The organism is Mesorhizobium sp. B3-2-1 (genome assembly GCF_006439515.1).
Lineage (GTDB): Bacteria > Pseudomonadota > Alphaproteobacteria > Rhizobiales > Rhizobiaceae > Mesorhizobium.
This window is the reverse complement of the sequence record NZ_VFTI01000042.1, coordinates 1-53,293: the sequence shown is the minus strand read 5'-3', so window position 1 is coordinate 53,293 and position 53,293 is coordinate 1. Positions and strand designations below refer to the sequence as shown.

Sequence of the window (53,293 nt, the reverse complement as noted above, 5' to 3'; positions counted from 1 at the left end):
GGTCCTCCCGGCGGACAAGAAAACTGTCACCCATGCTATCGGTCCATTCTGTTACCTATCTATCCGGTTCGGACACCGGCATCCTCTCCCCGTATAGTGACGGGGAGAGGAGCGCTCTCATCCACGATTTCGCCAATCAGCGTGCAGGGAGAACGCCGGCGTCACGACCAGGCCCTCTCTCCCCGTTCCACGGGGAGAGATGTCCGGCAGGACAGTGAGGGGCAGCGCCGACGCTCCATGGGAAGGTCACATCGCCGATGGCGCCCGCCATCGCCGAGGCGCCGATCGGTGTCACCAGCGTCACCGTGATGCCTCGGAGTTCAGGGAAACCGGCGGGCTCTTAAAGCGCGATCCAGGCTGTCTTCAGCTCCAGATATTTCTCCAGTGCATGCAGGGACTTGTCGCGGCCGAAGCCTGACTGCTTGACGCCGCCCAGCGGCACGGTGATGTCGGCGCCGCCATAGGTGTTGACGTGGACGACGCCGGCATTGATGGCGCGCACCATGCGGTGCGCGGTGGAGAGATTGGCGCTCCACACCGCCGACGCCAGCCCGTAGACGGTCGCGTTGGCGAGGCGCACCGCCTCTTCCTCGGTCTCGAAGCGCATGACGCCGAGCACAGGCCCGAATATCTCCTCGCGGGCAAGCTGCATCTCCTGGGTCACGTGCTCGAAGATCGTCGGCGCCATGTAGCTGCCGCCGGTCTCGGCCAGGATCCGTTCGCCGCCGGTGACCAGCCTTGCGCCTTCTCCCGTGGCCTTGGCGACGAAACCGAGATTCTTGTCCAGCTGCTCCGCACTCGACACCGCACCGACATCGCTTCCGAGATCGAGCGGGTCGCCGACCTTCAGCCTCGTGGTCGCCGAAAGCAGCTCGTCCATGAAGCGGTCATAGACCGAGGCCTGGACAAGCAGGCGCGAGCCGGCGACGCAGACCTGGCCGGAATTGCGGAAGATGGCGTTGGCCGAGACGACCGCCGCCTGTTTCAGGTCAGGAGCATCGGCAAAGACGATGTTGGGCGACTTGCCGCCAAGTTCGAGGAAGACGCGTTTCAAATTGGAGCGGGCGGAATATTCAAGCAGCCGCCGGCCGACCGGCCCCGAGCCGGTGAAGGCGATCGCGTCGACATCCATGTGCAGGCCAAGCGCCTCTCCAGCGACCGCGCCCCGGCCGGTGACGACATTGAGCACGCCCGCCGGCAGCCCGGCTTCGGCAGCCAGTTCCGCCAGCCGCAGCAACGTCAGCGAGGCGATCTCCGGAGGCTTGACCACCACGCAATTGCCGGCGGCCAGCGCCGGCGCGATCTTCCAGGCGCCGATCATCAGCGGAAAATTCCACGGAACGATGACGCCGACGACGCCGAGCGGCTCCTTGTGGACCAGCCCGAGCACGTTGTCGGCCGTCGGCGCGATCTCGCCATAGACCTTGTCGATCGCTTCGGCATAGTAGCGGATGGTGCCGGCGGCCGACAGCGGTTCGGCCTTGTAGGCCATGCCGATCTCGGTGCCGTTGTCGCGCACGCCGAGCACGGCCAGCTCGTCGACATGCTTTTCGATCAGCTCGGCGAGCCTGGTCAGCACCTTCTTGCGAAAGACAGGAGCGGCGCGCGACCACGAACCCTTCTCGAACGCCTTGCGCGCCGAGCGCACGGCGCGGTCGATGTCGGCTGCATTGCCGTCGGCGATGCTGGCGAAGGCGCGGCCATCGATCGGCGAGATGACAGGCAGTGTCGCGCCGCTTGCCGCCTCCGCTTGGGCTCCATCGATGAACAGGCCGCGCGCGCCGATCTCGGTCCTGCGCAGTGTGTCGATGGCATTTTGACTGATCATGGGGAACCGGCTCCGAAACTGACATGCAATGTGGTTGGCGCCCGGAACTCCCAGCCACGGAACACCGGCTCCTTGCCGGGCACCAGCCTGAGATCGGGGAAACGCTGAAGCAGCAGCCTTACCGCGAGACACATCTGCTCGCGCGCGAAAAACCGGCCGGAACAGAAATGATGGCCGAAGCCGAAGGCAGCGTGATTGCCCTCGTCGCGGTTTATGTCGAAGCGGTCGGGGTCGGCAAAGCGGCTCTCGTCGCGGCTGGCCGAGGAGACAAGTGCGGCGACCGGCGCGCCGGCGGGAATCGTCGCTCCGCCGATCTCGACCGCCCGGGTCGTTTCGCGCGTCTGCGTACCGATCGGCGCCACCCAGCGCAGGCCTTCGTCGACGGCTTTGGGCACGAAAGTTTCGGGATCGTCGAGCACCTGCCGCAACTGATCGGGATTCCGGAGCAGGCCGACAAGGATCGAGCCGGCGCCGTGGCCCGGCTCCTGCATGCCGCCAAGCAGGATCACCTTTATGGTAGGCATCAGGAGGTCGAAGGACCGGGTTTTGCCCTCGGGCATGCCGTCATGCAGCATGTGCGACAGCGCGGAATCGTCGGGCTCGCGGACGAGCCTTTCCAGCGTCGGCATCACGGCATCCCCGACCTCGGCGCCGATCGCGTCGGCGATTTGCTGTCGCTTCGGGTCGTTCTCGAAATTGATGGCGCCCTGGGCGAGCCCATAGAACCAGCGGCGCAGGGTCGGCATGTCGATGTCTGTCAGACCGAGCGAGCGCGCCAGGCTGAGCGTCGACACCGGCTCGAAATAATCGGCCATCAGTTCGGCCGAACCGCGCTCGGCGATCGCGTCGAGATAGGGCTCGACGATCGAGCACACGAGATCGCCGGCATAGGAGGTGACAGTGCGCGGCCGGTATTTCGGATCGACGCCCTGGCGAAGGTCCTTATGCACCGCGCCATCGCTGGTCAGGATGGTCGGCTTGCCGAAGGAGCGCTCGACGGGCGATACGCCATTGGTGATGATTGCCGAGAAGATGTCGGGCGACTTCGCCACCAGCTCGACATCCTTCCAACGGGTGACGAACCAGAGATTGACCGACGGCACGAAGGCGACCGGCGCGCTGCGCCTCATTTCGGCATAGATCGGGTAGGGGTCCGCTTCCAGCGCCTCGACGGTGATGTTTTCGGCAAAGCTCAAACCCGCCACTCCTTGTGAGGTCGGAGGGGCGGCATCTCGCGCCGCCCCCGGATGCTTTGAAACCGGTCGTTCAATCCTTCAGCGGCAAACCGAGGCTTTCGAAGGCGACCGGATCCCGGCTCTTCAACGCACCCGCCAGCAGCAGTCCGATCACCGCCGCGATCAGCACCAGCCCCGGCAGGAACACGCCGAGGAAGCCGCCGGCTCCCGACAGGCTGCCGAAATTGATGACGATCAGGTAGATGATGACGGCGAAGGCGACAAAGGTCAGCCCGGGCAGGAGCGTGGTCTTTACGGCATTCTCCTTGGCCGACGGGTTGGCGCGGAAGTACATCACCACGGCGAGCGAGGCGACCGCCATCATCACGATGACGCCGAGCGTCGCGACATTGGTCAGCCACGAGAAGAGCGCCAGCACGGGATCGAGGCCGAGCACGGCGAACAGCCCGACGACGACAGCGGCGAGCACGCTCTGGATGACCGAAGCGACATGCGGACTCTGGTGTGCCGAATGCGTCACGCCGATCGACTGCGGCAGCAGCTTCTCGCGCCCGGAAACGTAGATGTAGCGGGCAACGGCATTGTGGAATGCCAGCACGCCGGCGAACAGGCTCGACACGAACAGGATGCTCATCGCGTGGGTCAGCAGCGTTCCGGAGTAGCGGTCGGACAGGCCGAACAGGAAAGTCGTCGGATCCTGCAGGCCCTGCAGCGCCGGCAGCAATTTGTCGACGCCGGCACCGACCGCCATCAGCCAGGCCGTGACCATGTAGAAGACGCCGATCAGGACGACCGAGAAATAGGTGGCGCGCGGAATGGTGACCTTGGGGTCGCGGGCTTCCTCGGCGTAGATCGTCGTCGCCTCGAAGCCGATGAAGGCGGCGAAACAGAACAGGATGGCTATGGCCGGCGCGCCTGATGTGATCTGGCTCCAGCTGAACGGAGCCGCCGAAAGGCCGCTGTCGCCGCCGGTCCTGAGGATGGTGAGATCAAGGATCAGCACCACGGCGTATTCGCACAGCACCAGCACCGTCAGGATCTTGGCCGACAGATCGACCTGGCGATAACCGAGCACGGCGACGATGGCGATGGCGATGAAGCTCCACACCCACCAGGGCAGGTTGATGCCCCAGCCGGCGAACAGCCCGGAGGTGGCAGCGCCGAGCAGGCCCATGACGCCGATCTGCATGGCATTGTAGGACAGGATGGCAATCAGCGCCGTGGCGCCGCCGGCAAGACCGCCGAGGCCGCGCGCCGCGTAGGCGTAGAAGGCGCCGGCATTGCCGACATGGCGCGACATGGCGACATAGCCGACCGCGAACAGGAGCAGCAGCACCGTCACGATCAGATAGGTGCCGGCAAAGCCGGCGCCATTGCCCATCAGCATGCCGAGCGGCGTGCCGCCGGCGACCGCGGTGAGCGGCGCCGCCGCCGAGATCACCATGAAGGTGATGGCGCCGACACCCAGACTGTTCTTGCGCAGCCTGTTGGCCGGCGCCGTTTCCGAAATTGCTGACATTGGTCCCTCCTGTTTGCAAGCCGTTTGGCTTGCCGGCCGATCGGCCTGTCCCATACGCTCTGGATGTGGTTCATTATTTGAACCATTATTTTGAATATAGACTTGCAAACAAAGCGGCTTCCTGTCAAGTTAATTCACACGTTAATTGATTGCCCGCTCAGGGAGGATGCATTGAGTACGGTCGGCAAGGCGATTTCGCTTCTGGAGTTGTTCACCGTGGCCGAGCCCGAGCTCGGGCTCTCGGACCTGGCGCGCCGGTCGGGTTTCGACAAGGCGACGACACGGCGCCTGCTGCTGGCGCTGACCGGCCATGGTCTCGTCGAGCAGGATGCGGCCACACGGCACTATCGGCTCGGCGCCGGCCTGTCGCGGCTGGCGCGCATCCGCGAGGCCCGCTTTCCCTTCCTGCGGACCGCGGTGCCGCTGGTGCGGGATCTGGCAAGTGCCACGGCCGAGACCGTGCATCTGTCGGAATTCGGCGTCGACAGGCTGGTCACCGTCCATGTCGAGCATCCGGCACGGGCAAACCGGGTCAATGTCGATATCGGCCAGCTTCTGCCCCTGCATTCGACCGCCTCGGGCATCGTCTATCTGGCCTTCGCCAGGGACGACGCCGTCAAAGGATGCCTGGCTGGCCCCCTGGACGCCTTCACGGCGCACACGCTGACCGAGCCGGCCGCTATCTCCCGCTCCATGGGCGAGGCACGCGAGCGCGGCTATTCGATCTGCGACCAGGGCCTGGAAGAAGGCGTCATCAGCGTCGCGGCGGCAATCCTGGCGGCGGACGGGTTCGCGCTCGGCACGATCGCGGTGGCGGCGCCGAAAGCCAGGACGACAGCGGCTGACATCGTGGAAAGAGGACTTGCGGCCGTGGCCGTGGCGCGGGAGATTTCGATGCGGCTCAACGGCGATAATCTGCAAGCGCTGAGGAGGCAGGCCTGATGTCCGAACAGACGCCCCGCATCCTGGTCATAGGCACCGGCGACACCAAGGCCGACGAATTGCTGTTCATGAAAGCATGCATCGAGGCATCGGGCGGCAGCGCCGTGATGATGGACGTCAGTGTGCTGGGCGACCCGCCCTATAGCCCCGATCATGACAAACACGCGGTCGCCCGCGCCGTGGATGTCACGATCGGCGAGATCGTCGCGAGCGGTGACGAGAACACCGCCATGACGCTAATGGCCGGCGGCGCCGTGCAGCTGGTGCGCAAGCTGCACCAAGCCGGCGAGATCGACGCCTTCATCGCCATCGGCGGCTCGATGGGAACCGATCTGGCGCTGGATGTCGCGCTCAGCCTGCCGCTCGGCGTGCCGAAATTCGTCGTCTCCACCATTGCCTATTCGCACCTCATCCCGCCGGAGCGCGTCGCGCCCGACCTGATGATGATCCTGTGGGCGGGTGGGCTCTATGGCCTCAACTCGATCTGCAAGCTGGTCCTGTCGCAGGCCTGTGGCGCAGTCGTCGGCGCGGCGAAATTGGCACTCGCCTCACGGGCCTCGGCTGCGGCGACCGGCCCGACCATCGGCATGACCTCGCTCGGCAGCTCCTGCCTTCGCTATATGAAGACGCTGAAGCCGGCGCTGGAACAGCGCGGCTATGATGTCGCGGTCTTCCACACCACTGGCATGGGCGGCCGCGCTTTCGAATCGATCGCCGGCCAGGATCATTTCTGCGCCGTCTTCGACTTCAGCCTGCAGGAGATCACCAACCATCTGGCCGGCTCCGTCGTTAGTTCCGGCATCGACCGGCTGGAGAATGCCGGCGCCCGTGGCGTCCCGCAGATCGCGGCGCCAGGCGCGATCGACATGGTTGACCTGCCGACCTGGCAGGCTTTGCCGGCTAAATTTTCCGAACGCCCGTTTCACGCTCACAACAGGCTGATTGCTTCGGTTACCGTCGATGCGGATGACCGCCGCGAGGTCGCCCGGGCCATCGCCGCCAAGCTCGGCATGGCAAAGGGCCGTTCCGCCCTCATCCTGCCTTCCCGTGGCATCCAGGAATGGGACGCCGAGGGCGAGCCACTCCATGAGCCCGAAGCGCATGCCGCCTTCGTCGATGAAATGCGCAAGGCCATTCCCGCGCAAGTGGAGTTCCACGAGATCGACGCCCACATCAACAGCGACGGCTTCGTCGCCAAGGCGCTCGAAATCTTCGACCGCTGGGTCGAGGAAGGCATTGTCCCGCGCGGCACGCCTGCCAAGGAGGTCGCCGCGTGAGTGCCGTTCCCGCCCAGGCGCTGGTCCTCGATTTCGGCGGCGTCGTCACCCGCACGCTGTTCGAGACCCACGCCCTGACCGAACAGGCGCTCGGCCTGGCGTCAGGAACGCTGAATTGGCGCGGGCCGTTCGATCCGGACTCGGATCCGCTGTGGCTGGCCATGCAGGCCGACGAGATCAGCGAACGCGACTATTGGCGAACGCGCACCGGGGAGGTCGGCCGCCTCGTCGGCGAGGACTGGCAGGCGATGGAAACCTTCGTTCGGCGCGCACGAGGCGCCGAGCCCGAAAAAGTGGTGCGACCCGAAGCCGAGCGCGCCATCCGCGCCGTCCATGCCGCGGGCTTTCGCCTGGCGATCCTTTCCAACGAACTCGACCTGTTCTACGGCGCCGGCTTCCGCCAGCGTCTGCCGCTGCTCGGCCTGTTCGACGTTATCGTCGACGCCACCTATACCGGCATCCTCAAACCCGATCCGCGTGCCTACGCCTTCGTCACCGAAGCGCTTGGCCTGCCGGCCGCCGCCTGCGTCTTCGTCGACGACCAGCAGCGCAATGTTGATGGCGGCCGTGCCGCCGGCATGCGCACGGTTCATTTCGACGTTGCCCGGCCGGCCTATTCCTATGCCGAGGCACTCGGCCATTTCGACCTCGTTCCAGTTGCCTGAGACATTTGCGGAGCCTTGCGATGCGCGACATCAATTTCCTCACCGAGAAGAATGCCAAGCCGATCTGGCACCCGATGGCGCATCCGGCCGAGATGCGGGCCAACCCGCCAAAGGTGATCATGAAGGGCGAGGGCGTGATGGTCACCGACATCGCCGGCAACACCGTGCTCGACGCCGTCGGCGGGTTGTGGAACGTCAACCTCGGCTACAGCTGCGATCCGATCAAGAGAGCGATCGCCGACCAGCTCGGCGCGCTGCCTTACTACTCGGGCTTTCGCGGCACCTCGACCGGGCCGTCGATCGAGCTCGCCTATGAGCTCTCCGAGTGGTTCGAGCCGGAGGGCATGGTGCGGACCTTCTTCACCTCCGGCGGCTCCGATTCGGTCGAAACGGCATTGCGGCTGGCCCGGCAATACTGGAAGATCCGCGGCCAGGGCGACCGCACCAAATTCCTCGCCTTGAAGAAGGGCTATCACGGCACGCATTTCGGCGGCGCTTCGGTCAACGGCAACGCCAATTTCCGCCGCAACTACGAACCGCTGCTGCCCGGCGTCTTCCATATTCCCGCCCCATGGACCTTCCGCAACCCGTTCGACGAAACCGATCCGGCGCGGCTGGCGAAACTGTGCGCCAAGGCGCTGGAGGACGAAATCGCCTTCCAGGGCGGCGACACCATCGCCGCTTTCATCATGGAGCCGGTGCTGGGTGCGGGCGGCGTCATCGTTCCGCATGAGAGCTTCATGCCGCTGGTGCGCGAAATCTGCGACCGCCACGAGATCCTGCTGATCGCCGACGAAGTGGTCACCGGCTTCGGCCGCGCCGGCGCCTGGTCGGGCTCGCGGCTGTCCGGTGTAAAACCGGATTTCATGACCATCGCCAAGGCGATCACCTCGGGCTATTTCCCGCTCGGCGCGACCCTGATCGGCGCCAGGGTTGCCGACGCCTTCGAGGCCGACAAGACCAGTTTCGGCGCGATCGGCCATGGTTATACCTATTCCGGCCACCCGGTCGGCTGCGCGGCCGGGCTGGCGGCGCTTGCCGAGACCAAACGGCTGCGCCTGAACGAGAACGCAGCCGCGCGCGGCGTCGAGCTCGCGGCGGTGCTGGAAGGCCTGAAGGCGAAGCACGCGATGGTCGGCGACGTCAGGTACAAGGGCCTCATGGCGGCGGTGGAACTGGTCTCCGATCGCGCGACGAAAAAGGCCGCCGACAAGAAGACCATGGCCGTCGTTTCCGAGGCTGCCTATGAAGCCGGCGTCATGCTGCGCGTCTCCGGCAACACCATCATCCTGTCGCCGCCGCTGATCATCGGCGCCGCGGACGTTACCAGGATCGGCGAGGCGATCGATTCGGGCCTCTCGAAGGTCTGACGGACACAACGGAGTTTTGGTGATGGCTCAGCAAAAAATGGCCGACGAGGCGCTAGTTAGCCGGCGTTCCCGCCTGCTCGGCGCGAAATCGCAACTGTTCTATGACGAGCCCGTGCACCTGGTGCGCGGCGAAGGCGTCTGGCTCCATGATGCCGATGGCCGAAAATATCTCGACGCCTACAACAATGTCGCCCATGTCGGCCATTGCCATCCGCATGTGGTCGAGGCCCTGTGCCGGCAGGCGAGCCTGCTCAACACCCACACGCGCTATCTCCACACCGCCATCCTCGACTATGTCGAGCGGCTGACCGCGACCTTCGATGCCAGCCTGTCGACCGCTATCCTCACCTGCACCGGCAGCGAGGCCAACGACATCGCGCTGCGCATGGCGCAGGCGGTCTCCGGCCAGATGGGCATCATCGCCACCGACGCCACCTATCACGGCAACACCACAGCGGTTTCGCAGCTCTCGACCCGCATGCCGCCGGTCGGTGGCCGCGCCCACCATGTCAGGCTGGTGCCGGCGCCCGACAGTTTTCGCCATCCCGATGCGATGGCAAATGGCAAGGCTTTCGGCGACGCCGTGCGCGAAGCCATCGCCTCGCTGGCCAGGGAAGGCATAGGCCTTTCCGGCATGATCCTGTGCCCGTTGCTCGCCAATGAAGGTTTTCCGTCACTTCTCAGCGGCTTTTTCGACGACGCCGTATCGGCTGTGCGCGAGGCGGGCGGTCTAGTGATCGCAGACGAAGTTCAGCCCGGTTTCGGCCGCACCGGCAGCTATTTCTGGGGCCACCAGCGCGCCGGTTTCGTGCCCGACATCGTCACCATGGGCAAGCCGATGGGCAACGGCCATCCGGTCGCCGCCGTGGTCACCACGAAAGATATCCTGGCTACCTTCCGCAACGCCTTCCGTTACTTCAACACCTTTGGCGGCAATCCGGTCTCCTGCTCGGTGGCCAATGCGGTCCTCGATGTCCTGGAAGACGAAAACCTCGTCGCCAATGCGCGCGATGTCGGCGCCTACGCGCTCGAGCTGCTGCGGCCGCTGGCCGATCGGCATGATTGCATCGGCGAAGTCAGGGGAGCCGGCCTGTTCTTCGGCGCCGAGCTTGTCCACGACCGCCAGACCCGCGAGCCCGCGTCCGATATCGCCAGCCGCGTCATCAACGCCATGCGCGACCGTGGCGTGCTGATGGGCAAGACCGGCATTCATGGCAATGTGCTGAAGATCCGCCCGCCAATGCCCTTCTCCCGCGACAATGCCGATCTGCTGATCGGAACGCTCGACGAGGTGCTCGGCGAAGTCGGCGGAGTGCCGGCGTGAACGCTGTCTCGACGCATGCCGAGCCGGAAACGGCAGCTGACGTGACCGACCTTGCCAGGCGCGGGCTCGAACACTGGGGCGTTCGCGACGGGGAACCGGAGCTCTTGAAATACCGGGAGAATGCGGTCTTCCGGGTTCACCTGCCCGGCGGCCGGCCGGCCGTGATGCGCGTGCACCGGCTTGGCTATCACACGGATGCCGCGCTGCGCGGGGAATTGCAATGGATGAGCTTTCTGCAAGCCGCCGGCGTCGCCACGCCGTCTCCGATCGCAACGCAGGCCGGCGATCCGTTCGTGCTCGTGAGCACCGCCGCCTTGGCGCAACCGCGCCAGGTCGATTGTCTGAGCTGGCTCGAAGGCCGCGCCGTCGGTGCGCGCGGCGTGCCGCTGGGCTATGCGCCGAAACAATTAAAGCAGGTCTTCACAGCGATCGGCCGAACCATCGCCCACATGCATACCGTCACCGCCGCCTGGGTGCCGCCTGCCGGCTTCGCCCGCCATGCCTGGGATTTCGACGGCTTCTTCGGCGCGGCCCCCAATTGGGGACGCTTCGAGACCTCGCCCTTCCTCGACGGCGCGCGCCGCGAGCTGGTTTTCCAGGCCCGGGAAAAGGCCGTGAAGGCGCTGTCCGGGCATGAACGCAGCGCCCGCAATTTCGGCATCATCCATGCCGATCTGGTGCGCGAGAACGTGCTCATCCATGACGATGCGGTGCGCATCATCGACTTCGACGATTGTGGCTTTGGCTGGCACATGTACGACCTTGCCGTCGCGCTCTACCAGAACCGCGACGAGCCGCTCTATCCGCTGATCGAGGCATCGCTGCTGGAAGGCTACCGGCAGCAGCGCGAGTTGACTGCAGGCGACATCGCCGCGCTGCCCCTGTTCGCCGCGCTGCGGGCCTTCGCGTTTCTGGGCTGGGTGCAAAGCCGTGTCGAAGGCGACATTACGAGGGAGGTCGGCCTGCGCATGTCCGATATCGCGGCCGATGTGGTCATTTCCTATCTACGCGGCGAGTAGAGCAATTCCAGGAAAAGTGTGAAGCGGTTTTCCGTCCGGAATTGCGTTGGAGTAAAGAACCGTCAGCCCTTGGCGAAGTGGATGCTGACGGTTCCCGAACCGCCGAAATCGGCGACGACGGTGTCGCCGGGTCGCGCCTCGACGGGCCGCACGAAGGACCCCGACAGCACCACTTCGCCCGCCGCGATCGACATACCGTAGCGGGCGAGCCTGTCCGCCAGCCAGGCGATGCCCATCGCCGGGTGGTTGAGCACGCCGGCGCCAAGCCCGGTCTCCTCGACCTCGGCATTGCGCGAGACGATGGCGCCGATCCAGCGCATGTCGGCTTCATCGGGCCGTTGCGGCCGGCCGCCGATGACGATGCCGGCATTGGCGGCATTGTCTGAAATCGTATCGAAGAAGGTGCGCGCCTTCTTGGTCTCCGCATTGACCCGCTCGATGCGCGTGTCGAGGATTTCAAGCGCCGGCGTGATGTAGTCGGTGGCGTTGAGCACGTCGAAGATGGTCACGCCGGGGCCCTTCAGCGGCGCCTTCATGACGAAGGCGATCTCGGCCTCGACGCGCGGCTGGATGAAACGGCCGGCGGGAATGGTCGCGCCGTCATTGAAGAACATGTCGTCGAAGAGCACGCCCGAATCCGGTGTGTCGATGGCCAGTGCATATTGCATCGCCTTGGACGTCAGGCCGATCTTCCAGCCTCTCGGCTTCAGCCCGGCATCGATCTTGCGCGTCACCAGCGCGGCCTGCACGCGATAGGCATCCTCCATCGTCGCCTCGGGAAAATCGAGGCTGAGCAGCCGGATCTGGCGGCGTGAGCGCTCGGCCTCGAACAGCCGGTCGGCCGCGTCTTCCACTTGGCTCGGGGTCATGCTTCCGCCTCGTCGACGACGCCGTTTCTGAGCACGCCGATGCCGTCGGCCTCCACCTCGATCACATCGCCCGGCTTCAGCCAGACCGGCGGCTCGAAGCGGGCGCCGGCGCCGGTCGGGGTTCCCGTGACGATGATATCGCCGGGCACCAGCGTGGTGAAGGTCGAGATGTAGTTGATGATCTTGCGGAAGGAAAAGATCATCCGGCTGGTGCGGTCCCGCTGGCGCACTTCGCCGTTGACGCGCGTGGTGAGCGCGATGTCGGCGATCTGCGCCTCATCCGTGAACGGCACCAGCCACGGGCCGATCGAACCGGTGCGGTCGAAGTTCTTGCCTTGCGTGACGTTGAATTTTGCATGCCGCACCCAGTCGCGGATGGTGCCTTCGTTACACAGCGACAATGCCGCGATATGGCCGAGCGCGTCTGCCTCGGCGATGCGCCGGCCGGGTTTGCCGATGACGATGACGATCTCGCCCTCATAATCGAGCTGTGACGACTCCGGCGGCCGTACCAGCGGCGCGCCATGACCGACGAAGGAGCTGACGAAGCGGATGAACAGCGAGGGGTTCGAGGGGGCTGCCTGGCCGTCCTTGTACTCCTCGTTGCGGTCGGGAAAATTGACGCCGACGCAGATGATCTTTTCCGGCGAGGGGATGGGGATGTCGTAAGTGATAGCGTCGAGCGGAAAATCGGCGGCGAGGGTGTCTGCCTCTTCAGCCAGCCGCCGCAAGGCGCTGGCCTCGATCACTTCGCGCAATGTCGGCCACTGGCCGTGGCGGGCGGAGAGGTCGACGACGCCTTTCTCGGTGATTGCGCCGTAGCGTGTCTTGCCGTCGATGGTGAAGGTGGCGAGGCGCGCTTGATTCATGCGGCCACTCCGCCTGTGGTGTTGTTGGATGTCGGCCAGGTTAGAGCCCTACGGCGCCCCCCTCTGTCCTGCCGGACATCTCCCCCTCTAGGGGGGAGATTAGATATCGGCACTGCCTTCGCCAACTTCCAACGCTGCAAGAGAAGCGCTGCCCGAGCAGCTAGCCAATCTCCCCCCTTGAGGGGGAGATGTCCGGCAGGACAGAGGGGGGCGACATGGAACGCTGACATCAAATCAAAATCCCTTACGGCGCGATGATCGGCGACGCCGCCAAGCCCGGCTGCCGCACCTCTGCACCCGCGAAAACGCTGCCCTCCTCGAACCAGCTTTTCGGCGCCGGCGCGCCCCACAGCGTCTGGCGCTGCGGGTCCTTCAGATCCCATTTGATCGGCTCGAGGTCGGGATCGACCGTCTGGTAGTCCGAGCAATAGATCTCGATGCGGTGGTTGTCGGGATCGCGCACATAAAGGAAGAACGCGTTGGAAATGCCGTGCCGGCCGGGGCCGCGCTCGATGTTCGGCAGATACCCGGTCGTCGCCATCAGGTCGAGCAGGTCGATGATGTTGAGCGGCGTCGGCACCCAGAAGGCGACATGGTGCAGGCGCGGGCCGACGCCATTGGTGAAGGCGATGTCATGGACGCCGCCCTTGCGGTGCGTCCAGGCCGCCCACAGCTTCCCGCTGCTGGCGTCCTCGGTGTATTCGGTGACGCGAAAACCGAGCTCGTTGTAGAAGCCGACGGACTCGTCGACATCAGGCGAGAAGCAGTTGAAATGGTCGATGCGCAGCGGCTTGACGCCCTTGTAGAGCGCGTATTTCTGGTGGATCGGCGGCAGGCGCTCCATCGTCGCGTAGAATTCGAGCGGAATGCCGTGCGGGTCACGCGTGCGGAAGGTGCGCGACTGGTAGGGACGCTCGACCCATTCGACCGGCAGGCCCTTGCCCCTGAAGAAATGCTCGGCCTTGTCGAGGTCTTCTTCGGAATACACCTTGAAACCGAGATCGCGTGCTTCCGCCGTTGTCGCCGTCTTCAGCACGATGCAGTGGTGGCCACGCTCCTCCATGGCCCTGAGGTAGATGGCGCCTGCTACCTCGTCGGTGACCTGCAGGCCGAGCGTATCGACATAGAAGGCGCGCGATTTGGCGAGGTCGGTCACCGCCAACTCGACATGGCTCAGCCGCACGATGTTGAAGGCGGGATAGAGGTTGGGCTTGGGCAAGGGCATCTGGTTTCCTCCGGTCAGCCGCCGAGTTTCTGGATCGCGTGCGCTGACGTGGCGAAGGCGATGTTCTTCGTCTCCATGTAGAAATCGAAGGAATGGTCGCCGCCGTCGCGGCCGATGCCGGAATTCTTGACGCCGCCGAACGGCGTCGGCAGATGGCGTACATTCTCCGAATTGACCCAGATCATGCCGGCGTCCAGCGCTTCGGTGAAGCGGAAGGCGCGGGTGACGTCGGAGGTCCAGAGATAGCCGGTCAGGCCATATTGCGTGTCGTTGGCCAGCGCCAGCGCCTCCGCCTCGTCCTTGAAGGCGATGGCGGTCAGCACCGGCCCGAAGATTTCTTCCTGGGCGATGCGCATCCTGTTGGTCGCGCCGGTGAATAGCGTCGGGCTGACATAGCAGCCGCCGCCCGGGCCGGCGAACTTGCCGCCGCCGGCGGCGACCACGGCACCTTCCGATTTGCCGATCTCGATATAGGACAGCACCTTTTCCTCGTGCACCGGATGGATCAGCGGCCCGACCACGGTTTTCGGATCGAGCGGATGGCCTATTCTGATGCGCTTTGCCTTCTCCGCTACCAGATCGGTGAACCGGTCATAGACCGGGGCTTCCACCAGCAGCCGCGACGATGAGGTGCAGCGCTCGCCGTTGAGCGAATAGATCATGAACACCGCCGCATCCGCCGCGCGTTCGAGATCGGCGTCGGCGAAGACGATCACCGGGTTTTTGCCGCCGAGCTCGAAATGCACGCGCTTCAGCGTATCGGCGCCTTGGCGCATGATCATCGAGCCGGTGCGGCTTTCGCCGACGAAACCGATCGCCTTGATCTTGGGGTGCTCGGTCAGCGCCTTGCCGGCATGTTCGCCAAGCCCGTTGACCAGATTCCATACACCCTTCGGTAGGCCGGCCTCCTCCGCGATCTCGACCAGCAGCCGCGCGCTGAGCGGCGAGAACTCAGCCGGCTTATGAACGACGGTGCAGCCGGCGGCCAGGGCCGGCGCGATCTTCCAGGTCGACAGCATGAACGGCGTGTTCCACGGCGTGATGATGCCGACCGGCCCGATAGGCACCCGCGTCGTCATGTTGACCTGGCCCGTGGTCCGCAGCGTCTCGCCATCGCGCGCTTCCGGCGCACGGTCGGCAAAGAAGCGGAAGTTTTCGGCGCCCCGCAACGCGGCCTTGGCCATGAACTTCAGCGCCTGGCCGGTGTCCATGCACTCGATGAAGGCGATCTCCTCGGCGCGCGCCTCGATCGCATCGGCGATTCTGTGCAACAGCTTCTTGCGCGTCTCGCCCGGCAAGGCGGCCCAGGCCGGGAATGCCGCCTTCGCCGCTTTGGCCGCACGGTCGATGTCGGCGGCCCCGCCGCGCGCGACCTTGGCCAGTGGCTGCAGATCGACCGGCGACAGCGTCTCGAAGGTCGAGCCGTCGGCGGCCGGCACCGCCTCGCCGCCGATCTGGTTCAGCACGCCATCGGTCTTGAAGCGGGCGAGGTAGGCTTGCGCCTTTTTCAGATTGCCTTCGAGATCGGACATGTCAGTCTTCCGTCACTTGCCGCGCAGCCGCGGGTGGATTGCATTCTTCTTCCAGCTCAGCACGGGGTCGATTTCCCTGATCTCCAGCGACAAGGCGAAATGCGGAGTCTCAAACAAGCTGCCGAGAAATTGACTAATCGCCGCGAACACGGCCTCGCCGGTCCGCTTCTTGTCCTCCGCGCTGCGGCCGGCACCGATGCGAAACGACATATCGAGAAAGGCGTTTTCCGGCAGGTGATCGGCAATGGCGTAGGCGTCAGCGCGAAAGGCCCGCACCCGCACGGCGCCGGTCTCGAACAGACCGGTGTCCAGCACCGTGCGCAACACCAGCGCACACAATTCACTCATGTCGACCTTGGCATCGAGATTGGCCGAATACTCGATGGAGAAGTGCGGCACCGTGTTTCGTCCCTGGTTTATCGCATTGCTATAATTAACGCGTTAATTACATGACGTGCCCCCGAAGTCAAGTCTTGCATCGGGCTGGAGGCGACGATACGGGATGGAAAGGTCGGGTCTTGACGTTGGTCCATGTGGGGTCGAAATCCGCTGACCACCGCATTATTGGGGGCGCTGCTTCTTGCTGCCGGAAAACACTCGTCGCTCCTTGCCGATGGCATTGCTTCACGCCCGCGAAGCAGTGATGGCGCGGTTTCGCCCGATGCTTGCCGCGCATGACGTGACCGAGCAGCAATGGCGCGTGCTGCGCGTGCTGAGCGAGGCCGGGCCGGTCGAAGCGACCGAGCTTGCCGATCGCGCCTCCGTGCTGCCGCCCAGCCTGACCCGCATCATCAAGGCGCTCGAGGGCCGGAAATTCATCAACCGCAACAAGGCGGAAGGCGACGGCCGCCGCGTCGTGCTGACCATCGCGCCGGCCGGCTCCGCGCTGATCGACGCGCTGTCTCCGGAGAGGCGTGTCATCTACGACGACATCGAGCAGCGATTCGGCCACGAGCGGCTCGAGCAGTTGCTCGATCTCCTGGAGAGCCTGATCGACGGCGAGAGCTGACCGCTCCGCGGCCAGGGCCGTTCGCTCCGGCTCACCCCCCGAAACTCCCCAATCGCGTCGGCTGTGTGTAGTTGCGGTCGACATAGAGCAGCGCCGAGCCGCCGCTGCCGTGCCGGACATCGATGACGCGGCCGATCATGACGTTGTGCGTGCCCACGAGGTGCACGGTCTCGATCTCGCAATCGAAGTTGACGATGGCGTCCGACAGTGCCGGCGTGCCCGAGGCCAGTGTCTGCCAGCGCGCGGCCTCGTAACGGGCCGCCATGTCCCTGGTCGCTCCGGCAAACTTTCCGGCCAGGTGCATATGGTCATGCGTCAGCACGTTGACGCAGAAGCGCCGGTTGGCCAGGAACATCGCCGCCTGCGTCGAACGTCCGTTCATGCACACAAGCAGCGTCGGCGGCTCGTCGGAGACGCTGCACATGGCGGTGGCGGTGAAGCCGCCGCGTCCCGCCGGCCCATTGGTGGTGATGATGTTGACCGGCGCGCAGACCCTCGCCATGGCGTCGCGGAAATCGGCCTTCGAAATCTGCGCGGCCATCGGCTTCACCCGGCCGTTGGAGGAAGCGGCGGCAGCCAGGTGTCGCCTGTCCAGCCATGCTCGTCATAGTCGGCCATGCAGGCGTCGACCAACTCTTCCATCGCCTTCAGCCTGCCGCCGCGCTCGGCGCCCTTCAGCACCTGCAGCCGCACCTCTTCCGGCGCGCCGGCATAGTTGAGCTCATAGAGCGCGTGGCGGCCGCCGAACTCGGTGCCGGTCGCGTCCCACAACAGCTTCATGATCTTGATGCGCTCGACATGGCCCATATCGTTGGAGCCGCGCACATATTGCGTCAGATATTTGTCGATCTCGGGATTGTTGAAGTCGCGCACCGAGGACGGCAGGTAGATCAGCCCCGACGCGATCACCCGGCGCACCGTTTCGATGACGCGCGGATAGGCTTCCGACATGAAGGTGCGATAGGCGAGCGCGGCATCGAGATTGGGCAGCACCGCACCATTCGCCCACGGGATCGGGTTATGGGCCATGGCGTTGGAGAAACTCCAGAACATGTGCCTGAGCGCGATCACCTCGCCAAGTGCTGCCTGGTTGCCGCGAAAGGCGTCGCCGCCGGTGGCGCGCAGCGCCTTGGCCAGCAGGCCGGCGAGAAAGTCGAGCTTGACGGCGAAGCGCGTGCAGCCCTGGAAACAATAGCCATGCATGAAGCCCGACGCCGGATGGAAGGACAGGATCTTTTGCGCATCGCGCAGCACCAACACGTCCTCCCAGGGGATGAAGACGTTGTCGAGCACCAGGATGGCGTCGTTCTCGTCGAAGCGCGACGACAAGGGATAGTCGAACGGAGCCGCCACCGTATTGGCCGTCTGCTCATAGGACACGCGGCAGAACATCTTTATCCCCGGCGCGTTCATCGGCACGATGAACATCACCGACAGCGACGGATCCTCGGTGACCGTCGCCGAGCCTTGCGCCAGGAAATTGTAATGCGTCAGCGCCGAGGACGTCGCCACCACCTTGGCGCCGGACACGAAGATGCCGGCATCCGTCTCTTTGGTGATGTGGACGAAGACGTCCTTCACCTGCTCGGCCGGCTTGTGGCGATCGATCGGCGGGTTGACGATGGCGTGGTTCATGAACAGCACGGCTTCCTGGGCACGTTTGTGCCAGGACCGCGCATTCTCCTTGAACGGTCCGTACCAGTCGGCGTTGGCGCCGAGCGTGTTCATCAGCGCCGCCTTGTAGTCGGGCGTGCGCCCCATCCAGCCGTAGGACATGCGCGACCACTCGGCGATCGCCGTCTGCTGGGCCGCGAGTTCGTCGGAGGATTTGGCGACGCGGAAATATTTGTGGGTGTAGCCACCCGAGCCGGTGTCGGTCGGCGAGGTCAGCGTCTCACGACGCTTGCCGTCATGCAGCGCATCATAAAGCCGCGCCAGCGACCGCGCTGAGTTGCGCATGGCGGGGTGCGCGGTGACGTCGGCGATGCGGTCGCCGTTGATATGGACCTCGCGGCCGTCGCGCAGACTCTCCAGATACTCGGCCCCGGTGAACGGGCGCGCCTTGTCCGCGCGAAAATCTTCTGATCGCATCGATGCTCCTCCACTTGGTATCGCAACCCTAGCGCCTCCGCGAGGGATCGGGTATGGACGGAACGGCAAAACCGATTGGACTTTTTCCGGCACCATGAGTCAGAATTCGATTCCCGATTTCTTCGTCTACGGCGAACCGGTGCGGCCGCTCGATGTCGGCTTCCTTCATGTCGAGACAGTGCTTGCACGCAGTAACATTCACCTCGGTCAGGTTGCCGCGCACAAGCACCCGCAAATGGGCCAGATTACCTACTGGACCAGCGGCTCCGGCACCTATCGCATCGAGGACCACTCCTGGGACTTTTCGGCGCCGGCCGTCAGCTTCGTGCCGAGCAATGTCGTGCATGGTTTTTCGATCGGACCCGGCGCCGACGCCATCGTCGTGTCCGTCGCCGACGATGCGTTGGCCACGCTCGCCGGCCATAGCCTGCTGCCGCTGGACCGGCCGGTCTTCGCCGACGCCTTCCCACAGCACGCCGCGTGGAAAGGACTGGCAACGGTGCTGGACATGATCGCCGCCGAGTACGCCGAGGCGCAGGCGGGCAACGACAAGGTGCTGCCGGCGCTGATCGCCGTCGCGCTCTCCCATATTGCGAGGCTCGCTCCTGAGGCGACAGATGCCCCGGGCTCTTCAGACACGTCACTGGCGCGGGGGCTACGGAGACTCGTCGATGCGCATTTCCGCGAGAACTGGCCGGTCGACCGCTACGTCGAGGCCCTCGCCACCACGCCGCATTTGCTCGACAAGGCCGCGCACGCGGTGTTGGGCAGTGGCGTCAAGCGGGTGGTCGGCGATCGCCGACTGCTGGAAGCCAAGCGTCTGCTGCTGTTCACCGTGCGCACGGTCGAGGACATCGCCTACGAGATCGGCTTCGATGACCCGGCCTATTTTTCACGCTTCTTCCGCGAGCGGATCGGCGAGGCCCCAGCCGCCTGGCGGCGGAGGCAGTTGCGGGACCGGTGATCACCGGATGCGGTTGCAGCCCGCATCCGGTCGGGGTTAGCGCCCCTGCTGCTGGCGCGCTTCCCGCTTCTTGCGCCATGGCGCGTTCGCCTCCCAGTCGCCAGCCATGATGCAGCCATAAGGCAGCACTTCGTCAACGATCTCCGCCAGACCGAAATGCTCGATCTGGCGGCGCATCGAGGCCGCGTTCTTGTAGGCGCTCGGCAACTCCGAAATATCCGTCACGCCGGAGAAGAAGCGGGCATCGATGCCCTTCGTCTCCTGCGCGAAGATATCGGCGTCGCTGCGCCCCGCCTGCATGCGCCGGTGCTGGGTGCGCGAGAAATTGCGCCCGGCGCCGTGAGGCGAGAAGCCAAGCCCGTGCACCGCGTTCTTGCCACGTACAATCAGCACCGGTTCCGCCATGTTGAGCGGGATCGGCGTCAGATCGGTGGCGTCGTCGGCCCAGTTGTCGAAGGCCGGTGTGGCGCCCTTGCCGTGGTAGAATAGCCCATCCGAGCGGCGGAAGACGAAGTTGTGCTCGTTCCAGAACCGGTCCGACACCTTCGCCGACAGCTTTTCGGCCGCTAGGTCGTGGATGAGCATATGGTTGCCCTTGGTCCATTCGCGGATCGTTTGCAGGGCCTCCCAATACTCATCGCCTTCCCGCGTGTCGGCCGGGATCCAGGCGTTCTGCGGCAAGGTTTCCGGCGACAGCGTCTTGCGGACGCCCTCGGCGATCCTCATCCCCTTGCTGTAGAGCCGCGCGCCAGGCGAGCGCGAGCCGTGATGGGTGACCAGCGCCGTCTCGCCACTCGACTTCAACGTGCCGACATAAGCGAAATGGTTGCCGTCGCCCTGCGTGCCGAAATGCTCGATTGCGGCACTGGTCAGGTCGCGCAGCAAGGGGTTGGCCTCGAAACGCTCGAAGATCTCCTTGGCCGGCCGGATCTGCTGGCCCCGCGGACGCCCGCCCGGTCCGAAATGGGTGACCCGATGAACGGCATCGAGCAGCGCGGCGGGCGCCACGCCGGGAAATACCGAGATCGCCATCGAGCAGCAGATGTCGGCAGAATGCATGCCGGGGTGGATGCCTTCGGACACAGCGACGCCGCCGACCGGAATCGTGCCCGCCGGACCAGCTGGGCAGGCGTCCGGCATGATGGCGCCGGCGCGGATCACCGGCGTGCGCATCAGCTCGGTCATCGAGCGCATCACCGCTTCGACATTGGCGGCTTCGTCAGGCGTTTCGGCCTCGATGTTGAGGTGCAGCGGCATGGAGGAAGCCGCATGCAGCGGAATGGCGGGCGGCGGCGCGAAAGCGCGCGCGGCCTCCAGCGCATCGCCCTGCGATCCACCCTTCTCCAGCACCGCATTGGCGGCGGCCAGCGCCTTGCCGAACCATTTGCCCTGCGGCATGCCGGCGTCGATCAAATCCTGTCCACTCAAAATCTCGGTCATGTCCTTCACTTTCGATACATCAAGCACTGCGCATTGCGGACGGACGACAAGGGAATGCGAGACATTTTTCCGCCACTTTGCGAAGATGCGAAGGAGGGACACGAACCCTCACGCCTTTCGGCACCCGCTTGCTTGTTTGCTTTGGAGCGGGCCGCGTCTACCTGTAGTCTCGCAGGCATTCGTCCTTATTCGGTCTGGCGACAAGTGTCGGCAAGACAAACTGAGCTACTTTCCGTCCCAGTGGGATGGAAGGGATGGCTTGAACATCCGACCTTCCGCCGCTTTCGCCGCGGATGCTCTATCCTGTAGTCCTGCCTGCATTCGCCATTCATTCTCTTCCCTGCGGCGGGCGACAAATCGAAGCGAGAAACCGATCGATCAACCGATCGACGGGCGGATTCGAACCGCCAGATACCAATGTATTCCCGCAGGCATTCGCCCGTTCAATCGGCTGGCGACAAGGATCGGCAAGACGGTGACTGCGCCACCCCGCTCCAGAGAGCGGGAGAGTGATTTGAACACCCGACCTCCCGTCCTTCGACGGGCGCGCTACCTGTAGTCCTGCCTGCATTCGCCATTTGTTCGGTCGCCGCGGCGACAAGGGATGATGAAACACCGGGAGTCCCGCTCGTGCCAGAGAGCGCCTGCAAGGTGAGGAGTCGAACCTCACGGAGCATCCCGTTCATGTTGCTGTAGTTCCATCCGGCATTCGCCGCGGCTTTGTTCGGGTGTGACGACAAGATTTCTGCGAAAACTGCCTTTCTGCTCTGCCGACTGAGCTACGGAGCCGATTGGCAGCTCCGGCGGGACTCGAACCCGCGACCCGAAAGTTAGGATGTAGTTCCACAGGCATTCGTCACGCCGTTTGTTCAGTTCCTTTCCTATTCAGTTGCGGCCGAAACCGCGTAATGCCGTCGGGCATGACGACAAGGTTTGATGAAACGTCCCGCTCTATCCACTGAGCTACGGGTCCATAGTGGCGGACCCGACGGGATTCGAACCCGCGACCTGGAGGTGAACAGCCTGTAGTTCCATCGGCATTCGTCATGCCCTGTTTTTGTTCCGGTAGTCCCGGCGGGCGCGCCGCCGGGACCGTTTTCAGAGTTCGATCGCCTCGATCGTGCGCACCCAATGGTCCGGGTCGCCGCTCGACGACAACATCGTCCCAACCACGTCGAAGACGCGGTCGGAGAAGCCACCGACATTCAGGATGTCGGCCTGCGACTTGGCCTGCGTCGTCGCATGGGACTGGATGTCGATGCAGACCAGCTTGGCTGCCGGGTTCAACCCCTTCAACTTCTGCCATTCCTGCATCGTCGCCGTCCCCTGATGCGCATGCGCCGAGGCATCCACCCAGGACTGGTTGTCCGACACGAACACCACCAGGTCGACATCGGCCTTCTCGCGCACCAGCCGCGCCAGCGGAGCCGAACAGTTGGTCCCGCCACCACCGACGGTGGCAAGCTTGGCGGCGTTGGTCATCACCGTATCGCGAGCGTTGAGGCTGACATCAACCACATCGTTCTCGAACGGCAACACCCTGGCCGTCGGGTTGCGTCGCAGCAGTGCGGCGGCCACCAGGGCGGCCGCATCGATGCAACGCACGGCCGACGTAGCGCCCTGGCGGTAGCCGGTGACGGGCGAGCTCATTGAGCCCGAAACGTCTGGACACACCACCACGTTGCCCTTGATCCGGGGCACGTTGCCGAGCGCGATTTCCATCGCATCCTGCAGCGCGTCTCGAACCACGCCAGGCACTTTCGCATCGGCCACGGTGAACGCCACCATCAGCTGATACGGGAACACCCGGGCGCGCCGGACCTCCTGGGGATCGCGCAGACGCGCCGCCAGCTTCTCGCCGAACCCTTCCACTTCGAACACGCCATTGCGGGCAAAGGTGTTCAGGTTCTGCCGCAGCATCTGCCATCCGGCCGTTTGCGCGATCTGCACCCAATGTTCACGCGACAGCGGCATCGAGGTCAGCATCTGGAACGGCACCTCAGGCACAGGCAGCGATGGATCGCGCTTGAAGGCTTCGAATGCCTTCACCACGTACGGCAGCACGGCCACGTCGTGCGGCTTGCCCAGGAGATAGCCATAAAGCGCCTCACGCGACGCCGATTTCGGCTTCGGGTGAACCATCTTCACGACATCGGCCAGCGACGGATCGTTGCCGACCGCGGCCCGCATGATCTCGAAGTCGGCCGCCCGCTCGAGCCAGGCCTGGACATGGCGCTTCGGCCGCGTGCCGAGCGACTTGCGGCCGGTGGCGCCCGAACGCATGACCTGCACGAAGTTGCGCAGCATCTTGCCGTTCCGGACGATGCGCCCGAAAGCACGGTCGAACTCGTCGCCCTGCATCGAGGAGAGAACGGCCAGCAGCAGCGCCGGCATGTCCTTCATGTAGCCCTGCTCGAAAGCGTGGACGGCGGTGCGTGCCAGGAACCCCGGCTCGACCTGCCACGCAAGCTTCAGCACCTCGTCCAGCTGCTCACGCGGCTCGGCGTAGAAGGTGGCGTTGAACGTTCCCGTCGCCGCCAGCTGCGCCAGAGACTGCTCGGGCGATAGGCGGTAAGCCCGGGCACCCTCACGGTTTTTGGCGTCAGCCGGCGGGAGCAGCTTTCCTGCAATCGTCGCAAACACGGATTTGTTCGCCATTGTTCTGATCCTTCATTTCACACCAGCAGCATTACAAGCTGCGTGCCAGTTTGAAGAGAGGGGTCTGCTTCAGGTCGCCTCACCGCAAATAATCGATTGATTTTATTGAGAAATAAAAATAACGGACTAAACCTTTTGCATCTGGCGCTTCGCGAGAAGAAGCCTGTAATATAATCCAATTGTATCGACTCTTATATCATGGGATAAAATGCGAAGACGGGTCGCTATAGGTATTCTCGGGACGACGCTCGATGCGGGTCGCACCGACGACCGCTGGAAGAAATGGCGGCCGACGGTTGCGCTGTGCCAGCAGCAGGGATTGTTCATTGACCGCCTGGAACTCATTCACGGGACACAGTCCCGGCAGCTCGCCACGCAGATCATCGCCGACATCGAACAGGTTTCGCCGGCGACAGAGGTCAGGCCGCATATCATCGGCATGAGAGACCCCTGGGATTTCAGCGAGGTCTACACCGGCCTGCGCGATTTTGCCCGGGGTTATGTGTTCGATCCCGAGAAGGAGGATTATCTCGTCAACATCACTACCGGCACGCATGTCGCGCAGATCTGCTGGTTCCTGCTCACCGAGGCCCACTTCATCCCTGCACGCCTGCTACAGCTCTCTCCCCGCAAGGATGGGCGCGACGACGTCTCCGGCAGCCACTCGATCATCGACCTCGACCTGTCGCGTTATGATGCGATCGCTACACGCTTTACCGCGGAGCGCGACGAGGCGACGTCGTTCCTGAAGTCTGGCATCGCCACCCGCAATCCGGCCTTCAACCAGATGATCGACCAGATCGAGAAGGTGACTATCCGCTCGCGCGCGCCCGTCCTGCTCACCGGCCCGACAGGCGCCGGCAAGTCGCAGCTCGCGCGCCGCATTTACGAACTCAAGAAAGCGCAGCGGCAGGTTTCCGGCGCCTTCATCGAGGTCAATTGCGCGACCTTGCGCGGCGACCAGGCGATGTCGACGCTGTTCGGCCACGTCAAGGGCGCTTTCACCGGCGCCCAGAACGAACGCGCCGGGCTGATGAAGTCGGCCAACAAGGGCGTGCTGTTTCTTGACGAGATCGGTGAACTCGGCATCGACGAACAGGCCATGTGCCTGCGCGCCATCGAGGAGAAGCGTTTCCTGCCGGTGGGCGCCGACCAGGACGTAATCTCGGATTTCCAGCTTCTGGCCGGCACCAATCGCGACCTGTCGATCGGCGTGAAAGAGGGCAGGTTCCGCGAGGATTTGTTCGCACGTCTGAATCTCTGGACCTTCCAGCTTCCGGCGCTACGCGACCGCAAGGAAGACATCGAGCCCAACCTCGACTTCGAGCTGCGCCGCTTCGGCGAACGCGAGGGCCAGAACGTGACCTTCAACAGGGAGGCGCGGGATCTCTACCTGAAATTCGCCATCGCGCCGCAGGCGATGTGGCGTGCCAATTTCCGCGATCTGTCGGCATCCATTACCCGCATGGCGACACTGGCGCCGCTCGGCCGCATCAACGAGGAGACCGTGCGCGACGAGATCGAACGACTGACGATGCTGTGGCGTGCCGGGGATGCCGGCGACCGCGAGGCCATCCTGGTGGAGGCTTTGGGTGTCGAGCGGCAAAGCCGGATCGACCTATTCGATCGGCCGCAACTTGCCACCGTGCTCGAGGTCTGCCGCGACAGCAACTCGATCAGCGCCGCCGGCCGAAAACTGTTCGCCGTTTCGCGGCTACAAAAGACCAGCGGCAACGATGCCGACCGGCTACGCAAATATCTCATGCGGTTCGACTTGAGCTTCGAGGACGTCGCCCGGAAATGATGGACGTCCTTCGTCGGCTGCCGGCGGGTTCATCCGCGGCGAGCGCAAGTCAAAAAAGCTCTGCGGCTTGCTCGGCCACCTTTTCGTGAAGGCATGCGGGTTGATCCGGCGGCCTGCTTGCCTAGGTAGAGAGGGCGGCCGGGCGCCACGCGATCTCAATATCGGTATGACATTTTCCTGCATTCGAAAGCTTGCCCTCTCTGGTCTCATCGTCGTCGTCCAGTCTTCCTGCGTCGTTCCCGACGACACGTCGCGCATCGCCAAGGTCGATCCCACGGCGGCAGCGGCCCGCAAGGAGATGGTCGGCCTCAGTGAAGCCGACGTTCGAATGTGCGCGGGGTTTCCGACCGCCACCGCGGATGTCGGTCGGTCCGGGCAGATCTGGACCTACAAGCGCGTCGTCCAGCGCGGCAATCTCAGCGTCGTCGTTCCTGCCTTGGCCGTCGGGGCGATCCCGACGGTCGGCGGTTCCGTCAATGTCGCTCCCGGCGGTTACTGCGACACGCAGGTTCGCATGGTCGGCGGCCGCGTCGCCGAAGTTGCCTATGCCGGCGACAACAATCTGCCGAACAGGCGCGACGCGCTTTGTGTCTCAACCGTGGATGCTTGCGTGACCTATGCCCGCGAACACAGGCCGGCGGCCAAATAGCGGCGGCGGATTTAGGAGATCCCCAGCGCCACCCGCCGGATCGGCGAGGCGCCGCTGAAACTGGCGCTGAGTGATGTCGGCAACGGCCATCTGGTCGCGGCCGGGGGTTGAAGCCGTCCAGGCTCAAACAAGCTCGGTGTGTCGCCGGCCGAGCTTCACATATTCGTGTCACACGCCATGGGGTCGGCCTTGCCGCCATGAAATCCGCGGCCGCCCCTTGCCCTTCCGCCTCATTTTCCTAATGTGCTTGCGGATGACGATCGTTGAGGGCGGCCGGATTCATCCACACTGGGAGGAAATAAACTCATGAAGCTATGCTATGTCGTTTCCGCCGCGCTGCTCGCGGCCACCGCGATTCCCGCCTCGGCCGCCGAGATTTCCGATGGCAAGGTCAAGATCGGCATCCTCAACGACCAATCCGGCGTCTATGCGGATTTCGGCGGCAAATGGTCGGTCGAGGCGGCCAAGATGGCGGTCGAGGATTTCGGCGGCAAGGTGCAGGGAGCACCGGTCGAGATCATCAGCGCCGACCACCAAAACAAGCCCGATATCGCCTCCAACATCGCACGCCAGTGGTACGACACCGAACAGGTCGATGCCATCATGGAGCTGACGACCTCTTCGGTCGCGCTCGCCGTGCAAGGGATCTCCAAGGAAAAGAAGAAGATCGACATCGTCACCGGTGCGGCGACCACGGAACTCACCGGCAAGCAGTGCTCGCCCTACGGCTTCCACTGGGCCTATGACACCCATTCGCAGGCTGTGGGCACCGGCGGCTCGCTGGTGCAGCAGGGCGGCGACAGCTGGTTCTTCGTCACCGTCGACTATGCGTTCGGCTATTCGCTGAAGGAGCAGACCGCCAAGTTCGTCGAGAGCCATGGCGGCAAGGTGCTGGGCGAGGTGCGTTATCCCCTCGGCGCGACCGATTTTTCGTCCTTCCTGCTGCAGGCGCAATCGTCGGGCGCCAAGGTCATCGGGCTCGCCAATGCCGGCCTCGACACCTCCAATTCCATCAAGCAGGCGGCCGAGTTCGGCATCGTGCAGGGCGGCCAGCGCCTGGCCGCACTCCTGTTCACGCTGGCCGAGGTGCATGGGCTCGGCCTGCAGGCGGCGCAAGGCGTCGTGCTGACCGAGGGCTATTACTGGGACCGCGACGACAAGAGCCGCGAATTCGGACAGCGCTTCTTCAAGCGCACCAACCGCATGCCGAACATGATCCAGGCCGCGACCTATTCGGCGGTGACGCAGTATTTGAAGGCGATCGACAAGGCCGGCACCGACGAGACCGAAGCGGTCGCCAAGCAATTGCATTCGCTGCCGGTGAACGACGTCTTTACCGCCAATGGCAAGGTCCAGGCCGACGGCAACATGGTCCACGACATGTATCTCTACCAGGTCAAGGCGCCCAGCGAGAGCACCAAGGATTGGGATTACTACAAATACCTCGCCACCATTCCTGGCAAGGAGGCCTTCCTGAGCGAGAAGGAAAGCGGCTGCCCGACGGCCGCCCAGTGACCGGCGCGGCCATGGTGCCGCCTGATCCGAGCGCGGAAGAGCCGCGGGTGGTGCTTTCCGCCCGCGGCCTGCGGCGTGACTTCGCCGGCTTCGTCGCCGTCAAAAATGTCGACCTCGATGTCCGCCATGGCAACATCCATGCGCTGATCGGACCCAACGGCGCCGGCAAGACCACCGTCTTCAACCTGCTGACAAAATTCCTGGCGCCGACCAGCGGCAGGATCGACCTGCTCGGCCACGACATCACCCGCACGCCGCCGGCCAGGGTGGCGCGGATGGGGCTGGTGCGCTCGTTCCAGATATCGGCGATCTTTCCGCACCTCAGCGTGCTCGACAATGTGCGCGTCGCGCTGCAGCGGCCGGCCGGGCTCGGCGTCCAGTTCTGGCGCTCGCTGGCGGCGCTCGACCGGTTGACGCCACGCGCCATGGAGCTGCTGCGTTCCGTCGGCCTCGACGATGCGACGAACAGGCTGGCCGGCGATCTTTCCTACGGCAGGAAACGCGTGCTCGAGATCGCCACGACACTGGCGCTCGACCCGAAAGTGTTGCTGCTGGACGAGCCGATGGCCGGTATGGGCCATGAGGACGTGGCCACGGTTTCCGCCCTCATCCGCTCGGTGGCGAGCGACCGAGCGGTATTGATGGTCGAGCACAATCTGACCGTGGTCGCCGATCTCTGCGACTGGATAACGGTGATGCAGCGCGGCGAGGTGCTCGCGGCCGGCGACTACGCCACCGTCAGCCGCGACGAGCGCGTCAAGGTCGCCTATATGGGCACCGCCGATGACTAATACCGCGCCCCTGCTCGCGGTCAGCGGTCTCAACGCCTGGTATGGCGAGGGCCATGCGCTGCACGGCGTTGACCTCGAAGTGTTTGCCGGCGAGACGGTGACGTTGCTCGGCCGCAACGGCGTCGGCAAGACGACGACATTGCGTGCCATCATGGGCCTGATCCGCCGGCGAACCGGGAAGGTCGTCTTCGACGGCGCCGACCTGATGCGGCTACCGCTGCACCGCACCGCGCACCAGGGCATCGGCTTCGTGCCGGAAGAGCGCGGCATCTTCTCGACATTGACCGTCGACGAGAACCTGGTGCTGCCGCCCGTCGTCGCCCCGGGCGGCATGAGCGTCGAGGAAATCTTCGATCTCTTCCCCAATCTGAAGGAGCGGCGCAACAGCCCGGGCACGCGGCTGTCGGGCGGCGAACAGCAGATGCTGGCGATCGCGCGCATGCTGCGGACCGGCGTCAAGATGCTGCTCCTGGACGAACCGACCGAGGGCCTCGCCCCTGTCATCGTCCAGCGCATCGGCGAGCTGCTGGCAACGTTGAAAAAGCGCGGCATGACCATCCTGCTGGTCGAGCAGAATTTCCGCTTCGCGAGCCGTGTCGCCGATCGTTTCTACCTGATGGAGCACGGCAAGGTCGTGGCCGGATTCCCGACCGGCGAACTGGCGGACCGCATGACGCTGCTCCACGAAATTCTGGGTGTATGATGACGCCATGACGATGATCTTCGGCATCCCCGTCCAGGCATTGCTCGGCCAGTTGCTGGTCGGCCTGATCAACGGCTCCTTCTACGCCATGCTGAGCCTCGGCCTGGCCGTCATCTTCGGCCTGCTGCGCGTCATCAATTTCGCCCATGGCGCCCAATATATGCTCGGCGCCTTCGTCGGCTATCTCCTGCTCACCCATCTCGGCATCGGCTATTGGCCGGCGCTGGTCCTGGCGCCACTGATCGTCGGCCTGTTCGGCGTCCTGGTCGAGCGCCTGGCGCTGTCGCGGCTCTACGACATCGATCCGCTCTACGGCCTGCTCTTCACCTTCGGCCTCGCGCTCGTGCTCGAAGGCATCTTCCGCTACTATTACGGCGTGTCGGGAAACCCCTACGCCGTGCCGCCGCTGCTGGCGGGCGGCACCAATCTCGGCTTCATGTTCTTGCCCAACTATCGCGGCTGGGTGGTGGTCGCCTCGCTGGTCGTCTGCTTCGGCACCTGGGCGCTGATAGAGAAGACCAGGCTCGGTTCCTACCTGCGCGCCGCAACCGAAAATCCCCGTCTCGTCCAGGCCTTCGGCGTCAACGTGCCGTTGCTTTTGACCCTCACCTACGGCCTTGGCTCCGCGCTCGCCGGGCTCGCCGGTATCCTGGCCGCGCCCGTCTATCAGGTCAGCCCGCTGATGGGATCGGATCTCATCATCGTCGTCTTCGCCGTCGTCGTGGTCGGCGGCATGGGATCGATCCTGGGCGCCATCGTCACCGGCTACATGCTCGGCCTCGCCGAAGGCCTGACCAAGGTTTTTTATCCCGAGGCCTCCAATCTCGTGGTCTTCGTCATCATGGCGATCGTGCTTCTGGTCCGGCCGGCCGGCCTGTTCGGAAGGGACGCCTGACATGGCGGAAGGAACATCCGACATGGCCGAGCTGACACTTCGCGAGGCATCGGCCAAACCCTCCGCAAGGCTTGAATGGGCGCTGGTCGCGCTCGGCATAGCGGCGCTGCTGGCAGCCCCCTTCTTCGTCTACCCGATCTTCCTGATGAAGATGCTGTGCTTCGCGCTGTTTGCCTGCGCCTTCAATCTCCTGCTCGGCTATACCGGCCTGCTGTCGTTCGGCCACGCCACCTTCTTCGGCGGCGCCGCCTATTTCACCGCGCATGCCGTCAAGGTGTGGGGCTGGCCGCCGGAAGCGGGCATCCTGCTCGGCATGACGGGCGCCGCACTCCTCGGCCTCGTCATGGGCTTCTTCGCCATTCGCCGGCAAGGCATCTATTTCGCCATGATCACGCTGGCGCTGTCGCAGATGTTCTTCTTCTTCTGCGTGCAGGCGCCGTTCACGCAAGGCGAGGACGGCATCCAGGGAGTGCCACGCGGCGTCCTGTTCGGCGTCCTCGACCTCAACGCCCCGATGAACATCTATTATTTCGTGCTTGTCGTGGTCCTGCTCGGCGTCTTCGCCATCTGGCGCATCGTCAATTCGCCCTTCGGCATGATCCTGCGCTCGATCCGCGAAAACGAGAACCGCGCCATCTCACTGGGCTATTCCGTAGCCAGCTACAAACTCGGCGCCTTCGTCATGTCGGCGGCGCTGGCCGGGCTCGCGGGCTCGCTGAAGGCGATCGTCTTCCAGTTCGCCACCCTCACCGACGTCACCTGGCAGATGTCGGGCGAGGTGATCCTGATGACGCTTCTCGGCGGCATCGGCACCATGGTCGGCCCGATCATCGGCGCCAGCCTGGTCGTCGGCCTGGAAAACACGCTGGCCACATCCGGTTTTCCGGTGACCATCGCGACGGGGCTGATCTTCATGGTCTGCGTGCTGGTGTTCCGGCGCGGGATTGTCGGGGAGATATATGCGCGGGTGCTGGGGCGGATAGGGAAGGGGTGATGGGGCCGGCCGCTGCGGCGCGGGAAACATCACTGCTTGAAGCAGTGATCGCGGTGCCATTGCAAGAAATGAGGATGAGGACGTTCAAGCTGTCGACGAGGTGTAAGGGCACGGCCTGACTTGTTGACGAACGCCCTTACGCTCTCAGGATCATTGACCTGTCGTGAAATCAGGATTTCCAGATCATCATTTAGGCCGATCAATCCGCGATCGAACATCCAATGCGCTGTGCCGGAGAGTGCAATGCCGTTGCTGACAATATCTGGCCCGCTCGCTTCGACAGGTCGAATATGGGCTGCGGCAACCTCCGCACGGCCACGACCATTTATCAGCTTAAGTCCCGTGATCGCACAGCGTTCGTCATATGCGCGCAAAACGATGCGGCGGAAAATGCGGTCCCGTACAATCCTTGATCCGACATAAGCGACACGGTCGCGGCTCTGCTCGAACTGGAATGGAACCTGCTCCTCTTCAAACTCAAAACCGATCTCATCGACACGCGGCAGGAGCGGCTCGTTCTCGTTCAATCCAAGATCGACAATTCGGTTGAAATCGCTCGGGCTGAGCGGACGAACCGCCGATTGGGCGCGACCAGAAATCTGCCCTTCATCATTGAGCAACCCTCGCTCTACGAGCCCATCCATCCCGCTGAACGGAACCGGATTGACGAAATCGAGGTAACTTCCCGGTTCGATGAGAGCGAGGTACATGCCCTGAATCGCAGAATCAGGGATGACCTGCTGCACCTTGGCCATGGCGAAATAGCCCCGAGTCTCCGCGATCTTCCGAGGCTCGTAGTAGATGATCCAGCCACCGACGCATGCCTCGACGCGACGCAAATACTGGCTTGGGAACTGATATTGCTCCGCCGGGCTGTCGTTGTAGATCGAATCTGAGCGATGAATAAAAACCCCGAATCCCATGGTCGTCTAATACTAAAGTTTTTGAAGGTATGCATTTCTTTGAATCTGCGGATTTACCGTTCGGCGAATGGGCTGTTACCTGTTCAGCCCACCCTTACCCATAACATCCCCGCTCCACCGCCAACCTCCGTACCAGCGCCAGCACCCCATCGATAGCCGGCGTGGGCCTGCCGGTCAGCCGCCCAAGCTCCTGCACGGCGCCCACCAGCGCGTCGATTTCCATCGGGCGGCCGCGTTCCAGGTCTTGCAGCATCGAGGTCTTGTGCTCGCCGACGTCGCCGGCGCCCTTGATGCGGCGGTCGACGTCGATGGGGAAGCGCACGCCGAGGCTTTCGCCGATCGCCTGGGCTTCCAGCATCATCGTGCGGGCGAGGGTTCGGGTGCCCTCGTCGGCGACGATTGCCGCCAGCGTGCTGCCGGTCAGCGCCGAGATCGGGTTGAAGGAGAGGTTGCCCCACAGTTTTATCCAGATCTCTGCGCGTATGTCGTCGCGCACCGGCGCCTGCAGCCCGGCCTTGACCATCTCCCCGGCCAGAAGCGTGGCCCGTTCGCTCTTCTCGCCCGAGGGTTCGCCGAGCGAGAAGCGCCTGCCCTCGACATGGCGGATGAGGCCGGGCGCATCGACCTCGACGGCGGGGTAGACCACCGAGCCGATGACGCGCCGCGGTCCGAGCCGGTCCCAGATCGTGCCGCCGGGGTCGACCTGATGCAGCCTGGTGCCTTCGAGCGCGCCGCCTGCCTTGTAGAAATACCACCAGGGAACGCCGTTCTGCATAGTGACGACCGATGTGTGGTCCCCGAGCAGCGGTGCGATCTGGTCGAGCGCGGGCGCGACGGAATGCGCCTTCAGCGCCAGCACGACATAGTCCTGCGCGCCAAGGTCTTCCGCCTTGGCGGCGGCGCGGACGGGGGCGGTCGTCTCCTGTCCGTCCTCGATCAGGCGCAGGCCGTTTGCCCTGATCGCTTCGAGATGCGCGCCGCGTGCGACGATCGACAGGTCGGTCCGGCCGGCAATGGCCAGCTTGGCCGCGAGATAGCCGCCGATGGCGCCAGCGCCGAAGATGGTGATCTTCATCGTAGTGAGCCTTTGATTCTATGCATGTCGTTATCCCGGAACCGAGGACACTTCCAAGCGACATGCATTAGAGCCCGAGCTTGGCGGCGAGCCCGATGCGCTGCAGCTTGCCGGTCGCGCCCTTGGGGATCTCGTCCAGGATCAGCACCTTGCGCGGCACCTTGAAGTCGGCGAGCCGCATCGCGGCGTGGGCGCGGATATCGCCCTCGGTGGCGCTCATGCCTTCGCGCAGCACCACCGCCGCCGCCACCTCCTCGCCGAGCTTGTCATGCGGCATGGCGAAGGTGACGACCTGCGCCACCGCCGGGTGGTCCATCAGCACGTCGTCGACCTCGAGCGGCGAGATCTTTTCGCCGCCGCGATTGATGATTTCCTTCAGCCGGCCGGTGACGCGGAGATAACCGTCCTCGTCGAGCACGCCCTGGTCGCCGGTGTGGAACCAGCCATGCGCGAAGGCGGTGGCGTTGGCGTCCGGGTTCTTCTCGTAGCCTGACGTGACATTGGGTCCGCGAATGACGATTTCGCCGGTCTCGCCGGCCTGCATCAGCCGGCCATCCAGAGCCATGACCGCCACTTCCGGCCCGCCCGCCGCACCGACGCTGCCCGGCTTGCGCAGGCCCGGCGGCAGACGGTTCGACGCCATCTGGTGCGCGGCCTCGGTCATGCCATAGGACTCGATCACGGGGCAGCCGAAGGTCGCCTCGAGTTCGGCCATCACCTGCGCCGGCAGCGATGCCGAGGACGAGCGGATGAAGCGCAGGCGTGCCTCCGCCAGCGCTTCGGCATTGCGCGCGGCGCGCGCCAGGATCGCCTGGTGCATGGTCGGCACCGCCGTGTACCAACTCGGTTTCGCGTCGCCCAGCCACTGGAAGAAGCGCAGCGCGTTGAAGCCCGGCGTGCAATAGATGCTGCCGCCTGATGCCAGCGACGACAGCACCGCCGCGATCAGCCCATGGATGTGGAAAAGCGGCATGATGTTGAGGCAGCGGTCATCCGCCGTCAGGCCAAGCGTCGCGCCGATATGGCGGGCGGAGGCCGCGACATTGGCATGGCTGAGCGGCACCAGCTTTGGGCGCGACGTGGTGCCCGACGTGTGCAGCAGCAGCGCGATGTCGTCGTCCCCGGCCATGTCGGGCGCCGCTTGCGGTCCGACCGCCGTGCCCTCGATGGCGAAGGTGCCGGCAGGCGCGCCAGCAGGCACGATGAGGCGAAGCACGCCGATGCCGAGGCGCACGGCCACGGTCACCGCCGGGCCGGTCTCGTTCTCCGCGACCAGGATCGCCTTGGCGCCGATGTCGGTCAGGTAGAAATCGAGTTCGTCGGCCCGGTAAGCGGGATTGAGCGGCGCCGTCGAGGCCGTGGCAGCGACCGCGATGAAGGCCGTCGCCATCTCCGGCCCGTTCGGCAGCACGATCGCGACACGGTCGCCCCCGCCGATACCGAGCGCGTGGAGCTGTGTAGCCGTGGCGGCGATCAGCGCGCGCAGGCCGCCATGGGTCAGTGTGGGTCTGTCGGGCGCCAGGATGGCGGGGGCATCGTCGGCGCCGGCGACGAGGCGGCGGGAGAGGTCTGGGTGATTTTGGGTCATGGTCACCGGCTATGTTTCATGTGACTGCTTGTGAAAGTCCAGCGGGCCAATTGTCTATGTTGGCACCGCCCCTCATTGCCCTGCCGGGCATTTCTCCCCGTATAGTGACGGGGAGAAAGGGGCTGTTGTCGATGGCTTCGCCAACTGCCTGCGTGGCCAAGAAAGCGCCGAGGGACCGGCGCGCCCCTCTCCCCGTCACTATACGGGGAGAGGATGCCGGCAGGCAGGTGAGGGGCAGCGTCAGCGCCTGAAAAGGAAGGCCAAACTTGAATTGAGGCCCCGTCAATTTCCGCACTGCCCGCCGCGCCCATCCCTCAATACCCCAGCGCCATCCCATCCTTGCGCGGGTCCGAGGCCCCCGTCAGCGTTCCCTTTTCCCAGTCGATCAGCACCGCCTGGCCGCCGCCGAGCGGGTGGTGCGGCTCGGTGATGGCGTGGCCGCGCCGGCGCAGGCCTTCGACGGCCTCAATGGGCACGTTGCGCTCGGCTTCCACCATGCCATCATTGTAGAACACGCGCGGCGCGTCGAGCGCCTGCTGCGGGTCCATGCCGAAATCGATCATGTTGGTCAAAAGGTGGACATGGCCGAACGGCTGGTAGCCGCCGCCCATGACGCCAAACGGCATCACCACGCGACCGTTCCGCGTCGCCATGCCAGGCATGATCGTATGCATCGGCCGCTTGCCGGGCCCGATCGCGTTGGGGTGTACCGGATCGAGGCGGAAGCTCGAGCCGCGGTTCTGCAGCACCACGCCGGTCTTCGGGCCGACGACGCCGCTGCCGAACGAATAATAGGTCGAGTTGATGAACGAGACCGCGTTGCGGTCTCGGTCGACAACCGAGATGTAGACCGTGTCGCTGCCGGGCAGCTGGACATCCGGAAGATGGGTCATGGCGCGCTCGCGATCGATCTCGGTGCGCAGCCGATCGGCATAGGCGGCCGACAGGAGCTCCCTCACCGGCACCGGGACACGGTCCTGGTCGCCGACGAAACGATCGCGGTCGCGATAGGCCAACCGCCCGGCTTCGATCTCCAGGTGCAGGCGCTCGGCGCCGTTCGGGTCGAGCTCGCCGAGCTTGAAGCCCGACAGCACATTCAGCATCAAGAGCGCCGTCAGCCCCTGGTTGTTCGGCGGCATCTGGTGGATCTCGTGGCCGCCATAGCTGACGCTGACCGGCGCCACGTAGTCGCCCCGGGTCGCGGCGAAATCCTCATGCGAATGCAGTCCGCCCAATTCCTTGAGCCGGCGCACCATGTCGTCGGCGACCGCGCCTTCGTAGAAACCGGCGCGGCCCTGTTTGGCAATGATCCGCAATGTCGCGGCAAGCTCCGGCTGCCGATGCACGTCGCCAGCCTTCGGCACGGTGCCGCCCGGCAGGAAGATGCGCGCGCAATGTTCGTCGGCGGAAAGATCGATTTCCGGGTCGGCCCAGTCGAAGGCGACGCGGTCGTGCACGACATAGCCGTTCTCGGCATAGTGGATCGCTGGCGCCAGCACCTCGGCGATGCCCTTGCGGCCATGGTCCTCCAGCAGCCGGCACCATGCGTCGATGGCGCCTGGCACGGTGACGGCATGCGGGCCCTGCAGCGGGATGCGGTCAAAGCCTTTTTCCAGATACCAGTCGACGGTCGCGGCCGCCGGCGCCCGGCCGGAGCCGTTGAAAGCCAGCACCTCGCTTTGTCCGTTGGGGCAATAGAGGACAAAGCAATCGCCGCCTATCCCGGTCGATTGCGGCTCGACCACGCCCTGCACGGCGGCCGCGCAGATGGCGGCATCCATGGCATTGCCGCCGGCGCGCAGCATCTCGACGGCCGCAAGCGTCGCGAGCGGATGCGATGTCGCGGCAATCGCTTCGGTGGCACGAACCGGCGAGCGGCCGGGAAACTGGAAATCACGCATTTTGGTCTGGATATCCTTGAGGCACTTGAAGCGAATGGGTCCGATGAAATCAATGCCGCCGGCCGAAGATCTGCGCCAGCGACAACAGCAGGACCGACAGCACGATCAGGCAGGTCGAGATGGCGGCGATGGTCGGGTCGATCTGGTCGCGCAGCGCGTTGAACATGCGGCGCGTCAAGGTCGTGGTGTCGCCGCCCGAGATGAACAGCGAGACGACAACTTCGTCGAAGGAGGTGATGAAGGCAAACAGCGCCCCAGAGACGATCGAGAAGCGGATCTGCGGCATCGTCACCTGCCAGAACGCCGCGATGCGCCCCGCGCCCAGGCTGCGCGCCACGCGCTCCTGGTTCATGTCGTAGGAGCGCAGGCCCGACAGCACCGTCAGCACCACCAGCGGCAGCGCCTGCACCGTATGGGCGATGACCAGGCCGGTCAGTGTGTTGTTGAGGCCGATGCGCGCATAGAGGAAGAAGGTGCCGATGCCGACCAGGATCACCGGGATGATCAGCGATGCCGTGAGCAGCGCGTTGATGGCGCCGTTGAAGCGCAGAGTGCCCCGGTTGATCGCATAGGCCGCCGCGGTGCCGAGCGGCGTCGCCACCAGCGCAGTCATGACAGCGACCTTCACCGACACGATGGTGGCGTCACGCCATTCCAGCGACTGGAAATAGCTTTCGTACCAGCGCAGCGACCATTGCTGCGGCGGGAACTGCAGCAGCGTCGAATCCGAAAACGACATGATGACGATGATGACCGATGGCGCGATCAGGAAGGCAAGCACGAGGCCGCCGAGGCCGTAGAGCCACAGGCGTTGCCGGTGTGAGATCGGCAGGCCGACACTGTCACTCATCGCGAACTCCATACGCCCGTGGCGCGCGCGCCGAGCAGCCACTGGAACAGACCGAGAAGCGCCAGCGTGACCACCAGCAGCACCACGCCGAGCGCCGCACCGGCGCCCCAGTTGGAATAGAGGCTGGTGGTCTGTTCCATGCGCATCGCCCACATCACCACCTTGCCGCCACCCATCAGCGCCGGCGTGACGAAGAAACCGAGGCAGAGCACGAAGACGATGACCACGCCGGACGCAAGGCCGGGCAGCGACAGCGGAAAGAAGATCTGGCGGAAGGTGGCGGCCGGGCCGGCGCCGAGATTCATTCCGGCGCGCAGGCAGTCGGTGTCGATGGTCTTCATCGAGGCGTAGAGCGGCAAAACGAGAAACGGCAGCAATATGTGCGCCATGCCGATGACCACCCCGGAAAGATTGTTGGCGAGCGACAGCGGCCGGCTGATCACGCCGAGATCGATCAGCCAGTTGTTGATCAAGCCCTTGCGCTGCAGGATCACCAGCCAGGCATAGGTGCGCACCAGCACCGAGGTCCAGAACGGCAGGATGACGAAGATCAGGCAGATCGAGGCCGCCCGGCGCGGCAGCTGCGACAGCATGTAGGCCAGCGGATAACCCAGCAGCACGCAGGCGCCGGTGACGATGAAGGCCACCTTGAAGGTGGTGATGAAGGTCTTGATATAGGAGGCCTGCTCGAAGAAACGCGCGTAATTGGCGGCGCTGAAGGCGCCGGTCTCGTCGAACAGCGACAGCCAGAACAGCCAGCCGATCGGCACGATGATGATGGCGCAGACAAGGAACAGGCTGGGCGCCAGCAGCGCCAGCAGCCGCAGCGACTCGCGCCGCGCATCCGCGCGCAGAGCCCGCGCGTTCAGGTCCTGCCCCGACGGGCCGGCAATCTCGTTCAGCAGGGCGGATTGCGCGCTCATCCCTCGGCCGCCACCAGGATCGTGTCCTTCGCATCGAGGCCGAGCATGATCGGCTGGCCGGGCGCGGGCAGCCTCGCGAGCACATCGCTGCGGCAATAATCGCGTAGCGTCAGCTGGCGGCCGTCGCGCAGGCTGGCGTAGCAGACGAAACTGTCGCCCTGGTAGATGATGTCGCTGACCGTCGCATCGAGCATATTAATGCCGGTCGACGGCTCGCCTGCCATGACCAGCCGCAGCTTTTCCGGTCGCACCACCATCAGATGCGGACCCGCCGGCGGTGTCGGTGCGCCGGTCTGTATCTGCCTGTCCTGATACCAAACCGACCCGTTGCGGCTTTCGACCGGGATGAAATTCGATTCGCCGATGAAGCCGGCCACGAATTGCGTCTTCGGCGCGGCATAGAGGGTCTCGGGACGGTCGAGCTGTTCGATGCGCCCGCCGTTCATGACGGCGATGCGGTCCGACATGGTGATGGCTTCGCGCTGGTCGTGCGTGACATAGACCGTGGTCATGCCAAGACGGCGATGAAGCGCGCGCAGTTCGATCTGCATATGCTCGCGCAGGCCCTTGTCGAGCGCCGACAGCGGTTCGTCCATCAAGACGATGCGCGGCTCGAAGACGATGGCGCGCGCCAGTGCCACGCGCTGGCGCTGGCCGCCGGAAAGCTGGTCGACGCGGCGCTCGCCCAGGCCCTGCAGTTTCACCAGTTCCAGCACCTTCTCCACCCGCTGAGCCGTCTCGGCGGCCGCGACGCCGCGTTGCTTCAGCGGGAAGGCGATGTTGTGGAAGACATTCATATGCGGAAACAGCGCATAGTTCTGGAACACCATGCCGATGTTGCGCCTGTGCGGCGGCGTGGTGATGATCTCGTCGCCGCCGACCTTGATGCTCCCGCCATTGGCTCTGACGAAACCGGCCAGGATCATCAGCAGCGTCGTCTTTCCCGATCCGGAGGGGCCGAGCAGCGTCAGGAACTCACCGGCCTCGACATCAAGGTTCAGGTCGCGCAGCACCGGCACGCTGCCAAATCGTTTCTCGATCCGGCGCATGCTGATCGGCAGCGCGGATGGTGCAATGGACAAGATCGTTTTCTCCCGGGCAGAGACTGAAGGAGCGGGCGGCGTTTGCCCCGCCCGCAATGTCAGGGTTCCGGCCTATTGCTGGATCAGATTGTTGAACTTTTCCGTCGCCTCGACGAGGGTGTCGCGCCAGAACCCGGCATCCTGCAACACCTGCTTCTTGACGTTCTCCGGCGCCGAGTTGATGTCTTTGATCCGTTCCGGCGGGATCTTGCCGGTCTCGAAAGCCTTCTCGTTGACCGGCCCATTGTCGACATAGAGCGGCAGATTAGCCTGCAGCTGCGGGCTGACGAACATGGCCAGCGCCTTCATCGCCGCTTCCTTGTTCTTGGCGCCCTTGGGGATGACCATGCAGTCGGCGGTGAGCACGCCCTGGTCGAAGGAGAAGCTGACCGGCGCGCCTGCCTTTTTCAGGGTGCCGGCGCGTCCATTCCAGATGCTCGCCATGTCGACTTCGCCATCCTTCACCAGCTGCATGGCCTGGGCGCCCGACGTCCACCAGGCATCGACATGGCCGCGGATCTTGTCGACCGATTTCAGCGCCCCGTCGATGTCGACGGGATAGACCTTGTCGATCGGCAGGCCGGAGGCGAGCGCGGCGACGCTCAGCGTCTCCGTTGCCTGGCTGCTGCTCAGCGCGCGCCGTCCCGGGAATTTTTCCACGTTCCAGAAGTCGGCCCATGTCTTCGGGCCCTTGTCGCCGAAGACGTCGGTCCGGTAGATCAGCACCACGGAGGTGTAGGAAATGCCGACCCAGTCGTCATGCACCAGCTTCGGGTTGATGCCGCTCTTGTCGATGACGCCGTAATCCAGCTTCTCGAACAGGCCTTCCTTCGAGCCGCGAGCGCATTCGTCGGCGCCGAGCTCTGTGATGTCCCATTTCACGGCATTGCCGGTCACCTGCAGGCGCACGTCGTCGAGGCCGTTGGTGGTGTCTTCCTTGATGGTGATGCCGAGCGCATCGGCGGTCGGTTTGAAGAAGGCCTTGGTCTCGGCCTCCTGGTAGGTGCCGCCCCACGAGGCGACGGTGATCGTGTCGGCGGCGACGGCGGGCACTGCCACGGAGGCAAGGAGGCCGGCTATCGCGAAAGTTCTAAAGCTGGTGGTCCTGTTCATTTCGGTTCTCCGACCGGTGTTCCCATTTATTTTTGATTTGGCATGCGATTTTGTATACAATTTGCAATGTAGCCGAGAGATCGGTGTTGTCAACTGCGATGGGCGCGATCAGTTGGACGGTGGGGACGGCGCCGCAGGGCGTAGCAAATTGGGCCGACTGCAACTACAAACGAGGCAATGCCTGGCCAAAGCGGCCGGAGAACTGGGAACGGAACTTGGCCAAGGAAACCAAAAACACCCTGCGCGACTCGGTCTATTCCGCGCTCAAGGCGATGATCGTGACCGGCCAGATTCCGCCGGGCTCGCGCGTCACCGAAAGCGACGTCGCGGCAAAACTCAATGTCAGCCGCACGCCCGTGCGCGAGGCTTTCAACCGCCTCGAGCGCGACGGGCTGGTCACCGGCCGGCCGCGCCAGGGCTATGCCGTCACCGAGTTCGACATCAATATGTTCCGCGAGGCCTTCGACATCCGTGAACTGCTCGACGGCCATGCGACGGAATTGGCGGCGGCCGCCGCGACCGAGAAGGACAAGGCGCGGCTGCGCGCCATGCTGGCCGAATGCGAGCGGCTGGCCGCCATTCCCGATCGCACGACGCGCGAAAAATTCCAGGAACTGGAAGTCGGCATCGACCTGCACCGCGTCATTGCCGAAATCAGCGGCAATGCGATGCTGCACGGCATGCTGTGCGGCATCCTCGACAAGTGCCAGCATTATGTCTGGACCGAACTCTTGTGGCTCGATGAATGGAAGATCGCCCGCGACGAGCATACCGAGATCGTCGAGGCGATCTGCGCCGGCGACGCGGTCAAGGCCGGCGCCCTGGCCCGCGCCCATGTCCGCGGCTCGCGCGAGAACGTGCTGCGCCTGCTGCAGGCGAAATCGGACTATCAGAGTTTTCTGGCCAAGGCGTCCTGAGCGGCACGGCCGTTACCTCTACCAGGTCCAGCCGCCTTTTCCGAGCGTGGCCACGGCGTCGACGATACGGGTGAAGCTGGCGCGGGCGCGGCCGACGCTGTGCCGGGCCCTGAGATAGCCATGCACCAGGCCGGGTTCCTCGAACCAGGCGGCGCGCCCGCCTGCCGCGACGATGCGGTCGCGATAAGCCTCGCCATCGGACGACAGCGGGTCGCACTCGGCGGTAATCAGCACGGTCGGCGGCAGGTTGGCGAAATCGGCATCGGCCAGCGGCGACAGCGTGATGTCACCGGTCTGATCCACACCCCCGGTGCGGATGTGCTTGTAGAATTCAAGGTCGCGCACCGTCAGCATCGGCGCTTCGGCATGCCTCACATAGGAGCCGCGCGAGCGATCGCCGCCGAGACCGGGATAGATCAGCACCTGGCCGATCGGCTTCTTCGCATGGCCACGCGTCGCGTGCGCAACGGCCGCGCATAGATTGCCGCCGGCGCTGTCGCCGCACAGCACCACCGGGCGGTCGTAGCTCCCTGCGGCCCATTCGAAGGCGCTCATCGCATCATCGAAAGCGGCTGGATGCAGATGTTCCGGCGCCAGCCGGTAATCGACCGAGACCACCTCATGACCGGTGCGGCCGCAAAGCTCGGCGCAGACATCGTCATGGCTGTCCAGCCCGCCGAGGATGAAGCCACCGCCATGGATATAGAGCACCATGGCAGCATGGTCCGGCGTCGCGTTGCGATAGATGCGGATCGGGATGTTGTGTGAGGGTGTAGTGATGGCGGTCGTCTCGGCCGCCACGCCTTGCGGATAGCCGGCAAAGAACTCACGGCACATGCGGTCATAGATCTCGCGCTGCTGGGCAATCGTGTAGTCGATCGTATCGGGCGGATAGTAGGAGTTGGTCCGCTCGATGAAGGCCCAGGTTTCGGCGTCGATGAGGGTTTTGTAGTCGGTCATGAAGGGAGACCGAACTGCAACGAATGCGCCCAGGCGCCCCCCTCTGGCCTGCCGGCCATCTCCCCCTCTAGGGGGGAGATCGGATGTCGTCTCGGCTTTCGCCAATCTTCAACGTTCGAGGAAAGGCGGCGCTGTTGAAGTTGCCAATCTCCTCCCTTGCGGGGGGTGAGGAGTGGTCCGCGAAGCGGACGGAAAGCCAATTGCTTGGCTTTCCGAATGACGAACGCCCGGAGCGACAGCGAAGGGCCGGGTCCGGCAGGACAGAGGGGGGTGCCTGGCGCGATCATCTCCAGTGTCACTTCCCCTTCCACACAGGCTCGCGCTTCTCCGCGAAAGCGCGGAAACCCTCCATACCGTCCTCCGAGCCATAAAGCGCGTCGACCGTCGGCAACTGCCGGCGCGTTACCTTGTTCATCGCCTCCTGGAAGGTCAGCGATTCCGCCACCCGCGCCGTCTCCTTGATCGCTGCGAAGACCAGCGGCGGGCCGCTGGCGAGCAGGCGCGCGATTTCCCAGACGCGGTCCTCGAGCTTTTCCTTGGGCAGCACCTCGTTGACCAGGCCCCAGCGATGCGCCTCGGCGACATCCATCCAGCGGCCGGTGAGCAGCAGATCCATGGCGACATGATAGGGGATTCGCTTCGGCAGCTTGATCGTCGCGGCATCGGCAAGCGTGCCGGCGCGGATCTCGGGCAGCGCGAAGGAGGAATGATCGGACGCGTAGATGAGGTCGCAGGACAGCGCCAGCTCGAAGCCACCGCCCACCGCCATGCCGTTGACGCAGGCGATGACCGGCTTGTTCAGGTCGCGCAGTTCCTGCAGGCCGGCAAAGCCGCCGACGCCATAGTCACCATCGACCGGGTCGCCGCCGGCGGCGGCCTTCAAGTCCCATCCGGCGCAGAAGAACTTGTCGCCCGCGGTCTTGACGATGGCGACGCGCAACTCCGGATCGTCGCGGAACGCCTTGAAGGTCTCGCCCATCAGCCGCGATGTCTTCAGGTCGATCGCGTTGGCCTTGGGGCGGTCGAGCGTGACCTCCAGGATGGTGCCTTCGCGGCGGGTCGAAATGACATCAGACATTCTTGTTTTCTCCCAGCACCAGCAGCGCGTCGGCAATCCAGGCGCCCTTGCCCTGCGTGCAGACGATCAGCGGATTGATGTCGAGTTCCTCGATCTCGCCGGCATTCTCCTGCACGAAGCCGGCGATGCCCGCGATGGCGTCGATAGCAGCCTGGACATCGGCCTTCGGCCGGCCGCGATAGCCTTCGAGCAGCGGGAACAGTTTCAGCCCGCGCAGCGCGGCCTCGATGTCGTCGCGAGTCGCCGGCAGCATCAGCGTGACGCTGTCGCGCAGCAATTCGACCAGCACGCCGCCGGTGCCCAGGGTCATGACAGCGCCGAACATCGGGTCGCGGGTGAAGCCGACGATCAGTTCGGCAACGCCGTCGCGCACCATGCGCTCGACATAGAGCCCGGTGCCGAGCGGCAAGAGGTCATGCGCCGCCGTGCTGACCGATTCGGCGTCCTTGAGGGTGAGCCTGACGGCGCCGACCTCGGACTTGTGGGTGACACCCAGCGCCTTTAGGGCGACGGGGAAGCCGAGCGCCATGGACGAGATCACCGCCTCGACCGCATTGCCGGCCCGCTCGCCTTTCGGCACGGGAAGCCCGGCCTTGATCAGCCGCGCCTTGGCTTCGGCTTCGTCAGGCGTAACGCGCGGCGCATCGGATGCGCCGGCAGCCCTCGTATCCACTGGCTGCGCCTGCGGTTCGCGCCAGGCCCAGCCGATGAAGGCCGCCGCCTGCGCGGCGTCCATCGCCTCGGAAATGCCGAACAGCGGCACCATGCCCCGCGCCATCAACTCGGCGGTGTATTCCTCCGGCAGGTTCTCCGGCAGCGAGGAAACGATCGCGCCATGCGCATTGTTGGTCTTCAGCGCCGATTCGAAGGCGCGCAGCGTCGCCCACCAGTCGGTCACCGTGCAGCGGTCGGGGCGCGGAAAATCGAGCACCAGCATGTTGAGGTCGAAGCCGCCCGACACCATGGCGGTGAAGGTGGCGGTCATCGCCGGCTCGTTGTTCCAAATGAAGGTGTGGTAGTCGAGCGGGTTGGCCACCGCGACCAGCGGCCCGAGCGTCGATTTGACATGGGCGCGATGGGTGTCCGTCAGCACCGGGAAGTTGACCCAGCGCCCTTCGGCGCTGTCGGCCATGACCGACGCCTCGCCGCCCGAACAGCTCATCGATGAGAGCCTGTAGCCGGGCAGCGGGCCGGTGATGTGCAGCAGCTTCAGCGCCTCGATGAAGGCGGGGATGGAATCGACACGCGCAATGCCGAGCCGCCTCAGGAAGGCGCCCGAGGCCGCGTCCGAGCCGGCAAGCGAGGCGGTGTGCGAGACCGTCGCCTGCCGCGCCTGTTCGGAGCGGCCGACCTTCATGGCGATGATCGGTTTCTTCAGCTCCCGCGCCCTGGCCGCCAGACGCTCGAAGCCGGCTACCGAATCGAAGGCCTCGATGTGCAGTCCAAGCGACGTCACGCGTTCGTCCTCGATCAGGCCGAGCGCCATTTCGGACAAGCCGGTCTGCGCCTGGTTGCCGGCGGTCATCAGGAAGGCGATCGGCAGGCCGCGCTTCTGCATCGTCATGTTGATGGCGATGTTGGACGACTGGGTGATGATGGCGACGCCCTTGCCGCCCTCATCCAGCCTGATGCCGCCATGCTGGTCGGGCCAAAGCAGCGCACCGTCGGCATAGTTGATGAGCCCGTAGCAATTCGGCCCGATGATCGGCATTTGGCCGGCGGCGGCGACCAGTTCGCCTTGCAGCCGTTCGCCATCCTCGTCATAGGCTTCGGTTTCGAGGAAGCCGGCGGCAAAGCAGACGGCGCCGCCGGCGCCGCGCTCGGCGAGCGCCTTGATCACCTCGATGGTCAGGTGCCGGTTGACACCGACAAAGGCCGCGTCGGGCGCGCCAGGCAGATCCGCGACCGAGCGGTAAGCCTTGCGTCCGGCAACCTCGTCCTTGGTCGGGTGTACCGGCCAGATCTCGCCGGCAAAGCCCATCTTGATCGATTGCGCGACGACGGCGGCGGCCTGCACGCCGCCGAACACGGCGATCGATTTCGGGCGCAGGAGACGTTCGAGTTTATGCATGGTCATCTTTTCGTTTGAGCGCGATCTCAGGACAAACGATCTCGTTTGCCCGACAAAACCGGATGCCGGCTTTGGCTATCATGCTCTAAGCGCCGAACGGACGCAGCAGCGCCCGCGAAATAATATGTCGCTGAATCTCCGAAGTGCCTTCCCAGATGCGCTCGACGCGGGCATCGCGCCAGATGCGTTCCAGCGGCAGGTCGTCCATCAGCCCCATGCCGCCATGGATCTGGATCGCCTCGTCGGCGACGAAGGCGAGCATTTCGGTGGCCTTCAGCTTGGCCATGGCCATGTCCTGGTCGGTGACGGTGCCCTGATCGTACTTCCAGCCGGCTTCGAACACCATCAGGTCGGCGGCCTTGAGTTCCGTCGCCATGTCGGCGAGCTTGAACGACACGCCCTGGAACTTGCCGATCTGCTGGCCGAACTGCTGGCGCTGCGCGGCGTATTCGACGGCATGGCCAAGCGCCCGCTCGGCGCGGCCGAGGCAGGTGGCGCCGACCTGCAGGCGCGTGGCGCCGAGCCATGAATTGGCGACGTCGAAGCCCTTGTGGACCTCGCCGAGCACTTGGCTTGCCGGCAGCCGGCAGTCGTCGAATTCGAGGATGGCGTTGGTGTAGCCACGATGCGAGACGTTGCGATAGCCGTCTCGCACCGTAAAGCCCTTGGTGCCCTTGTCGACGAAGAACGCGGTGATCTTCTTGCGTTTTCCACGCGGTGAATCCTCTTCGCCCGAGGCCATGAAGACGATGGCGAAATCGGCAAGATCGGCATGCGAGATAAAATGCTTGGTGCCGTTCAGCACCCAGTCGTCGCCGTCCTGCACGGCGGTTGCCTTCATGCCGCGCAGGTCGGAGCCGGCCCCCGGCTCGGTCATCGCCAGGCAGTCCCATTTCTCACCACGGATGCAGGGGAAAAGATACTTTTCGCGCTGCTCCGGCGTGCCGGCGAGCAGAATATTGGAGGGACGCGCCACGCAGGTCCAGTGCAGCGCGTAATTGGCCCGGCCGAGCTCCTTTTCGTAAAGCAGCCAGGTCACCGTATCGAGCCCCGCGCCGCCGACATCGGCCGGCATGTTGGCCGCATAGAGCCCGGCCTCGATCGCCTTGGCCTTGATCTCCTCGATCAGATCGCGGCGCAGCACACCGGTGCGCTCGACCTCGCGTTCATGCGGATAAAGCTCGTTCTCGACGAAGGCGCGCGTCGTCTCGACAATGAGCTTCTGCTCTTCCGAAAGACCGAAATCCATGGTCTCAGCCCTTCTTCTTTTTCTTCGGCCTTTCGGCTTTCTTCACCGGCTTGGCGGCCCTGGCCTTTTCCGCTGCCTTTGAAGCCACGGGCTTCTTCGCCGCGAGCTTGGCGAGCTGTCTGGTATAGTCCTTGTGCAGCGCGCCGGCGCCCCAGCCCTTGCCCTTGTTCTGCTTCGACAGCGCATCCATGATCGCGACCAGGTTGTCGTCGCGGATCTTTTCCAGCTCGCGGATCGACAGGCCGTGCGCCTGATCGTCCGACTGGGTGGCGATCAGGTCGACCAGCTCGTCGTTGAATTCCGGCACGTCCATCAGCTTGGTCCACGGCCATTTCAGGCAGGGTCCGAACTGCGCCATGAAGTGGCGCATGCCGGCTTCGCCGCCGGCGACGCGGTAGACCTGGAACATGCCCATCTGCGCCCAGCGCAGGCCGAAACCATAGCGCATGATGTCGTCGAGTTCCTCGACCGTGCAGATGCCGTCCTTGATCAGCCATAGCGCCTCGCGCCAGGCGGCTTCGAGCAGGCGGTCGCCGACGAAGGCCTCGATCTCCTTGCGGATGACGACCGGCTTCATGCCGATCGAGGCGTAGATTTCCTTGGCGACCTCGATTGCCTCGGGGAAGGTCTGGTCGCCACCGACGATCTCGACCAGCGGCAGCAGATAGACCGGGTTGAACGGATGGCCGACGACCAGCCGCTCCGGATGCTTCTTCATCGCCACCTGCATGTCGGTCGGCTTGATGCCGGAGGTCGAGGAGCCGACAATGGCGTTGGCCGGCGCGTGGGTGTCGATCTCGGCCAGCACCTTGTGCTTGAGGTCGAGCCGTTCCGGCACGCTTTCCTGGATGAAATCGGCATCGGCCACCGCTTCGGCGATCGTCTTGGCGAAGGTCAGCTTGCCCTCTTTGGGCAGACCGCCGGGAACCATCTGCTTGTAGGCGCGGCGTGCGCCCTTCATCACTTCCGAGACCTTGCGCGAGGCCTCCGGGTCGGGATCGAAGATCGAGACGTCGATGCCGTTCAAGAGCAGCCGCGCGACCCAGCCGGCGCCGATGACGCCGCCGCCAATGGCGGCCGCCTTGTTGATGATGCTCATTGAGAGGCTCCGGTTCTTGTCCTGGCGGTTTCGGGATCGGTGAGAGGCACGCGCTCGCCGGCGCGGATGACTGATGGGTCGTAGGCCTTACGAGCGAAGACTTCGAGCACGAAGGGCCGGAAGAATTCGATCGGCAGCGTGTCATAGTCGGGATCGAAGCTCGACTGGTCCCAGCGCTCGCAAAACGCATCGCAATCGTCGAAATAGGCATGGCCGGCGAAGCGGTCGCGCGCATGGCGGTTGCCGCCGAGATGATGGGCGTAATAGAGGCGCTGGAAATCGCCATGCTTCTCCACCACCCAGGTGCATTGCTCCCGCACGAAGGGCTTCAGGATCGACGCGGCGTATTCGTCATGATTGTAGGGCGCGTAGATGTCGCCGATGTCGTGCAGCAGCGCACAGGCGATCCAGTCGGTGTCGGCGCCATCGCGCCAGGCGCGCGTTGCCGCCTGCAGCGAATGCCCGAGCCGAGTGATCTTGTAGCCGGACAGGCCCTCGTCGAGCTGCACCAGGGCGTCGAGCAGCCGCTCGCCGGTCCTGGCCGCATAGTCGATTTCATGGGCGGTCAGGAACTCGTAGTCGTCCCTGTCGCCATCCTTCATCGCGGTGAATTTGACGGTAGTCATATCAACCCTCCCTGCGAATAATCTTCTTGTTTGAACATGATCTTATCCGAAAACCGGTTCCCACTTTTCGGGATCATGCTCATGCCGCTATCGGCGCTCGCTTGGTCAGGTTGAGCTTTTTGCGCACTTCTTCCGGTCCCAAAATCCTGGCGCCGAGATTGGTGACGATGGAGGCGGCGCGCTCGACCAGCTGCGCATTGGTCGCCAGCACGCCCTTGTCGAGCCACAGATTGTCTTCGAGGCCGACGCGGACATTGCCGCCGGCGAGCACCGCCGCCGCTACATAGGCCATCTGGTTGCGGCCGATCGCGAAAGCCGACCAGTTCCAGGCCGACGGCACGTTGTTGACCATCGCCATGAAGGTGTTGAGGTCGTCGGGCGCACCCCATGGCACGCCCATGCAAAGCTGCACCAGCGCGTCGGGGTTCAGCACCTTTTCCTCGACCAGCTGCTTGGCGAACCAGAGATGCCCGGCGTCGAAGGCTTCGATCTCGGGCTTGACGCCGAGCGCCGTCATCATGCCGCCCATCGCGCGCAGCATGCCGGGCGTGTTGGTCATGACATAGTCGGCCTCGGCGAAATTCATGGTGCCGCAGTCGAGCGTGCAGATTTCCGGCAGGCACTGGCGCACATGCTCCATGCGGTTGGTGGCGCCGCCCATGTCGGTGCCTTTTTCGTTGAGCGGCAGCGGCGCTTCCGGCGAGCCGAACACCATGTCGCCGCCCATGCCGGCGGTGAGGTTCAGGATGACGTCGACGTCCGCCGCGCGGATACGCTCGGTCACCTCGCGGTAGAGATGCACGTCGCGCCTGGGCTTGCCGGTTTCGGGGTCGCGCACATGGCAATGGACGATTGCAGCACCCGCCTTGGCCGCGTCGATCGCCGAATCGGCGATCTGCTTGGGCGAGCGCGGCACATGCGGGGAGCGGTCCTGCGAGCCGCCGGATCCGGTCACGGCACAGGTAATGAAAACCTCACGGTTCATCGCGAGCGGCATCGAAACTCTCCTCCCATTCGAAACAGCCGCTAGCATCGCTCGACTTGATCAAAGCTGCTTTGCGTTTTACGAAGGCGATATGATTAAAAGCGAAAAACCTGATATCTTTCGCGCCGAGCGCACGCCGCTCAAGGTGACGCTGCTGGTGTTTTCCGGCTCGTCGATCATGTGCGTCGCCTCGGCCGTCGACCCGCTGCGCGCTGCCAACCGCATTTCCGGCGAGACCCTGTTCGACTTCAAACTGGTCTCGGTGACAGGCGAGGCGCCGGTCACCACCTGTGGCCTGCCGGTGGCGGTCAGCGGCCGTTTCGACGCGGCAGAGCCGACCGACGTTCTCGTCGTCGTGGCCGGTTTCGGCACCCAGAACTACGCCACATCGGCTCTGCTCTCAGCTTTGCGGAGGGCGGCGCGAGCGGCCCGCGCGTGCGGCGGCGTCGAGGCCGGCACCTGGCTGGTGGCGCGCGCCGGCCTGCTTGAAGGCCGCAGCGCCACCACCCATTGGGAGGACATGGAGGATTTTGCCTCGGCCTTCCCCGGTGTCGATGTCCGGCCGGACCGCTATGTCATCGACGGGCCAGTCTTCACCTCGGGCGGTGCCTCGCCGACCTTCGACCTGATGCTTCACCTCATTCGCACGCGGCTCGGCATGGCGGTGGCGCTCGATGTCGCCAGCGTCTTCATCTACGACCAGGCCCGGGCCGCGACCGATGCCCAGCCGCTGGTCTCGCTCGGCCGGCTCGACGGCTACGATCCACGGTTGGCACAAGCCATCCGGCTGATGGAAGCGCATGTCGATCGGCCGTTGACCGTCGAGGCGGTTGCCAAACGAGCCGGCGTGACGGCGCGGACGCTGGAAAGCATCTTTCGCAAGTCGATCGGCGAGACGCCGGGCGCCTACTATCTCAGGCTGCGCCTGGGTGCCGCGCGCCGGCTCGTGGTCGACACGCGAATCGCCATGGCGGATATCGCCGGGCGGACGGGGTTCTCGTCTGCCGCGGCCTTTTCCAGGGCGTTTTCAAGAGCCTTTGGCGAAGCCCCTGTCAGGCTTCGCCGGGGTTAATGCATGTCGCTCGGAAGTGTCCTCGGTTCCGGGATAACGACATGCATAAAATCAGAAACTTACAGCAGGTCGGGCGAATCCTATTCGCCGCGACATGCTGTAGTGCAGGTCGCCCAAAAGCGTGTAGCGGTTTTGGGGCAACGACATGCACGGATAGAGGTTTATGCCGCATTCTGGCGGTCGCTGCCGCCATCGATCTGCGAGCGCATCTGCCGCGCGAGATGGGTCTCGAAGCGGCTGGCAACGGCGCGGTCCCATTCATTGGTGCTGCGTGCGCCTTGCTTTGGATGCGGCATTGCCATCAGCCGGTCGATGATCGATCCGGCCTCGCCAGGTGAGAGCAGGGCGTCGATTTCACGTTCGTTCTGCATATCGGTTCGCCTCCTTCTTCCTCTCCCGCCACGAGCAATATCTATACGAGATTCGTGACGGCAGTTTGAAGGCAAGAGCTGGGCGATTGAGGGGCGCTGGGGGCAAAACCTTGTCGTGGGTTTCAGCATGGCGCGCAAAAGGTTTCCGCGCGCCAAGCTTTTTCGCATCACATGGCCGCCGGCCTGGATTGCCGGCGGCCAAACAACATCAGACGTAGCGGTTGACGATGTTTTCGAGCAGTTCCTGACGGCCGGAGCGCGGCTGCGGTTCGATCTTCTTTTTCACCACGCGCTCGGCGATCTCTTCCAGCGTCCGCTTGCCCGAGAGCATCGCCTTGGCCTCGGTGCTGTTCCAGCCGGCATAGCGCTCGGCGAGCGGACCCGACAGCGCCTTGTCCTCGACCATGCGGGCTGCCGCCTTCAGGCCACGCGCACAGGAATCCATGCCGCCGATATGACCGATCAGCAGGTCCTGCGGGTCGAGCGACTGGCGGCGCAGCTTGGCGTCGAAATTGGTGCCGCCGGTCTTGAAGCCGCCGGCCTGGAGGACCTGATAATAGGCGAGCGCCATCTCCGGCACGTTGTTGGGGAACTGGTCGGTGTCCCAGCCCGACTGGTAATCGTTGCGGTTCATGTCGATCGAACCGAAGACGCCGAGCGCATTGGCCAGCGCCAGTTCGTGCTCGAATGAATGGCCGGCCAGGATGGCGTGGCCTTGCTCGATGTTGAGCTTGACCTCCTTCTCCAGGCCGAAGCGCTTGAGGAAGCCGTAGACGGTCGCGACATCATAATCATACTGGTGCTTAGTCGGCTCCTGCGGCTTCGGCTCGATCAGGATCGTGCCCTTGAAACCGAACTTGTGCTTGTAGTCGACGACGAGGTTCAGGAAACGGCCGGCCTGCTCCTGCTCGCGGGCAAGGTCGGTGTTGAGCAGCGTCTCATAGCCCTCGCGCCCGCCCCACAGCACGTAGTTCTCGCCCTTCAGCCGCTTGGTGACGTCGATGCAGCTCTTCACCGTCGCCGCGGCGTAGGCGAACACATCCGGATCGGGATTGGTCGCGGCGCCCGAAATGAAGCGGCGGTTGGAGAACAGGTTCGCCGTACCCCAGAGAAGCTTGACGCCGGTCTGCTTCATCTTTCCGGCGAAATAATCCGCGATTTCATCGAGACGGGCCGCGCTTTCGGAGAAATCCTTGCCCTCGGGCCGCACATCGGCGTCGTGGAAGCAGAAATAGGGAGCACCGAGCAGCGAGAACATCTCGAAGGCGACGTCCGCTTTCAGTTTCGCCAGTTCCATCGTGTCGACGCCGCCGGCCTTGGGGAACCAGGGACGGTCGAAAGTCTGGCCGCCGAACGGGTCGCCGCCCGGCCAGGCGAAGGAATGCCAGTAGGCGACGGCAAAGCGCAGATGGTCTTCCAGCCGCTTGCCGGCCACCATTTCGTCGGGATTGTAGAAACGATAGGCCAGCGGATTGGTCGAATCCGGTCCCTCATATTTGATCTTCTGGATGTCGCCGAAAAAGCCGCTGCTCATGTTCTCTTCCTCTCCAAGATAGTTTTGCCTGATTACCTCAGGCGTAATTGGTTTCACGCCGGTGCTGGTCGAAAACGGTCATGTCAAAACCGTCAAACGAAGGAGACAGAGCATGACCGACCTCAACACGATCGCCCAGAACTACATCACCGCCTGGAACGAAGCCGATGCCGCCCGCCGGGCAGCCTTGCTCGAGGCTGTTTTCACCGACGACGTCAGCTATCGCGATCCGCTCATGCAGGGCGACGGCCATGAAGGCATCGCGGCGCTGATCGACGGCGTGCAGCAGCGCTTTGCCGGCTTCCGCTTCTCGCTGAAGGGCACGCCGGACGGCTTTGCCGACAAAATCCGCTTCTCCTGGAACCTCGGCCCCGAGGACACGCCTTCCGTCATCGAAGGCACCGATATCGGCGTCATCGAGAACGGCCGCCTGAAGAGCGTCACCGGCTTCCTGGATAAGGTGCCGGCGCAGTGAGGCTAACTTAGGAAGGGGGGTGCGAGGCGCCCCCCTCTGGCCTGCCGGCCATCTCCCCCTCAAGGGGGGAGATTGGCTGGCTTTTCTGCCTTCGCCATTCACCGACCTTACAGGACCCGCACACCCGCCGAGGCTGGTGATCTCCCCCCTAGAGGGGGAGATGCCCGGCAGGGCAGAGGGGGGCGCCTGGCGCCTGCTCACGCGGTTACTGCTTTGACCGCCGGGTAAAGTGCCCGGTAGCGGTGATAGGCAT

47 protein-coding genes are annotated in these 53,293 nt (G+C 64.4%); 18 read left to right on the top strand and 29 right to left on the bottom strand.

Annotation, left to right across the window (positions count from 1 at the left end; genetic code table 11):
* Positions 1-340 precede the first annotated feature (340 nt).
* The 3 genes from FJW08_RS29580 to FJW08_RS29570 all read right to left on the bottom strand — a co-directional run bounded on the left by FJW08_RS29580 (position 341) and on the right by FJW08_RS29570 (position 4,543).
* Entirely contained in the window at positions 341-1,828 is a 1,488-nt protein-coding gene (locus FJW08_RS29580) for an aldehyde dehydrogenase (RefSeq protein ID WP_140813399.1), read from the bottom strand.
* Positions 1,825-3,024, bottom strand: a complete 1,200-nt coding sequence (locus FJW08_RS29575; RefSeq protein WP_140813398.1) for a cytochrome P450 — start codon at positions 3,022-3,024, stop codon at positions 1,825-1,827. The genes FJW08_RS29580 and FJW08_RS29575 overlap by 4 nt, the downstream gene beginning before the upstream one ends.
* A gap of 70 nt (positions 3,025-3,094) precedes the next feature.
* Positions 3,095-4,543 (bottom strand): APC family permease, encoded by a 1,449-nt coding sequence (locus tag FJW08_RS29570; RefSeq protein WP_140813397.1) that lies wholly within the window; start codon positions 4,541-4,543, stop codon positions 3,095-3,097.
* A gap of 171 nt (positions 4,544-4,714) precedes the next feature.
* On the opposite strand from FJW08_RS29570, the gene FJW08_RS29565 reads away from it, so the two are divergent.
* Genes FJW08_RS29565 through FJW08_RS29540 form a run of 6 tightly spaced genes read left to right on the top strand, consistent with a single transcriptional unit; the run spans position 4,715 to position 11,140 of the window.
* Positions 4,715-5,485: an IclR family transcriptional regulator gene (locus FJW08_RS29565; protein WP_140813396.1), complete on the top strand. Its 771-nt coding sequence runs from the start codon at positions 4,715-4,717 to the stop codon at positions 5,483-5,485.
* Positions 5,485-6,762 carry a Tm-1-like ATP-binding domain-containing protein gene (locus FJW08_RS29560; protein WP_181183090.1) on the top strand — a complete coding sequence of 426 codons (1,278 nt, stop codon included), beginning with the start codon at positions 5,485-5,487 and terminating at the stop codon, positions 6,760-6,762. The genes FJW08_RS29565 and FJW08_RS29560 overlap by 1 nt, the downstream gene beginning before the upstream one ends.
* Entirely contained in the window at positions 6,759-7,427 is a 669-nt protein-coding gene (locus FJW08_RS29555; protein WP_140813394.1) for an HAD-IA family hydrolase, read from the top strand. The genes FJW08_RS29560 and FJW08_RS29555 overlap by 4 nt, the downstream gene beginning before the upstream one ends.
* 20 nt (positions 7,428-7,447) lie before the next feature.
* Positions 7,448-8,797, top strand: coding sequence for an aminotransferase class III-fold pyridoxal phosphate-dependent enzyme (locus FJW08_RS29550; RefSeq protein WP_140813393.1), 1,350 nt, complete (start codon positions 7,448-7,450; stop codon positions 8,795-8,797).
* A gap of 37 nt (positions 8,798-8,834) precedes the next feature.
* Positions 8,835-10,121: an aminotransferase class III-fold pyridoxal phosphate-dependent enzyme gene (locus FJW08_RS29545; protein ID WP_140813402.1), complete on the top strand. Its 1,287-nt coding sequence runs from the start codon at positions 8,835-8,837 to the stop codon at positions 10,119-10,121.
* Positions 10,118-11,140 carry a phosphotransferase gene (locus tag FJW08_RS29540; protein WP_140813392.1) on the top strand — a complete coding sequence of 341 codons (1,023 nt, stop codon included), beginning with the start codon at positions 10,118-10,120 and terminating at the stop codon, positions 11,138-11,140. The genes FJW08_RS29545 and FJW08_RS29540 overlap by 4 nt, the downstream gene beginning before the upstream one ends.
* Before the next feature lie 62 nt (positions 11,141-11,202).
* Here FJW08_RS29540 and hpaH read toward each other — a convergent pair whose 3' ends face one another.
* From hpaH to FJW08_RS29510, 5 genes are all read right to left on the bottom strand, one after another.
* Positions 11,203-12,009, bottom strand: coding sequence for a 2-oxo-hept-4-ene-1,7-dioate hydratase (hpaH, locus tag FJW08_RS29535; protein WP_140813391.1), 807 nt, complete (start codon positions 12,007-12,009; stop codon positions 11,203-11,205).
* Positions 12,006-12,878 carry a fumarylacetoacetate hydrolase family protein gene (locus FJW08_RS29530; protein ID WP_140813390.1) on the bottom strand — a complete coding sequence of 291 codons (873 nt, stop codon included), beginning with the start codon at positions 12,876-12,878 and terminating at the stop codon, positions 12,006-12,008. Before FJW08_RS29530 ends, hpaH begins: the two co-directional genes overlap by 4 nt.
* Before the next feature lie 244 nt (positions 12,879-13,122).
* On the bottom strand, positions 13,123-14,103 hold the full coding sequence (gene hpaD, locus FJW08_RS29520) for a 3,4-dihydroxyphenylacetate 2,3-dioxygenase (RefSeq protein ID WP_140813389.1): 981 nt from the start codon (positions 14,101-14,103) through the stop codon (positions 13,123-13,125).
* A gap of 14 nt (positions 14,104-14,117) precedes the next feature.
* Positions 14,118-15,635: a 5-carboxymethyl-2-hydroxymuconate semialdehyde dehydrogenase gene (gene hpaE / locus FJW08_RS29515; protein ID WP_140813388.1), complete on the bottom strand. Its 1,518-nt coding sequence runs from the start codon at positions 15,633-15,635 to the stop codon at positions 14,118-14,120.
* Between the two features lie 12 nt (positions 15,636-15,647).
* Positions 15,648-16,034: a 5-carboxymethyl-2-hydroxymuconate Delta-isomerase gene (locus FJW08_RS29510; protein WP_140813387.1), complete on the bottom strand. Its 387-nt coding sequence runs from the start codon at positions 16,032-16,034 to the stop codon at positions 15,648-15,650.
* A 214-nt stretch (positions 16,035-16,248) separates the two neighbouring features.
* Between FJW08_RS29510 and hpaR the strand changes: the two genes are divergently transcribed.
* Positions 16,249-16,644, top strand: coding sequence for a homoprotocatechuate degradation operon regulator HpaR (hpaR, locus tag FJW08_RS29505; protein WP_246682655.1), 396 nt, complete (start codon positions 16,249-16,251; stop codon positions 16,642-16,644).
* A gap of 31 nt (positions 16,645-16,675) precedes the next feature.
* Here the strand turns inward: hpaR and FJW08_RS29500 are convergent, their stop codons facing one another.
* Together FJW08_RS29500 and FJW08_RS29495 are read right to left on the bottom strand one after the other, a co-directional pair.
* Positions 16,676-17,185, bottom strand: coding sequence for a flavin reductase (locus tag FJW08_RS29500; protein WP_140813385.1), 510 nt, complete (start codon positions 17,183-17,185; stop codon positions 16,676-16,678).
* 5 nt (positions 17,186-17,190) lie between these two features.
* Complete coding sequence (locus FJW08_RS29495; protein ID WP_140813384.1) at positions 17,191-18,735, bottom strand: 4-hydroxyphenylacetate 3-hydroxylase N-terminal domain-containing protein; 1,545 nt, start codon at positions 18,733-18,735, stop codon at positions 17,191-17,193.
* A gap of 94 nt (positions 18,736-18,829) precedes the next feature.
* Between FJW08_RS29495 and FJW08_RS29490 the strand changes: the two genes are divergently transcribed.
* Positions 18,830-19,699 (top strand): helix-turn-helix domain-containing protein, encoded by an 870-nt coding sequence (locus tag FJW08_RS29490; protein ID WP_140813383.1) that lies wholly within the window; start codon positions 18,830-18,832, stop codon positions 19,697-19,699.
* 36 nt (positions 19,700-19,735) lie between these two features.
* Here the strand turns inward: FJW08_RS29490 and FJW08_RS29485 are convergent, their stop codons facing one another.
* Positions 19,736-21,139, bottom strand: a complete 1,404-nt coding sequence (locus FJW08_RS29485; RefSeq protein WP_181183089.1) for an RtcB family protein — start codon at positions 21,137-21,139, stop codon at positions 19,736-19,738.
* A 1,098-nt stretch (positions 21,140-22,237) separates the two neighbouring features.
* Positions 22,238-23,797, bottom strand: a complete 1,560-nt coding sequence (locus FJW08_RS29480; protein WP_140813382.1) for a TROVE domain-containing protein — start codon at positions 23,795-23,797, stop codon at positions 22,238-22,240.
* Positions 23,798-24,005: 208 nt separating this feature from the next.
* On the opposite strand from FJW08_RS29480, the gene rtcR reads away from it, so the two are divergent.
* The 7 genes from rtcR to FJW08_RS29445 all read left to right on the top strand — a co-directional run bounded on the left by rtcR (position 24,006) and on the right by FJW08_RS29445 (position 31,148).
* Entirely contained in the window at positions 24,006-25,601 is a 1,596-nt protein-coding gene (gene rtcR / locus FJW08_RS29475) for an RNA repair transcriptional activator RtcR (protein ID WP_140813381.1), read from the top strand.
* A 166-nt stretch (positions 25,602-25,767) separates the two neighbouring features.
* Positions 25,768-26,250: a hypothetical protein gene (locus FJW08_RS29470; protein WP_140813380.1), complete on the top strand. Its 483-nt coding sequence runs from the start codon at positions 25,768-25,770 to the stop codon at positions 26,248-26,250.
* A 306-nt stretch (positions 26,251-26,556) separates the two neighbouring features.
* Positions 26,557-27,765 (top strand): ABC transporter substrate-binding protein, encoded by a 1,209-nt coding sequence (locus tag FJW08_RS29465; RefSeq protein ID WP_140765551.1) that lies wholly within the window; start codon positions 26,557-26,559, stop codon positions 27,763-27,765.
* A gap of 11 nt (positions 27,766-27,776) precedes the next feature.
* The gene (locus tag FJW08_RS29460) at positions 27,777-28,556 is read left to right on the top strand and encodes an ABC transporter ATP-binding protein (RefSeq protein ID WP_140813400.1); all 780 of its coding nucleotides are present in this window, start codon (positions 27,777-27,779) and stop codon (positions 28,554-28,556) included.
* On the top strand, positions 28,549-29,259 hold the full coding sequence (locus FJW08_RS29455; RefSeq protein WP_140813379.1) for an ABC transporter ATP-binding protein: 711 nt from the start codon (positions 28,549-28,551) through the stop codon (positions 29,257-29,259). Before FJW08_RS29460 ends, FJW08_RS29455 begins: the two co-directional genes overlap by 8 nt.
* Positions 29,260-29,266: 7 nt before the next feature.
* Positions 29,267-30,154: a branched-chain amino acid ABC transporter permease gene (locus FJW08_RS29450; RefSeq protein ID WP_140813378.1), complete on the top strand. Its 888-nt coding sequence runs from the start codon at positions 29,267-29,269 to the stop codon at positions 30,152-30,154.
* A gap of 22 nt (positions 30,155-30,176) precedes the next feature.
* Complete coding sequence (locus FJW08_RS29445; RefSeq protein ID WP_140813377.1) at positions 30,177-31,148, top strand: branched-chain amino acid ABC transporter permease; 972 nt, start codon at positions 30,177-30,179, stop codon at positions 31,146-31,148.
* Positions 31,149-31,177: 29 nt separating this feature from the next.
* Here the strand turns inward: FJW08_RS29445 and FJW08_RS29440 are convergent, their stop codons facing one another.
* The 8 genes from FJW08_RS29440 to FJW08_RS29400 all read right to left on the bottom strand — a co-directional run bounded on the left by FJW08_RS29440 (position 31,178) and on the right by FJW08_RS29400 (position 40,603).
* A complete protein-coding gene (locus FJW08_RS29440; protein ID WP_140813376.1) occupies positions 31,178-32,071 on the bottom strand; it encodes an HNH endonuclease in 894 nt (297 codons plus the stop codon).
* Between the two features lie 94 nt (positions 32,072-32,165).
* On the bottom strand, positions 32,166-33,146 hold the full coding sequence (locus FJW08_RS29435) for a 2-dehydropantoate 2-reductase (protein ID WP_140813375.1): 981 nt from the start codon (positions 33,144-33,146) through the stop codon (positions 32,166-32,168).
* Positions 33,147-33,213: 67 nt separating this feature from the next.
* Positions 33,214-34,734 (bottom strand): acyl--CoA ligase, encoded by a 1,521-nt coding sequence (locus FJW08_RS29430; RefSeq protein ID WP_181183091.1) that lies wholly within the window; start codon positions 34,732-34,734, stop codon positions 33,214-33,216.
* Between the two features lie 314 nt (positions 34,735-35,048).
* Positions 35,049-36,635 (bottom strand): gamma-glutamyltransferase, encoded by a 1,587-nt coding sequence (gene ggt / locus FJW08_RS29420; RefSeq protein WP_140813373.1) that lies wholly within the window; start codon positions 36,633-36,635, stop codon positions 35,049-35,051.
* Between the two features lie 49 nt (positions 36,636-36,684).
* A complete protein-coding gene (locus FJW08_RS29415) occupies positions 36,685-37,485 on the bottom strand; it encodes an ABC transporter permease (RefSeq protein WP_140813372.1) in 801 nt (266 codons plus the stop codon).
* Positions 37,482-38,408, bottom strand: a complete 927-nt coding sequence (locus FJW08_RS29410; RefSeq protein WP_140813371.1) for an ABC transporter permease — start codon at positions 38,406-38,408, stop codon at positions 37,482-37,484. The genes FJW08_RS29415 and FJW08_RS29410 overlap by 4 nt, the downstream gene beginning before the upstream one ends.
* On the bottom strand, positions 38,405-39,490 hold the full coding sequence (locus FJW08_RS29405; RefSeq protein ID WP_140813370.1) for an ABC transporter ATP-binding protein: 1,086 nt from the start codon (positions 39,488-39,490) through the stop codon (positions 38,405-38,407). The genes FJW08_RS29410 and FJW08_RS29405 overlap by 4 nt, the downstream gene beginning before the upstream one ends.
* Before the next feature lie 72 nt (positions 39,491-39,562).
* A complete protein-coding gene (locus FJW08_RS29400) occupies positions 39,563-40,603 on the bottom strand; it encodes an ABC transporter substrate-binding protein (protein ID WP_140813369.1) in 1,041 nt (346 codons plus the stop codon).
* A gap of 215 nt (positions 40,604-40,818) precedes the next feature.
* On the opposite strand from FJW08_RS29400, the gene FJW08_RS29395 reads away from it, so the two are divergent.
* Positions 40,819-41,520 carry a GntR family transcriptional regulator gene (locus tag FJW08_RS29395; RefSeq protein WP_140813368.1) on the top strand — a complete coding sequence of 234 codons (702 nt, stop codon included), beginning with the start codon at positions 40,819-40,821 and terminating at the stop codon, positions 41,518-41,520.
* 18 nt (positions 41,521-41,538) lie between these two features.
* On the opposite strand, the gene FJW08_RS29390 is transcribed toward FJW08_RS29395, so the two are convergent.
* The 7 genes from FJW08_RS29390 to FJW08_RS29360 all read right to left on the bottom strand — a co-directional run bounded on the left by FJW08_RS29390 (position 41,539) and on the right by FJW08_RS29360 (position 49,600).
* Complete coding sequence (locus FJW08_RS29390) at positions 41,539-42,480, bottom strand: alpha/beta hydrolase (protein WP_140813367.1); 942 nt, start codon at positions 42,478-42,480, stop codon at positions 41,539-41,541.
* A gap of 295 nt (positions 42,481-42,775) precedes the next feature.
* Positions 42,776-43,558 carry a carnitinyl-CoA dehydratase gene (locus FJW08_RS29385; protein ID WP_140813366.1) on the bottom strand — a complete coding sequence of 261 codons (783 nt, stop codon included), beginning with the start codon at positions 43,556-43,558 and terminating at the stop codon, positions 42,776-42,778.
* Positions 43,551-45,629, bottom strand: coding sequence for an acetate--CoA ligase family protein (locus FJW08_RS29380; protein WP_140813365.1), 2,079 nt, complete (start codon positions 45,627-45,629; stop codon positions 43,551-43,553). Before FJW08_RS29380 ends, FJW08_RS29385 begins: the two co-directional genes overlap by 8 nt.
* An 85-nt stretch (positions 45,630-45,714) precedes the next feature.
* Positions 45,715-46,878 (bottom strand): acyl-CoA dehydrogenase, encoded by a 1,164-nt coding sequence (locus FJW08_RS29375; protein WP_140813364.1) that lies wholly within the window; start codon positions 46,876-46,878, stop codon positions 45,715-45,717.
* A 4-nt stretch (positions 46,879-46,882) separates the two neighbouring features.
* Positions 46,883-47,977 (bottom strand): carnitine 3-dehydrogenase, encoded by a 1,095-nt coding sequence (locus FJW08_RS29370; RefSeq protein ID WP_140813363.1) that lies wholly within the window; start codon positions 47,975-47,977, stop codon positions 46,883-46,885.
* Complete coding sequence (locus FJW08_RS29365; protein ID WP_140758835.1) at positions 47,974-48,603, bottom strand: HD domain-containing protein; 630 nt, start codon at positions 48,601-48,603, stop codon at positions 47,974-47,976. The genes FJW08_RS29370 and FJW08_RS29365 overlap by 4 nt, the downstream gene beginning before the upstream one ends.
* A gap of 79 nt (positions 48,604-48,682) precedes the next feature.
* Positions 48,683-49,600 carry a 3-keto-5-aminohexanoate cleavage protein gene (locus tag FJW08_RS29360; protein ID WP_140813362.1) on the bottom strand — a complete coding sequence of 306 codons (918 nt, stop codon included), beginning with the start codon at positions 49,598-49,600 and terminating at the stop codon, positions 48,683-48,685.
* Positions 49,601-49,679: 79 nt separating this feature from the next.
* Between FJW08_RS29360 and FJW08_RS29355 the strand changes: the two genes are divergently transcribed.
* Positions 49,680-50,660 carry a GlxA family transcriptional regulator gene (locus FJW08_RS29355; protein ID WP_140813361.1) on the top strand — a complete coding sequence of 327 codons (981 nt, stop codon included), beginning with the start codon at positions 49,680-49,682 and terminating at the stop codon, positions 50,658-50,660.
* A gap of 161 nt (positions 50,661-50,821) precedes the next feature.
* Here the strand turns inward: FJW08_RS29355 and FJW08_RS29350 are convergent, their stop codons facing one another.
* Together FJW08_RS29350 and xylA are read right to left on the bottom strand one after the other, a co-directional pair.
* Entirely contained in the window at positions 50,822-51,031 is a 210-nt protein-coding gene (locus FJW08_RS29350) for a hypothetical protein (protein WP_027142450.1), read from the bottom strand.
* 208 nt (positions 51,032-51,239) lie between these two features.
* A complete protein-coding gene (gene xylA / locus FJW08_RS29345) occupies positions 51,240-52,565 on the bottom strand; it encodes a xylose isomerase (RefSeq protein ID WP_140813360.1) in 1,326 nt (441 codons plus the stop codon).
* Positions 52,566-52,677: 112 nt separating this feature from the next.
* On the opposite strand from xylA, the gene FJW08_RS29340 reads away from it, so the two are divergent.
* The gene (locus FJW08_RS29340; protein WP_140813359.1) at positions 52,678-53,040 is read left to right on the top strand and encodes a nuclear transport factor 2 family protein; all 363 of its coding nucleotides are present in this window, start codon (positions 52,678-52,680) and stop codon (positions 53,038-53,040) included.
* Positions 53,041-53,293: the final 253 nt, after the last annotated feature.

Bases quoted from the DNA above. Each gene is read 5' to 3' on its own strand.
- hpaH (WP_140813391.1), bottom strand. From the start codon at position 12,009: ATGACCCCGAGCCAAGTGGAAGACGCGGCCGACCGGCTGTTCGAGGCC.
- FJW08_RS29380 (WP_140813365.1), bottom strand. From the start codon at position 45,629: ATGCATAAACTCGAACGTCTCCTGCGCCCGAAATCGATCGCCGTGTTC.
- FJW08_RS29470 (WP_140813380.1), top strand. From the start codon at position 25,768: ATGACATTTTCCTGCATTCGAAAGCTTGCCCTCTCTGGTCTCATCGTC.
- FJW08_RS29355 (WP_140813361.1), top strand. From the start codon at position 49,680: ATGATTAAAAGCGAAAAACCTGATATCTTTCGCGCCGAGCGCACGCCG.
- FJW08_RS29580 (WP_140813399.1), bottom strand. From the start codon at position 1,828: ATGATCAGTCAAAATGCCATCGACACACTGCGCAGGACCGAGATCGGC.
- FJW08_RS29410 (WP_140813371.1), bottom strand. From the start codon at position 38,408: ATGAGCGCGCAATCCGCCCTGCTGAACGAGATTGCCGGCCCGTCGGGG.
- FJW08_RS29545 (WP_140813402.1), top strand. From the start codon at position 8,835: ATGGCCGACGAGGCGCTAGTTAGCCGGCGTTCCCGCCTGCTCGGCGCG.
- FJW08_RS29390 (WP_140813367.1), bottom strand. From the start codon at position 42,480: ATGACCGACTACAAAACCCTCATCGACGCCGAAACCTGGGCCTTCATC.
- FJW08_RS29385 (WP_140813366.1), bottom strand. From the start codon at position 43,558: ATGTCTGATGTCATTTCGACCCGCCGCGAAGGCACCATCCTGGAGGTC.
- FJW08_RS29445 (WP_140813377.1), top strand. From the start codon at position 30,177: ATGGCCGAGCTGACACTTCGCGAGGCATCGGCCAAACCCTCCGCAAGG.
- FJW08_RS29400 (WP_140813369.1), bottom strand. From the start codon at position 40,603: ATGAACAGGACCACCAGCTTTAGAACTTTCGCGATAGCCGGCCTCCTT.
- hpaE (WP_140813388.1), bottom strand. From the start codon at position 15,635: ATGTCCGATCTCGAAGGCAATCTGAAAAAGGCGCAAGCCTACCTCGCC.
- FJW08_RS29370 (WP_140813363.1), bottom strand. From the start codon at position 47,977: ATGAGCATCATCAACAAGGCGGCCGCCATTGGCGGCGGCGTCATCGGC.
- FJW08_RS29490 (WP_140813383.1), top strand. From the start codon at position 18,830: ATGAGTCAGAATTCGATTCCCGATTTCTTCGTCTACGGCGAACCGGTG.
- FJW08_RS29360 (WP_140813362.1), bottom strand. From the start codon at position 49,600: ATGCCGCTCGCGATGAACCGTGAGGTTTTCATTACCTGTGCCGTGACC.
- FJW08_RS29495 (WP_140813384.1), bottom strand. From the start codon at position 18,735: ATGCGATCAGAAGATTTTCGCGCGGACAAGGCGCGCCCGTTCACCGGG.
- FJW08_RS29435 (WP_140813375.1), bottom strand. From the start codon at position 33,146: ATGAAGATCACCATCTTCGGCGCTGGCGCCATCGGCGGCTATCTCGCG.
- xylA (WP_140813360.1), bottom strand. From the start codon at position 52,565: ATGAGCAGCGGCTTTTTCGGCGACATCCAGAAGATCAAATATGAGGGA.
- FJW08_RS29500 (WP_140813385.1), bottom strand. From the start codon at position 17,185: ATGGCCGCGCAGATTTCGAAGGCCGATTTCCGCGACGCCATGGCGAGG.
- FJW08_RS29480 (WP_140813382.1), bottom strand. From the start codon at position 23,797: ATGGCGAACAAATCCGTGTTTGCGACGATTGCAGGAAAGCTGCTCCCG.
- FJW08_RS29455 (WP_140813379.1), top strand. From the start codon at position 28,549: ATGACTAATACCGCGCCCCTGCTCGCGGTCAGCGGTCTCAACGCCTGG.
- FJW08_RS29530 (WP_140813390.1), bottom strand. From the start codon at position 12,878: ATGAATCAAGCGCGCCTCGCCACCTTCACCATCGACGGCAAGACACGC.
- FJW08_RS29415 (WP_140813372.1), bottom strand. From the start codon at position 37,485: ATGAGTGACAGTGTCGGCCTGCCGATCTCACACCGGCAACGCCTGTGG.
- FJW08_RS29365 (WP_140758835.1), bottom strand. From the start codon at position 48,603: ATGACTACCGTCAAATTCACCGCGATGAAGGATGGCGACAGGGACGAC.
- FJW08_RS29550 (WP_140813393.1), top strand. From the start codon at position 7,448: ATGCGCGACATCAATTTCCTCACCGAGAAGAATGCCAAGCCGATCTGG.
- hpaD (WP_140813389.1), bottom strand. From the start codon at position 14,103: ATGCCCTTGCCCAAGCCCAACCTCTATCCCGCCTTCAACATCGTGCGG.
- FJW08_RS29485 (WP_181183089.1), bottom strand. From the start codon at position 21,139: ATGACCGAGATTTTGAGTGGACAGGATTTGATCGACGCCGGCATGCCG.
- FJW08_RS29460 (WP_140813400.1), top strand. From the start codon at position 27,777: ATGGTGCCGCCTGATCCGAGCGCGGAAGAGCCGCGGGTGGTGCTTTCC.
- FJW08_RS29450 (WP_140813378.1), top strand. From the start codon at position 29,267: ATGACGATGATCTTCGGCATCCCCGTCCAGGCATTGCTCGGCCAGTTG.
- FJW08_RS29350 (WP_027142450.1), bottom strand. From the start codon at position 51,031: ATGCAGAACGAACGTGAAATCGACGCCCTGCTCTCACCTGGCGAGGCC.
- FJW08_RS29570 (WP_140813397.1), bottom strand. From the start codon at position 4,543: ATGTCAGCAATTTCGGAAACGGCGCCGGCCAACAGGCTGCGCAAGAAC.
- FJW08_RS29465 (WP_140765551.1), top strand. From the start codon at position 26,557: ATGAAGCTATGCTATGTCGTTTCCGCCGCGCTGCTCGCGGCCACCGCG.
- FJW08_RS29340 (WP_140813359.1), top strand. From the start codon at position 52,678: ATGACCGACCTCAACACGATCGCCCAGAACTACATCACCGCCTGGAAC.
- FJW08_RS29375 (WP_140813364.1), bottom strand. From the start codon at position 46,878: ATGGATTTCGGTCTTTCGGAAGAGCAGAAGCTCATTGTCGAGACGACG.
- rtcR (WP_140813381.1), top strand. From the start codon at position 24,006: ATGCGAAGACGGGTCGCTATAGGTATTCTCGGGACGACGCTCGATGCG.
- hpaR (WP_246682655.1), top strand. From the start codon at position 16,249: ATGGCATTGCTTCACGCCCGCGAAGCAGTGATGGCGCGGTTTCGCCCG.
- FJW08_RS29430 (WP_181183091.1), bottom strand. From the start codon at position 34,734: ATGACCCAAAATCACCCAGACCTCTCCCGCCGCCTCGTCGCCGGCGCC.
- ggt (WP_140813373.1), bottom strand. From the start codon at position 36,635: ATGCGTGATTTCCAGTTTCCCGGCCGCTCGCCGGTTCGTGCCACCGAA.
- FJW08_RS29440 (WP_140813376.1), bottom strand. From the start codon at position 32,071: ATGGGATTCGGGGTTTTTATTCATCGCTCAGATTCGATCTACAACGAC.
- FJW08_RS29560 (WP_181183090.1), top strand. From the start codon at position 5,485: ATGTCCGAACAGACGCCCCGCATCCTGGTCATAGGCACCGGCGACACC.